Origin of the sequence: Sphingomonas sp. SUN019, assembly GCF_024758705.1 — a bacterium.
Classification (GTDB): domain Bacteria; phylum Pseudomonadota; class Alphaproteobacteria; order Sphingomonadales; family Sphingomonadaceae; genus Sphingomonas.
Genome location: NZ_CP096971.1, coordinates 1,643,205 through 1,700,875, shown reverse-complemented (window position 1 = coordinate 1,700,875; position 57,671 = coordinate 1,643,205). Strand labels below are relative to the sequence as shown.

Annotated in this window: 50 protein-coding genes and 1 riboswitch (2 of these 51 cut by a window edge); of the genes, 21 read left to right on the top strand and 29 right to left on the bottom strand. The window is 67.8% G+C overall.

Annotation, left to right across the window (positions count from 1 at the left end):
- Both M0208_RS08255 and M0208_RS08250 read left to right on the top strand, forming a co-directional pair.
- Window positions 1-308 carry the 3' portion of a L,D-transpeptidase family protein gene (locus tag M0208_RS08255; RefSeq protein WP_258891233.1) on the top strand. The gene continues 304 nt to the left of window position 1, outside the view, so 308 of the gene's 612 nt are visible here — the last part of the coding sequence; its start codon lies beyond the left edge, outside the window; its stop codon occupies window positions 306-308.
- A 73-nt stretch (window positions 309-381) separates the two neighbouring features.
- Entirely contained in the window at window positions 382-1,506 is a 1,125-nt protein-coding gene (locus M0208_RS08250; protein ID WP_258891232.1) for a nitronate monooxygenase family protein, read from the top strand.
- A gap of 129 nt (window positions 1,507-1,635) precedes the next feature.
- Here M0208_RS08250 and M0208_RS08245 read toward each other — a convergent pair whose 3' ends face one another.
- The 5 genes from M0208_RS08245 to M0208_RS08225 all read right to left on the bottom strand — a co-directional run bounded on the left by M0208_RS08245 (window position 1,636) and on the right by M0208_RS08225 (window position 7,493).
- Window positions 1,636-2,409 (bottom strand): hypothetical protein, encoded by a 774-nt coding sequence (locus tag M0208_RS08245; RefSeq protein WP_258891231.1) that lies wholly within the window; start codon window positions 2,407-2,409, stop codon window positions 1,636-1,638.
- A complete protein-coding gene (locus M0208_RS08240) occupies window positions 2,406-3,383 on the bottom strand; it encodes a LysR family transcriptional regulator (RefSeq protein WP_258891230.1) in 978 nt (325 codons plus the stop codon). Before M0208_RS08240 ends, M0208_RS08245 begins: the two co-directional genes overlap by 4 nt.
- 48 nt (window positions 3,384-3,431) lie before the next feature.
- Window positions 3,432-5,042: an FAD-binding oxidoreductase gene (locus M0208_RS08235; protein ID WP_258891229.1), complete on the bottom strand. Its 1,611-nt coding sequence runs from the start codon at window positions 5,040-5,042 to the stop codon at window positions 3,432-3,434.
- Between the two features lie 56 nt (window positions 5,043-5,098).
- Entirely contained in the window at window positions 5,099-6,232 is a 1,134-nt protein-coding gene (locus tag M0208_RS08230; protein ID WP_258891228.1) for a CaiB/BaiF CoA-transferase family protein, read from the bottom strand.
- A 109-nt stretch (window positions 6,233-6,341) separates the two neighbouring features.
- On the bottom strand, window positions 6,342-7,493 hold the full coding sequence (locus tag M0208_RS08225; protein ID WP_258891227.1) for an acyl-CoA dehydrogenase family protein: 1,152 nt from the start codon (window positions 7,491-7,493) through the stop codon (window positions 6,342-6,344).
- Between the two features lie 114 nt (window positions 7,494-7,607).
- Here M0208_RS08225 and M0208_RS08220 point away from each other — a divergent pair, with 114 nt between their 5' ends.
- A complete protein-coding gene (locus tag M0208_RS08220) occupies window positions 7,608-9,146 on the top strand; it encodes an amidase (protein ID WP_258891226.1) in 1,539 nt (512 codons plus the stop codon).
- On the opposite strand, the gene M0208_RS08215 is transcribed toward M0208_RS08220, so the two are convergent.
- Genes M0208_RS08215 through M0208_RS08205 form a run of 3 tightly spaced genes read right to left on the bottom strand, consistent with a single transcriptional unit; the run spans window position 9,136 to window position 12,196 of the window.
- Window positions 9,136-9,945, bottom strand: a complete 810-nt coding sequence (locus tag M0208_RS08215) for an alpha/beta fold hydrolase (RefSeq protein WP_258891225.1) — start codon at window positions 9,943-9,945, stop codon at window positions 9,136-9,138. The genes M0208_RS08220 and M0208_RS08215 overlap by 11 nt on opposite strands.
- The gene (locus M0208_RS08210) at window positions 9,942-11,285 is read right to left on the bottom strand and encodes an MmgE/PrpD family protein (protein WP_258891224.1); all 1,344 of its coding nucleotides are present in this window, start codon (window positions 11,283-11,285) and stop codon (window positions 9,942-9,944) included. Before M0208_RS08210 ends, M0208_RS08215 begins: the two co-directional genes overlap by 4 nt.
- Window positions 11,282-12,196: a hypothetical protein gene (locus tag M0208_RS08205; protein WP_258891223.1), complete on the bottom strand. Its 915-nt coding sequence runs from the start codon at window positions 12,194-12,196 to the stop codon at window positions 11,282-11,284. Before M0208_RS08205 ends, M0208_RS08210 begins: the two co-directional genes overlap by 4 nt.
- Before the next feature lie 241 nt (window positions 12,197-12,437).
- Between M0208_RS08205 and M0208_RS08200 the strand changes: the two genes are divergently transcribed.
- The 3 genes from M0208_RS08200 to M0208_RS08190 all read left to right on the top strand — a co-directional run bounded on the left by M0208_RS08200 (window position 12,438) and on the right by M0208_RS08190 (window position 17,417).
- The gene (locus M0208_RS08200; RefSeq protein WP_258891222.1) at window positions 12,438-14,123 is read left to right on the top strand and encodes an alpha/beta fold hydrolase; all 1,686 of its coding nucleotides are present in this window, start codon (window positions 12,438-12,440) and stop codon (window positions 14,121-14,123) included.
- A gap of 164 nt (window positions 14,124-14,287) precedes the next feature.
- Window positions 14,288-16,846 (top strand): TonB-dependent receptor, encoded by a 2,559-nt coding sequence (locus M0208_RS08195; protein WP_258891221.1) that lies wholly within the window; start codon window positions 14,288-14,290, stop codon window positions 16,844-16,846.
- Window positions 16,847-16,928: 82 nt separating this feature from the next.
- Entirely contained in the window at window positions 16,929-17,417 is a 489-nt protein-coding gene (locus M0208_RS08190) for a hypothetical protein (protein ID WP_258891220.1), read from the top strand.
- Here M0208_RS08190 and M0208_RS08185 read toward each other — a convergent pair whose 3' ends face one another.
- Window positions 17,418-18,788, bottom strand: coding sequence for an MFS transporter (locus M0208_RS08185; RefSeq protein ID WP_258891219.1), 1,371 nt, complete (start codon window positions 18,786-18,788; stop codon window positions 17,418-17,420).
- Between the two features lie 154 nt (window positions 18,789-18,942).
- On the opposite strand from M0208_RS08185, the gene M0208_RS08180 reads away from it, so the two are divergent.
- From M0208_RS08180 to M0208_RS08150, 7 genes are all read left to right on the top strand, one after another.
- Window positions 18,943-20,706 carry an alpha/beta hydrolase gene (locus M0208_RS08180; RefSeq protein WP_258891218.1) on the top strand — a complete coding sequence of 588 codons (1,764 nt, stop codon included), beginning with the start codon at window positions 18,943-18,945 and terminating at the stop codon, window positions 20,704-20,706.
- 196 nt (window positions 20,707-20,902) lie between these two features.
- Window positions 20,903-21,244 carry a hypothetical protein gene (locus M0208_RS08175; protein WP_258891217.1) on the top strand — a complete coding sequence of 114 codons (342 nt, stop codon included), beginning with the start codon at window positions 20,903-20,905 and terminating at the stop codon, window positions 21,242-21,244.
- Window positions 21,241-21,660, top strand: coding sequence for a heme-binding protein (locus M0208_RS08170; protein ID WP_258891216.1), 420 nt, complete (start codon window positions 21,241-21,243; stop codon window positions 21,658-21,660). Before M0208_RS08175 ends, M0208_RS08170 begins: the two co-directional genes overlap by 4 nt.
- A gap of 12 nt (window positions 21,661-21,672) precedes the next feature.
- Window positions 21,673-22,785, top strand: coding sequence for a class I SAM-dependent methyltransferase (locus tag M0208_RS08165; RefSeq protein ID WP_258891215.1), 1,113 nt, complete (start codon window positions 21,673-21,675; stop codon window positions 22,783-22,785).
- A gap of 3 nt (window positions 22,786-22,788) precedes the next feature.
- Window positions 22,789-24,852 carry a hydantoinase/oxoprolinase family protein gene (locus M0208_RS08160; protein ID WP_258891214.1) on the top strand — a complete coding sequence of 688 codons (2,064 nt, stop codon included), beginning with the start codon at window positions 22,789-22,791 and terminating at the stop codon, window positions 24,850-24,852.
- Window positions 24,852-26,741 carry a hydantoinase B/oxoprolinase family protein gene (locus tag M0208_RS08155; RefSeq protein ID WP_258891213.1) on the top strand — a complete coding sequence of 630 codons (1,890 nt, stop codon included), beginning with the start codon at window positions 24,852-24,854 and terminating at the stop codon, window positions 26,739-26,741. The genes M0208_RS08160 and M0208_RS08155 overlap by 1 nt, the downstream gene beginning before the upstream one ends.
- A 32-nt stretch (window positions 26,742-26,773) precedes the next feature.
- A complete protein-coding gene (locus M0208_RS08150) occupies window positions 26,774-28,213 on the top strand; it encodes an NAD-dependent succinate-semialdehyde dehydrogenase (RefSeq protein WP_258891212.1) in 1,440 nt (479 codons plus the stop codon).
- Between the two features lie 107 nt (window positions 28,214-28,320).
- On the opposite strand, the gene M0208_RS08145 is transcribed toward M0208_RS08150, so the two are convergent.
- From M0208_RS08145 to M0208_RS08115, 7 genes are all read right to left on the bottom strand, one after another.
- Window positions 28,321-29,127 carry a nucleotidyltransferase family protein gene (locus tag M0208_RS08145; RefSeq protein ID WP_258891211.1) on the bottom strand — a complete coding sequence of 269 codons (807 nt, stop codon included), beginning with the start codon at window positions 29,125-29,127 and terminating at the stop codon, window positions 28,321-28,323.
- Complete coding sequence (locus M0208_RS08140; RefSeq protein ID WP_258891210.1) at window positions 29,124-30,020, bottom strand: hypothetical protein; 897 nt, start codon at window positions 30,018-30,020, stop codon at window positions 29,124-29,126. Before M0208_RS08140 ends, M0208_RS08145 begins: the two co-directional genes overlap by 4 nt.
- Window positions 30,017-30,958 (bottom strand): diacylglycerol kinase family protein, encoded by a 942-nt coding sequence (locus tag M0208_RS08135; RefSeq protein ID WP_258891209.1) that lies wholly within the window; start codon window positions 30,956-30,958, stop codon window positions 30,017-30,019. The genes M0208_RS08140 and M0208_RS08135 overlap by 4 nt, the downstream gene beginning before the upstream one ends.
- Before the next feature lie 235 nt (window positions 30,959-31,193).
- Window positions 31,194-32,543, bottom strand: a complete 1,350-nt coding sequence (locus M0208_RS08130) for a lipopolysaccharide biosynthesis protein (protein WP_258891208.1) — start codon at window positions 32,541-32,543, stop codon at window positions 31,194-31,196.
- Window positions 32,544-32,551: 8 nt separating this feature from the next.
- Window positions 32,552-33,673 carry a CDP-alcohol phosphatidyltransferase family protein gene (locus M0208_RS08125; RefSeq protein WP_258891207.1) on the bottom strand — a complete coding sequence of 374 codons (1,122 nt, stop codon included), beginning with the start codon at window positions 33,671-33,673 and terminating at the stop codon, window positions 32,552-32,554.
- Between the two features lie 22 nt (window positions 33,674-33,695).
- Window positions 33,696-34,811, bottom strand: a complete 1,116-nt coding sequence (locus M0208_RS08120; protein WP_258891206.1) for a CDP-glycerol glycerophosphotransferase family protein — start codon at window positions 34,809-34,811, stop codon at window positions 33,696-33,698.
- The gene (locus M0208_RS08115) at window positions 34,808-35,542 is read right to left on the bottom strand and encodes a phosphocholine cytidylyltransferase family protein (protein WP_258891205.1); all 735 of its coding nucleotides are present in this window, start codon (window positions 35,540-35,542) and stop codon (window positions 34,808-34,810) included. Before M0208_RS08115 ends, M0208_RS08120 begins: the two co-directional genes overlap by 4 nt.
- 130 nt (window positions 35,543-35,672) lie before the next feature.
- On the opposite strand from M0208_RS08115, the gene M0208_RS08110 reads away from it, so the two are divergent.
- Window positions 35,673-36,125: a MaoC family dehydratase gene (locus M0208_RS08110; RefSeq protein WP_258891204.1), complete on the top strand. Its 453-nt coding sequence runs from the start codon at window positions 35,673-35,675 to the stop codon at window positions 36,123-36,125.
- A 1-nt stretch (window position 36,126) separates the two neighbouring features.
- On the opposite strand, the gene M0208_RS08105 is transcribed toward M0208_RS08110, so the two are convergent.
- The 12 genes from M0208_RS08105 to M0208_RS08045 form a co-directional block, all read right to left on the bottom strand.
- Window positions 36,127-36,849 carry a PP2C family serine/threonine-protein phosphatase gene (locus M0208_RS08105; protein ID WP_258891203.1) on the bottom strand — a complete coding sequence of 241 codons (723 nt, stop codon included), beginning with the start codon at window positions 36,847-36,849 and terminating at the stop codon, window positions 36,127-36,129.
- Complete coding sequence (locus tag M0208_RS08100; protein WP_258891202.1) at window positions 36,846-37,868, bottom strand: type VI secretion system-associated FHA domain protein; 1,023 nt, start codon at window positions 37,866-37,868, stop codon at window positions 36,846-36,848. Before M0208_RS08100 ends, M0208_RS08105 begins: the two co-directional genes overlap by 4 nt.
- A 17-nt stretch (window positions 37,869-37,885) precedes the next feature.
- Entirely contained in the window at window positions 37,886-39,538 is a 1,653-nt protein-coding gene (locus M0208_RS18485) for a protein kinase domain-containing protein (protein ID WP_309546992.1), read from the bottom strand.
- Window positions 39,539-39,598: 60 nt separating this feature from the next.
- Window positions 39,599-40,327, bottom strand: a complete 729-nt coding sequence (locus M0208_RS08085) for a LysM peptidoglycan-binding domain-containing protein (RefSeq protein ID WP_258891201.1) — start codon at window positions 40,325-40,327, stop codon at window positions 39,599-39,601.
- Window positions 40,324-41,766, bottom strand: a complete 1,443-nt coding sequence (locus tag M0208_RS08080) for a bifunctional diguanylate cyclase/phosphodiesterase (protein WP_258891200.1) — start codon at window positions 41,764-41,766, stop codon at window positions 40,324-40,326. The genes M0208_RS08085 and M0208_RS08080 overlap by 4 nt, the downstream gene beginning before the upstream one ends.
- 133 nt (window positions 41,767-41,899) lie before the next feature.
- Window positions 41,900-43,642 (bottom strand): amidohydrolase family protein, encoded by a 1,743-nt coding sequence (locus tag M0208_RS08075; protein WP_258891199.1) that lies wholly within the window; start codon window positions 43,640-43,642, stop codon window positions 41,900-41,902.
- A complete protein-coding gene (locus tag M0208_RS08070) occupies window positions 43,630-44,382 on the bottom strand; it encodes an IclR family transcriptional regulator (protein WP_258891198.1) in 753 nt (250 codons plus the stop codon). Before M0208_RS08070 ends, M0208_RS08075 begins: the two co-directional genes overlap by 13 nt.
- Window positions 44,379-45,263 (bottom strand): 3-keto-5-aminohexanoate cleavage protein, encoded by an 885-nt coding sequence (locus M0208_RS08065; RefSeq protein WP_258891197.1) that lies wholly within the window; start codon window positions 45,261-45,263, stop codon window positions 44,379-44,381. Before M0208_RS08065 ends, M0208_RS08070 begins: the two co-directional genes overlap by 4 nt.
- Complete coding sequence (locus M0208_RS08060; protein ID WP_258891196.1) at window positions 45,260-47,005, bottom strand: amidohydrolase family protein; 1,746 nt, start codon at window positions 47,003-47,005, stop codon at window positions 45,260-45,262. Before M0208_RS08060 ends, M0208_RS08065 begins: the two co-directional genes overlap by 4 nt.
- 198 nt (window positions 47,006-47,203) lie before the next feature.
- Complete coding sequence (kynA, locus tag M0208_RS08055; RefSeq protein ID WP_258891195.1) at window positions 47,204-48,040, bottom strand: tryptophan 2,3-dioxygenase; 837 nt, start codon at window positions 48,038-48,040, stop codon at window positions 47,204-47,206.
- Window positions 48,037-49,230 (bottom strand): kynureninase, encoded by a 1,194-nt coding sequence (kynU, locus tag M0208_RS08050; protein ID WP_258891194.1) that lies wholly within the window; start codon window positions 49,228-49,230, stop codon window positions 48,037-48,039. The genes kynA and kynU overlap by 4 nt, the downstream gene beginning before the upstream one ends.
- Window positions 49,231-49,384: 154 nt before the next feature.
- Window positions 49,385-49,573: a hypothetical protein gene (locus M0208_RS08045; RefSeq protein WP_258891193.1), complete on the bottom strand. Its 189-nt coding sequence runs from the start codon at window positions 49,571-49,573 to the stop codon at window positions 49,385-49,387.
- A 55-nt stretch (window positions 49,574-49,628) separates the two neighbouring features.
- A riboswitch (cobalamin riboswitch) is annotated at window positions 49,629-49,832 on the top strand.
- Window positions 49,833-49,937: 105 nt separating this feature from the next.
- Here M0208_RS08045 and M0208_RS08040 point away from each other — a divergent pair.
- From M0208_RS08040 to M0208_RS08025, 4 genes are read left to right on the top strand one after another with little or no spacing between them, the layout of a single operon-like run.
- The gene (locus tag M0208_RS08040; protein ID WP_258891192.1) at window positions 49,938-51,770 is read left to right on the top strand and encodes a TonB-dependent siderophore receptor; all 1,833 of its coding nucleotides are present in this window, start codon (window positions 49,938-49,940) and stop codon (window positions 51,768-51,770) included.
- On the top strand, window positions 51,770-52,606 hold the full coding sequence (locus M0208_RS08035) for an ABC transporter substrate-binding protein (RefSeq protein WP_258891191.1): 837 nt from the start codon (window positions 51,770-51,772) through the stop codon (window positions 52,604-52,606). Before M0208_RS08040 ends, M0208_RS08035 begins: the two co-directional genes overlap by 1 nt.
- Complete coding sequence (locus M0208_RS08030; RefSeq protein ID WP_258891190.1) at window positions 52,603-53,562, top strand: iron ABC transporter permease; 960 nt, start codon at window positions 52,603-52,605, stop codon at window positions 53,560-53,562. The genes M0208_RS08035 and M0208_RS08030 overlap by 4 nt, the downstream gene beginning before the upstream one ends.
- Window positions 53,559-54,308: an ABC transporter ATP-binding protein gene (locus M0208_RS08025; RefSeq protein WP_258891189.1), complete on the top strand. Its 750-nt coding sequence runs from the start codon at window positions 53,559-53,561 to the stop codon at window positions 54,306-54,308. Before M0208_RS08030 ends, M0208_RS08025 begins: the two co-directional genes overlap by 4 nt.
- Here the strand turns inward: M0208_RS08025 and M0208_RS08020 are convergent.
- The gene (locus M0208_RS08020; protein WP_258891188.1) at window positions 54,298-55,164 is read right to left on the bottom strand and encodes a LysR family transcriptional regulator; all 867 of its coding nucleotides are present in this window, start codon (window positions 55,162-55,164) and stop codon (window positions 54,298-54,300) included. The two genes, M0208_RS08025 and M0208_RS08020, sit on opposite strands and share 11 nt — an antisense overlap.
- 104 nt (window positions 55,165-55,268) lie before the next feature.
- On the opposite strand from M0208_RS08020, the gene M0208_RS08015 reads away from it, so the two are divergent.
- The 3 genes from M0208_RS08015 to M0208_RS08005 all read left to right on the top strand — a co-directional run.
- Window positions 55,269-56,768, top strand: a complete 1,500-nt coding sequence (locus M0208_RS08015; protein WP_258891187.1) for a CoA-acylating methylmalonate-semialdehyde dehydrogenase — start codon at window positions 55,269-55,271, stop codon at window positions 56,766-56,768.
- 70 nt (window positions 56,769-56,838) lie between these two features.
- Window positions 56,839-57,321 (top strand): hypothetical protein, encoded by a 483-nt coding sequence (locus M0208_RS08010; RefSeq protein WP_258891186.1) that lies wholly within the window; start codon window positions 56,839-56,841, stop codon window positions 57,319-57,321.
- Window positions 57,318-57,671 carry the 5' portion of a hypothetical protein gene (locus M0208_RS08005; RefSeq protein ID WP_258891185.1) on the top strand. The gene runs 54 nt beyond the window's last position, so only the first 354 of its 408 coding nucleotides appear in the window; its start codon is at window positions 57,318-57,320; its stop codon lies off the right edge, out of view. Before M0208_RS08010 ends, M0208_RS08005 begins: the two co-directional genes overlap by 4 nt.

The following is a 57,671-nucleotide window of genomic DNA, read 5'->3' as shown; positions in this document are numbered from 1 at the left end:
AGGAGGTGCACCGTTCGAACAAATACGACGATGCGCCGATGCCCTATATGCAGCGCCTGACATGGGACGGCGTCGCGATCCACGCCGGGCGCAACCCCGGTTTCCCCGCCTCGCATGGCTGCATCCGCGTTCCCGCCGCTTTCGCCAAGAAACTGTTCGCGGCGACCGAAATGGGCGCAACGGTCGAGGTGACCGACCTGCCGGTGGTCGACGGCATGGCGGCCCCGGCCGGTCAGGACGCGCAGACCGCGGCGGCAAACAAGGCCGCCGCGCGGGAGTTGAAGTCGTTTCTGGCCAGCGCCGACTGACGCTTTCGCACAAGCGCGCAATCGCCTAGCGACTCTCTCAAGCGACCGGCGAACGGTCCGAGGGAGAGACACTATGCGCACCCCGATCTGCGAGATGCTGGGAATCGACTTCCCTTTGCTCGCCTTCAGCCATTGCCGGGACGTTGTTGCGGCGGTCAGCCGTGCGGGCGGGTTCGGGGTGCTCGGCGCGACCGGGCATACGCTCGAAAGCCTGGAGACCGAACTCGCGTGGATCGACGCGCATGTCGATGGGAAGCCTTACGGCCTCGACGTGCTGATCCCCGAAAACCTCGCCACCGGCGGCGCGAAGGGGCTCACGCGCGCGTCGCTCGCCGACAAGGTGCCCGCCGAGCACCGCGCGTTCGTCGGCGAACTGGCCGAACGTCATCACTTCACGATGCCCGAGGAGCGCGCCGATTCGGACGCGCCCGCGCCGTTCGATCCCAATCTCGCGCTCGCGATGCTCGACGTCGCGTTCCGCCATCCGATCAAGCTGATCGCCAACGCGCTCGGCGTGCCGCCGCAGGCGATGATCGACCTTGGGAAGCGTCACGGCGTCCCCGTCGCGGCGCTGGTCGGCGCTAAGGAACACGCGCTCAGGCAGGTTGCGGCGGGGGTCGACATCCTCGTCGTGCAGGGCGGCGAGGCGGGCGGGCATTGCGGCGAGGTGTCGACGATGGTGCTGGTGCCCGAGGTCATTCGCGCGATCGGGGGCGCGGTGCCGGTGCTCGCGGCGGGCGGGATCATGACCGGCGCGCAGATGGCGGGCGCGATGGCGATGGGCGCGGACGGCGTGTGGACGGGATCGGTCTGGCTCGCCACGCCCGAAAGCGAATGCAGCGACGTGTTCCGCGACAAGATGGTCGCCGCGACGAGCCGCGACACCGTGCGATCGAAAAGCCGCACCGGCAAACCCTCGCGCCAACTCCGCTCGGCCTGGACCGACGCGTGGGACGCGCCCGGCTCGCCCGATCCGTTGCCGATGCCGTACCAGAGCCTGATCAGCGAACCCGCGATCCGCGCGTGCGACCGCGCCGCGGAAAAGGGCGACGCCGCGGCGCGCGAAATGGTCACGTATTTCGTCGGACAGGGCGTCGGGCTGATCGATCAGGTCCGGCCAGCGGGGCAGGTGGTGCAGGATTTCAAGCTGGAGTTCGCCGAGGCGATGGAGCGGATGATCGGGCTGGTGGCGGACTAGAACCGGTTGCACTAAACCTGCCGGACCGTCGTTGCGAGCGCAGCGAAGCAATCCAGGGTTCCGCGCGCCTCCTGGGTTGCTTCGTCGCTACGCTCCTCGCAATGAAGGTCCATATTCCCGCGTGATGCTCTAGCTCCACCGCGGCAGAATAACGTCGCCGTCGAAATAGTGCGGGAACAGCCGTTTCAGATCGGCCCAGCCGCGCGGGTTGAGCGGGGTCTCTAGCGGCGCCTTGTGCATCAGGCCCTTGACCGAAAAGACACCCGCGCGCCCGTCCATGCCAAGCCACGGCGGCGCGCCGATCTCGAAGCTGTAGAGGCCGGTCGCGGGCACGCTCGGCGCATCCCCCGCGAGATCCTTGGCATCGGCGAACCATTGCAGGACGGTGCGTGACCGTGTGCCTTGGCCCTGATCCAAGTCGGGGATACCGTCGCGGCCGGGGAACGAGCGGACCTTTTCCTCGACCTGCGTCACGCTGACGCGCCCTGCGCCTTCCGCGATGGTCACGCTCGCCTTGTCGAGCCGCGCGAACGCCTGCATCGCATCGGTCAGGATCACGCCGTTTCCATCGGGCCGGATCGTATAGCCCGACGGACCTTCCTCGAACGTGCGCGCCGCCGCGACGGTCGCGCCGGTGAGCGGGTTGGTCCACTCGCTCGCGACCTCGCCGGTGATTGCGTCGCGGAACAGCCCGATCTCCCACCACGGCACCCGGAACGCCCCCCCTTTATCTGGTTCACCCTCCAGCGGTTCGGCCCGATAGAGCATCACGGTCTCGACGTGGTTGACGACGATTTCGGGATGGCCATCGGTGACGAAGGTCGTCGTGCCGAGATACCACCAGGCGGTCGGTTCCGGCCCGAGCGAGGTCAGCGTGCGGCGGTAGATGTTGGAGGCGTTCATTGCAGCGCTGCTTCCTCCAATAATTCTTCGACCGGCGCGCGTTCGGCCAGCACCGCGCGGATGCGCTTCACCACCACCTCGGCCTGCGGCGTGATCAGCCCGCCGTCGCGGAAGATCAGCCCGATCCGCGTGCGTTCGACCGGCGTCTCGCAATCGAGCGCGACCAGTGCGCCCGCGTCGATCTCGGGCTGGACCACTTCCTGCGGCAGGATGGTCAGCGCGTCGGATTCGCAGACGACGTGACGAATCATGGCGATTGAATTGCTCTTCAACATCTGCGGCGCGACCGGCAGCCCGCGCGTCTCGAAGAACAGCCCGAAGCCGCGCTGGACGCTCTCGCTCGACAGCATCGCCCATTCAGCGCCCGCCAGATCGGCGATGCTGATGTCGCGCTTCCCCGCCAGCGGATGATGGCTTCCCGCGACGACGCGCGACCGGTTCTCCATCAGCGGCTCGATCGTCAGCCCGTCGCTGTGGTGGATGCGTCCGATCAGGCCGAAGGCGAAGTCGATCTCCTCGGCCTTTACCTTCTTGACCAGTTCCAGGAACCCGTCGGCGACGACGGTGACGTGTAGGCCGGGGCGTTCGGCGTGCAGCGACGCGAGCAGTTCGGGCATCATGTAGTTGGCGTAATTCTGCGTGATGCCGAACGTGGTTTCGCCGATCCGGCCATGTTCGATCGCGCGCACCTCCTCGATCGATCGCTGGACTTCGTTCAGGATCACCTTCGCGCGGCGGATCACGGTCAGGCCGTAGACCGTCGGCTCGACGCCCTTGGGACCACGCGTCAACAGCGGCACGCCGAGCCGGTGCTCCAGGCTTTTCAGACTGCGGCTCAGGCCCGATTGCGAGATATAGGATTTGTCCGCCGCCTTCAGCAGATTGCGGTGTTCGACCGCGGCGATCAGATGGCGCAGCTGCTGGATTTCCATCGCATCCTCCGATCCATGTCGCGTGACATGATGATTACGCAAGAATGCCATATTCCTATTGCGTTACGCGCAAGATCGGATCGACGACCGCTATCCGGGTGTGGAAAGCCCCAGCGAACCGGGGTTGACCCGCGCGTTCGGATCGAGCGTCGTCTTCATCGCGGCAATCATCTGCGCGACGGGTTCGCTGCGAGTGGCGAGCCACGGATAGGATTTGCCGATCTGGACGTGCGCGCTGCCGTGGCGCGTGAAGATTTCGACCAGTTCCTTGCGGATATCCATCACCAGCGTGGTCGCATCGGGCGTGGTGCTGTCGCCCAGCCCGGTCAAATCGGTGCGTTCGGCGACCCGATCGTGATGGAAATGCTGATCGTCGTCCCAATAGAATACCGGTTCCAGACAGGCCGCCTGCACGCCGACGCCGAAATAGATCACCCCGACCTCCACCCCCAGCGCCTGCATCGCCGGGCGGCGATCGTCGAGCAACGCGCGCACCTCGCGGCTGAGCGCGGGCAGGTGCGAATGCGGGACCAGGCCGTGTGTCGGCAGGTTGCGCAACGGGCGGCGGCGTTCGGGGGTGTTGAAATCGGTGAACGGTGTGCCGCGCATCGCCATCGGCGCGGACGCGGGCATCTCGCGCCCGCCGCCGTCCGCCGCGATCTGCTTCAGCAGCGCGATGCGCGCATCGGCCCCGGTGCGCGTGGCGTCGTCGACGGTCAGGTTCAGCATGAAGACGTCGCCGTCGAACACGCTCTTGCCCGCCACCGCGACCTTTGCCGCATTGAACAACCCGCGCGTCTTCGATCCGCCCCCGCGCAGCACCCCGGCGAGGAACTTCAGATCTTCGGCCAGGCCCGTCGTGGCGCTCGCCATGACCTTCACGAAATACGGATCCCAGAGGTAGCATTCGGCCGCGATGCCGGTGCGCGCGATCGCCGAAACCGCGGCTGCGGCGGTCGCTTCGTCGGTGAAGGCGAAGCTCGCGAAACCCTGATGCGCGGGAAACGGGATCAGCTTCAGCACCGCCTTGGTCTTGAACCCGAACGCGCCGGTATCGCCGAGGAACAGCCCGGTCAGGTCGGGGCCGTAGCTGCGGAAGAACGGCGACGCGTCACCCGCGCCGCCCCACGATCCGGTGCGCAGCAACGTGCCGTCGGCCAGCGCGACCTCGATCGCCAGCACCGAATCCGCGACCGGGCCATATTGCGACGACCCGAGGAAGAACGATCCCTGGCTCACCGCGCCGCCGACCGTCGCGTGGTACCCCGACATCGGCCCGAAATAAGGCGTGCGCAGGCCCTTTTCCTTCAGCGCCTCATACAATTCCCGCCACGTGACACCGGTTTCGACGACGACGTACATGTCGTCGGCGTTGATCTCGACGATCCGGTCGAGTCCGCGCAGGTCGACGATCACACTGTCGTCCTGCGTCGGCACATAGCCGCCGGTGTAGGAGAAACCGCCGCCGCGCGGGATCACCACGACGCCGCGCGTGGTGCACAGCTTTACGGCGGCGGCGACCTGTCCGGCGTCGTCGGGGCGGATCACCGCGGCGGCGGCGGGGCCACGCCTGCTCATGTCGGTGGAAAAGAAAGTCCGTTTGTCCAGGTCGGTTTCGACCCGGCCCGGACCAAGCAACGCGATCAGATCGCTGGAGATGTCGCCCGTGACGGGCGGTGCTGCGGTGGCGCTGGTCGACATATCCCCACTAGCGCGTGAGTAAGCGACGGGACCAAGCGGTGCGCCGCGGCCCCCCGCTATTCGGGCAACGCGAACTCGGCGCGGATCGCGGCGCTGTCGGCCCCGATCGCGGGGACGGTCGGCGTAGCCGCTTCGCTTCCCGCCCAGCGGACGGGCGACGCGGGCAGCGCCACCGGACCGGTCGGCGACCCGGCCTCGACCCGGCGCAATTGCGGGTGGGCTGAGAGATCGGCGACCTCGTTGAGCGACGCGTAAGCCGTGCCGCTCGCTGCCAGCCGCGCGATCACCGCAGTCGAATCGAGCGTTCCGAACACCGCATCGATCACCGCATCCAGCGTGGGCCGGTTGACGCAGCGCGCGCTGTTGTCGGCAAACCGCGGGTCGCGCGCGATCGCGGCGTCGCCCAGCACGCCCGCGCAGAACGCGCGCCATTCGCGCTCGTTCTGGATCGACAGCACCACCTGCCGCCCGTCGCCGCAAACATATGCGCCATAGGGCGCGATCGTTGCGTGATGCAGCCCGGCGCGCGCCGGGGCGCGTCCGGCATAATCGTGATGCAGCAGCGGGACCGCCATCCAGTCGGCGATCGAATCGAACAGCGACACCGCAATCCCCGCGCCTTCGCCGGTCGCTTCGCGCGCGTAGAGCGCCTGCAGCACCGCGGCGTGCGCGTTCATCCCGCACGCGATGTCCGCCACCGACACGCCGACCCGGCCCGCTTCGTTCACGCCCCCGGTGATCGACGCGAGCCCCGTCTCGCATTGGATCAGGAAATCATACGCCTTCATCGCCGCCGCCGGGCCGTCCTCGCCATAGCCCGAGATATCGACCGTGATCAGGCGCGGGTGGCGCGCGCGAAGGTCGCTCGATCCCAGCCCCGCGCGCGCGGTCGCGCCGGGGGCAAGGTTCTGGACGAACACATCGGCCTGGGCGATCAACCACGCCAGCAGCGCCGCGTCCTCAGGACGCTTGATGTCGAGCACCAGGCTCTCCTTGCCGCGGTTGAGCCACACGAAATACGCGCTCTCCCCATGCACGACCGAATCGTAGCCGCGCGCGAAATCGCCCTCGGCGCGCTCGATCTTGATGACGCGCGCACCCGCCTCGGCCAGCCGCAACGTGCAGAGCGGCGCGGCGACCGCCTGTTCGAGCGCGACGACGAGAATGCCGTCGAGAGGGCCTTTATTCACCACAACCCGTCGCCCCCGCGAAAGCGGGGGTCCATCACCTGCCCGTTTCGCTCAGCGGAACCGCGGGAGACGGGTTCCCGCGTTCGCGGGAATGACCGGGCTGAAGCCATCAGAATGACTTCGGAAGCTTCAGCGCGTGGGTCGCTACATGGCTGAGGATCAGGTTCGTGCTGATCGGCGCGACCCGGTACAGCCGCGTCTCGCGGAACTTGCGTTCGATGTCGTACTCTTCCGCAAAGCCGAACCCGCCGTGTGTCTGGACGCACATGTCGGCCGCGTACCACGACGCTTCGGATGCCAGCATCTTCGCCATGTTAGCCTCGGTGCCGCAGGGCTCGCCCACGTCGAACATCGCCGCGGCCTTATCGACCATCAGCGATGCGGCCGACAATTGCACGTGCGCGCGCGCGATCGGGAATTGCACGCCCTGATTCTCGCCGATCGCGCGGCCGAACACCGATCGCTCGCTGGCGTAGGCGCTGGCGCGGTCGATGAAGAAACGCCCGTCGCCGATACATTCCGACGCGATCAGGATGCGTTCGGCATTCATCCCATCCAGGATGTAGCGGAACCCCTTGCCCTCCTCGCCGATCAGGTTCGCGGCGGGCACACGCAGATCGTCGAAGAACAATTCGGTCGTCGCGTGGTTCAGCATCGTGCGGATCGGGCGGATCGTCAGCCCGTTGCCGATCGCCTCGCGCATATCGACCAGCAGCACGCTCATCCCGTCGGCGGGGCGTGCGGCGTCCTCCCGCGCAGTGGTGCGGACCAGCAGCACCATCAGGTCGGAATGTTCGGCGCGGCTGATCCAGATCTTCTGTCCCGATACGACATAATCGTCGCCGTCCCGGCGCGCGAAGGTGCGGATGCGCGTGGTGTCGGTGCCGCTGGTCGGTTCGGTCACGCCGAACGCCTGCAGGCGGAGTTCGCCGGTCGCGACCTTCGGCAGATACATCGCCTTCTGCGCCGCCGATCCGTGTTTCAGCAGCGTGCCCATCACATACATTTGCGCATGGCACGCGCCGCCGTTGCAACCCGATCGGTGGACTTCCTCCAGGATCGCGGTCGCGGCGCGCAGGCCAAGGCCCGACCCGCCATATTCCTCCGGGATCAACACTGACAGGAACCCGGCCTCAGTCAACGCCGCGACGAATTCGCCAGGATAGGCGCGGTCGCGGTCCTTGGCCTGCCAGTAGGAACCGGGGAAATCCGCGCACAACCGGCGCACGGATTCGCGGATGTCTTCGAAATCATGGCTCATCGGGTCGGCACTATCCTCAACATGGGCGCGCCGCCATGCATGGCGCACGCAACGCTTGATGCGAAGGCGGCATAGCTGCTTGATCGATTGTCGGGTGTGGTCGACGAGGGGGCCATGAACGACGACGACATCGCTGGTGCTGCGCTGAGGCAGGGGTTGGACCGGGCGCTGGCCCATTTCCCGCCGGAGGTCGAGGTCGCGGCGCGGCTGGCGGAAGAACAGGCGGCCGGGATCGTTGCATTGTCTAGGCACTACCCCGGCGAAAGCCGGAACCCAGTTACGAGCAGCCCGCAACTGGGCCCCGGCCTTCGCCGGGGTAGTGGTGGGGGGGCTGGCGTCCCATTGCATCAATACTCAATCGCTCAGATCGCAAGCGCATACGCCGACGGATCGCTCGACCCACCAACCCTGCTCGACGCACTCCTCGCGCGAATCGATGCGATCGACAGCCAGTTGAACAGCTTCGTCGCGATCGACCACGACGGCGCGCGCGCCGCGGCGCAGGCGTCCGCCGAACGGTGGCGCGCGCATCGGCCGCTCGGCCCGCTCGACGGCATACCGGTCGGCGTCAAGGACGTGATCGACGTGGCGGGTCTGCCAACACGGTGCCATTCGCGCACCACCAGCGATGCCCCCATGCAAGCCGACGCGGCAGTCGTGGCGACGCTGCGCGCGGGCGGCGCGATCATCCTCGGCAAGCTCGCGACGCATGAATTCGCGATCGGCGGCCCCGCGTTCGACCTGCCGTTCCCGCCTGCGCGCAATCCGTGGAATATGGATCATCACCCCGGCGGTTCCTCGTCCGGCGCAGGTGCGGCGGTGGCGGCGGGGCTGGCGCCGCTGGCGATCGGCACCGACACCGCGGGATCGGTGCGCAATCCGGCCAGCGCATGCGGAATCGTCGGGCTGAAGCCGGGGCGGGGGATGCTGTCCGTGGAGGGCGTCGTGCCGCTCGCCTGGACGCTCGATCACATCGGCTTGCTGACCCGCAGCGTCGAGGACATGGGGATCGCAGCGGCGGCGCTCGGCATCGAAGTGCGCCCGACCGCGCCGGGCCGGATCGGCTACGTTCGCCACTTCCATACGCGCGACCTGGCGGCGACGCCGGACGTTTCCACCGCGCTCGATCGGGTCGCGGCCGAACTCGGCGCGCAGGACATCGAACTGCCCCCGCTCGGCGACTTCGCCTTGGTCAATCGCATCATCCTGCAAAGCGAAGGCTTCGCCGCGCACGCCGACCGCCTTCGCGGGCAACCAGAGGCCCTGTCGAAACTGACCCGAACGGCCCTACTGCCCGGCGCGTTCATCTCGGCCGAAACGCTGATCGCCGTCTATCGCCAGCAGGGCGTGCTGACCGCCGCGGTCGATGTCGCATTCGAGACCGTCGACATCCTGCTGACCGCCAGCAGCATGGAGCCCGCGTGCCGGATCGACGACCCGGCCGAGATCGCGCGCAGCTACATGTTGCAGGCGCGCACCCCGTTCAACGTCAGCGGTCACCCCGCGCTCGCGATGATGGCCGGGCTGTCCGCGGACGGCCTGCCGCTGTCGGTACAGTTCGCTTGCCGGATGGGCGAGGAGGGGCGGCTGCTCGCGGTCGCCGCCGAATGGGAACGCGCGATGGGCGGCCCGGTGTTCCCGCCTATTTCCTGAAGAACGCCGCGATCTTTTCCGCCGCGATTTCGGGCTGTTCGATCACCAGATAATGCCCGCTTTCCGGAATGACGTGCAGTTCGGCCTGCGGCAGCGCTTCGGCGATCCGGCGCATCCCGAAGCCCGACGGCGCGGTGTCGAACGCGGTCATATTGTCCTCCGCGCCCGCCAGCAGCAGGACGGGCATCGTGATCTTGGGCAGCAGCGGCGAGAGGTCGGTCTTCTCGATCGTCTCCGTGCCCGCGATGAACGCCTCGGGCAAGGTTTTGCTGTTCGCGTCGCGGATCGATTCTAGTACCGCCTCCGCATCCGGCCGATCGTAGAAGCCGCGCGCAAACCCCGCGACCGACGTGAGGTCGGCGACCGCGACCATGCCCTGCTCGCGCGCGCACCGTTTCCACGTCGCGCGCATCATCCGCGCGGCATTGTCGTAGCGTGCGAGAAAGCAGCTCAGCACCAGCCGGTCGACCACCTCGGGATGATGCGCCGCCAGCGTCAACGCGACCATCGCACCAAACGACGTGCCGTGGATGCTGACCTTCTCATACGGCAGCGCCTCGATCAGTTCGAACACCAGTTCGGCGATTCCCGCCATGCCGCCGGGCCGCGAGTCGCCGCGGCTGTCGCCGTAGCCGGGCAGATCGAAGTCGATCACCGCAAAGTCCTGCGCGCTCAGCGGCGTCAAATGCCCGAAATTGCGATGCCCGAACGCGGAGCCGTGGATGTGGAGCAACGGCGGACCATCTCCGGTCACCTTGTACCAGATCGCCTCGCCGCCGGGCAGGGTCACCAAGGTCATGCGTCGATCCTCAACAGGTGTGTCAGCGTGCGGATGCCGGGCACCGTGTCGAGCGCCCAGACGGTGTCGATGATCGCGTCGGCGCGGCCTGGCGGAAGCGCCCCGGCATAATCGCGGAACAGCTGGCCGAGCGTCGCGTCGGGAACGCGCGCGCCGGGCGTGCCGAGGAAATGATCGACGTTGCGCGCCTCGGTCGAGCCATCAGTGAAGGCGACTTCCAGCGAACACCCCTCGAACGTCGCGCGTGCATCGTCGGCGATCAGGTCGATCCGGTCGCGCAAGGCCAGCACTGCCGGATCGGTATAGCAATCCGCCGTCGTTTCCGCAGTGGTGAAGCGGCCGCGTAGCCACGCCGCGGCGGCGCAATGTCGCAGGTCGAACGTCGCCTCGCTTTCACTAGAGGGCGCGCCGAAACGGTCGCGGCGTTCGTCGGCGATCGATTGGACCAGCGGGTTCACCTTGAACGTCATCCGATCGACCGTGCGGCCCGCGGCGCGTGGGCGGACGGCCAGCACGCATTCGACCGGGCCGTGGGTGATCGTCTCGGTCGGCACAACCTTGTAGGTCTGCCCGAACAGCCGCCATTCATGGCCGAGCGTGGCGAGCGCCGGTGCGATTTTCGCAGCGTCTTCATCGCACAGCGCCTGGAACATGCCCCGGTCGCCCTCGAACGCGGTGGCGGGCGCGGTGAAGCCACGTTCGGCCAGCTCGAACGCCGACAGCCCGCTCCGCGCGGTCGCGCCGGTGATATAGCTGAGCGTCATGCTGCCGACCGACGCATACAGCCCGAAGGCGGTGCACATCGCGATGCCCAGCGCGTGCGTCGTGCGCGCTTCGTCCAGGCCCGCCAGCACGCAGCACGCTGCGGCTGCACCGACCCCGCCGGTCAGCCCCGCGGGCACGCCACCGCGGCAATAACCGGTCGGCATCAGGATCGTCGCCACCGCCAGTTCGGCTTCGACTCCCAGCGCCAGCGCGATGAGCAAGTCACGCCCGCTCGCCCCGCGCGCCTCGGCCAGCGCCAGAACCGCGGGCAGCACCGCGGACACCGCGTGCATGAAGCACGGAATGTAGGTGTCGTGGAAATCGAGCACCTCGTACAGCGCGCCGTTGACCATCGCCGCGGCCTGCGGAGTCGTCGGCGTTCCGTACCAATGCACGCTCGCCCCTGTCCCGCCATGCTCGGTCGCCCAGTCGTGTAGGAGACGAACCGCAGGATGCTCCTTCGCCCCCACCGACGCCTTCAACTGATTGAGCAGCAAGCGTTTCGCTTCGTGCAGTACGCCTTCGGGCGCGGTCGCGGTCGTCAGGAACCGGGCCAACGTTTCGGATACGGTCATCGCGCGACCGGCTCCAGCGTCACGCCGTCAGCGACCGGACCATACATCCAGCCGAGGATCGCGGGTTGCGCCTGATTGTAGCCGCCGATCGCGGTCAGCGCGTCCCACGCGGGAAAGCCGCGCAGGCCGACGAAGGTCGGTTTGCCCGCATAGTTTGAGGTGTAATTCGCCGCCACCGGATAGGCGTGCAGCGCGCGGACATGATCGGCGAGGCCCGCGGTCGGCAGCGCCTTCGCCACATCCTCGTTGGCCAGTGCGAGATCGATCCACGCCTGATATTGCCGTTCGGGCGGATGCGTCTTGATCGGATAGCCCGCGGCGCGTTCGGCGGCGACGTCGGGTGCCTCTAGCAGGCTGTAGCGTAGCCGCAGCACGCCCGGCGCGTCGGTCCAGCGCCGCGCCAGATTGCGCACGAAGACGCGGAACTCGGCTTCGGGGGTGCGGCTGCGCAGGAAAAGCCCGAACGCGGGCGCGGACGGCCGGCCCTGCGGCGGGATCAGCGCGCTGCGATCGACTAGGGTATGCGCCATCTCGTCGACGGCTTTGTAGGTCGTGCTCTGGTCGACGATCAGGTCGATGTCGCCGAGCAATTCGCCGCGCACCTGATCGCCCGGTTCGGCGGCGAAGGTCGCCAGCGCCGCGCCGTCGGCATAGCGCACGTCGGACAGCCACATGAGCTGTTCGTCCGCCGGGCACGTCTGATCGACCTCGCCCAAATCGAAGATCGGATGCACCGCATCGAACTGATAGTGGCGATATTCCCAGATCCCCGGCCGCCGTGCGATCGCTGGGCTGTGCACGTCGCGCCAATAGCGCCGCACCGCGTCGAGCGGCAGATCGGGCTTTTTCCAGCCGCAGGTGATGCGGCAGATGCGGGCGTGGTTTTCGGTATCGATGGCCGTGTCCGGCATGACTTCCCCCGTTTCTCGGCGTGGCGAAGGCATGAAATCCTGACGGCACGGACGCAACGCTTCGCGACCTGACTTGATTAAAAGGCGTGGCGGCGTGCGGATCGATCCTGACGAAGTTACCCGATAAGCGGGTGGCCGTGCGGCGACGAATTGCCCTTATCGGGAGCGCCACCAAGCATCAGCCGATTGCTAGTTCCCGGAGTTCACTCATGTCGCACCAATCGCTTTTCCGGTCGCACGCATGAGCGTGGCGGGCGCACCTGCCTTGAAGCGCCGCTTCCTGCAGGTCGGAAATCGCCGCGTGCATTACTTCCGCGCCGGGGACGGCCCGCCCGCGGTGCTGATCCATTCATCGCCCGCCAATGCGCGGCTGTTGATGAAGGAGATCGACCGGCTGTCGCGCGATCACACCGTCTTCGCGTTCGACACGCCGGGCTTCGGCCTGTCCGATCCGCTGCCGATGACCGAGATGGTGGTGGCCGACCTGGCCGATGCGCTGGCCGGGACGCTGTCGGCGATCGATATGCCGCGCTGCCCGGTGTTCGGGACGCATACCGGGGCAGCGATCGCGCTGGAATTCGGCGTGCGCCATCCTGAACGGACGACCGGGCTAGTGCTGGACGGCGTGCCCGCCTTTACCGACGCGGAGTGCGAGCGCTTCTTCGGCACCTATTTCCAAAAGATGCCGCCGTCGCCCTTGGGCGGGCATTATGCCGAGGCGTGGACCCGGTTTCGCGACCAGTCGATCTGGTTTCCGTGGACCAATCGCACGCCCGAACAGCTCAACCCCTATGATCTCGGCCCGCCGCACAGCACGCATCTGTGGGTGCAGATGTTCTTCGAGGCCGCGGAACATTATGCCCCGGCCTACCGCGCCGCCAGCTTCTACGGCGCGCGCGCCATCGCCGCGATCGCCGAACTGACGGTGCCCGCGGTGTTCACCGCGACCGAAACCGACATGCTGTACCCCCACCTCGACCGCTTTCCGCCGCTGAAGGACGGCCAGGCGATCGCGCCGATCGGCACATCGTTTGAGCGCAAGCGCAAGGTCGCCGCCGAAGCGTTCGCGCGGTACGGCGCGGACGGTCTGCCCCCGGTGGACCGCGACGCGATCGGATCATCGGGCGGCATCGCGCGGCAGTTCATGGATGGCCTGACGGGACAGATCCATGTCCGTTACGCAGGCGATCGTTCCGCGCCCCCGCTGCTGCTGATCCACGACGCACCGGGATCGTCGGAACAAGCCGAACCGCTGATCGCACAGCTGGCCGAACGGTTCTTCGTGGTCGCCCCCGATCTGCCGGGCAGCGGGGAATCGGATGCGTTCGCCGAACCGCCGAGCGTTGCCACGCTGGCCGATGCGGCGGCGGGCGTGCTCGACACGCTCGGGATCGATCGCGCGGCAGTCTATGGCATCGGCTTCGGATCGTCGGTGGCGCTGGCGCTCGCGCATACCGGCCGCGCGACCGCGGCGATTCTGCAGGCGCTTGCGTTACCAGACGCGGACGAGCGCGCATCGCTTCGCGCGCATTACGCGCCGCCGATTGAGATCGAGGCCGATGGGGCACATTGGTATCGCACTTGGCTGATGTTGCGCGATTCGCAGGTATACTGGCCGTGGTACGACCGGCGGCTGCCAGCGCTGCGACGCGTCGAGGCGGACTTCTCCGCGCGACCGCTGCATCGCTGGACGATGGACGTGATGCGCGCGCGGCAAAGCTATGCGCATCCGATCCACGCTGCGCTGGATCATGACGCCGCGGCGGCGCTGACGGCGTTGCCGACGCCATTGTTGCTGGTGCGCGATCCCGCAACGCCGCTCTCGGCGCAGGACGACCGCCTTCGTGCACTAGCCCCGAATGCAGTCGCGATAGACGCCGCGTCGGGCTTCGTGGAGCAACTGGTGCGGTTCGTTACCGCGATATGACATTCGGTCATCGGTGCGGGACAAACTGGGTCTGTTCGCGGGTGCAGCGTGCGCGCACCGTTCTCGTCGGCGGTCAGACCGAGCCGGAAAGCGGAACCCAGAAGAACGCAACCGATCGGCGCGAACGGGACTGGATGCACATTGCATCCCAAGAGGGGAATTCCATGCGCTCGATCTCGATTTCACCGAACTTTGGTCAGAAGGCCTTGCTGTCGGGGGTCGCGATGCTCGCACTCGCCGCACCGGGACTGGCGGCGGCGCAGGACGCGCCTGCGACCGCCCCCGGCGCGCAGACGACGCAGACGACGGAGCCAGCGCCTGCCGCCGACACGCCGCCATCGACCGGGGCCGGCGATATCGTCGTAACCGCGCGCAACCGCGAAGAGCGATTACAGGACGTGCCGCTGTCGATCACCGCGTTCAACAGCCAGGCGCTGTCCAATGCGAACGTCCGCAACCTGCGCGACATCTCGTATCTGACGCCGGGCCTGTCGATCACCAGCGGCGGCTCGGAATTCGGCGTCAACCCGATCATCCGCGGTCAGACCAACCTGAACGGCGGCGGCGGCGACCCCAACGTCTCGGTGTTCCTGGACGGCATCTACATTTCGAACAACACCGCGATCAACGTCGGGCTGATCGATATCGAGCGGGTCGAGGTCGTGAAGGGGCCGGTCAGCGCGCTTTATGGCCGCAACGCGTTCGCGGGTGCGATCAACTACGTATCGAAGCGCCCCTCGATCACCGAACCGCACGCCAGCGCGACCGGTTTCGTCGGCAATGACGGGCAGTACAGCTTCACCGGGGTGCTGAGCTATCCGCTGATCAAGGACGTGCTCGGCGTGCGCGTCGCCGCCGGGTACGAACATTTCGACGGCAGTTATCAGGACGAGGTCAACGGCAACAAGGCCGGCGGCTTCGAGAAGCGCGACATGCAGGCGTCGCTGTATTTCACGCCGACGCCGGAATTTTCGGTCAGCGCGGCGTACTATTACGGCGTCGATACGTTCGGGCTGTCGGCGATCGCCTACAACGCCAAGAACTGCGGCGTGCGGACGACCCCACCAACCGCGCAGGACGTCAGCGGGACCGGCTTCGCCGAATTCTGCGGGCGGTTCGATCCCGATCAGCATCCCGTCGAAGTGCCGACCATTCCGGGCGGCGCGGGCGCGTCGGGCAACGATCGCAAGGTCAACCTGGCCAGCTTGAACGTCAGCTACGATTTCGGTTTCGCCAGGATCACGTCGTTGACCGGCTATACGAAGATCGATCAGCAGCGTTACACCGACTTCATCGCGCGGCGCAGCGGCATTCCGTTTCTGCTGACCCCCGGACCCGGCGTCCTGTTCCTGCAGGAACTGTTCGGATCGAACACCAACAACAAGGATTTCAGCCAGGAACTCCGTATCCAGTCGGCGCAGGACCAGCCGTTCCGCTGGCAGCTAGGCGGCTTCTATTACAAGGGCCGGACGTTCGGCACGACGATCGTCGGCATCGGTGGCGCGCCGATTCCGGCGGGGCAGCAGTTGCTGCCGGGATTCCCGCGCGACAGCTACAGCGACGGCGCGGCGCTCAGCACCACCCGGATCACGCAGACGCTGTCGCACGATCGCCAGTTGTCGGGGTTCGTCGCGGCCGATTACGACGTGTTCGACGGGTTAACGGTGTCGGGCGAATATCGCTACACCGATCAGAAGAAGGACCAGATCATCATCCGCAACGTCGCGTGCCCCAGTACGCTGACGGTGGCGGCTGGCACCTGCACCGGTCCAGCGCCGACGCCTTATCTGTTCCCGAACGGCACGACGCCCGCCGAGCGCACGTTCCGCTACGACAATTTCCGCGCGACCGTGAAATATGCGGTGACGCCCGGAACCAACGTCTATGCCAGCATCGCCGACGGCCTGAAATCGGGCGGGTTCAACCAGCGTTCGACCTCGATCCTCGACCGCAGCTATGATCCCGAAACCAACACGACCTATGAAATCGGCATCAAGAACAGCCTGTTCGACAACCGGCTGCAATTCAACGTATCGCTGTATCACATCAAGACGAAGGGCATTCAGATCTCCGGCCCCAGCGCCGATCCGAACAATCCGGGCCTGGTCATCACCAACTTCGGCAGCGTGAAGACCAACGGTTTCGAGGCCGAACTGGCGGCGAAGCTGGCGGACGGCGTACGCGTGAATGTGGGCGTCGCCCATGCCGATCCGGAATTCGGCGACGACGCGTTCGATTTCGGCGCGGCGAACGCCTCGTGCTTCCTGATCCCGCAATGCGCCGCGCGCATCGTCGTCGCCGCGCCGGGCACGCCGCTGAATCCGGTCGGCCCGCCGCTCAACACGACGAGCAAGAACGTGCTGCGCCTCGGCGGGCTCAGCGTGCCGCGCACGCCGCACTGGATGTTGAACGCGGGCGTCGATCTGGAAGGGCCGATCCAGGGCGACTGGAAATGGACCGCGACCTACAATGCGCGGTATGAGGACCGGCAGTACGGCTTCAACAACAACATCAGCTACTATGGTCCGCGCACGATCATGAACGTTCGCGCGGGCGTCGATAACGGAATGTATTCGGCGTCGCTGTACGTGAACAACCTGACCGACGACCACACGCCGGAAATCGTCTCGGTCAATGCGCGATTGAGCGATTTTCAGGGCGACCTGAACGGCTATCTGCCGGTCGGCCGGCAATATGGCCTGACGCTGGGGGCGAAGTTCTGAGATTGGCCGCGCAACCTTCATGAACGGCCTGATGCGGTCGCGCCGATCCCGGCGCGACCGCATTTCTTTTTGGGAGAAGATGATGAACCGAACCACGATGATCGCCGCCGCGCTGCTCGCGTCGATGCTGCCGGGCGCCGTCTCTGCGAAAGCGAAGACGTGTCCGCCGACGACCATATTCACCACCGACCTCGCGCATCTCGACGGCTACCGCGTGTTCACCGGTCCCGACGGCGACTCCGCGGTGGCGCCCTTGCGCATCGACGCGCGGATCGTGCCGCTGCTGAAGACCGGCAAGAAGCTCGGCATCATCGATCTGCCCAAGGAAGGTGATCGCGCTGGCCAGATCGTGATCGGTGCGGCCGACGTCGACCTGGCGCTGCACCCCGCGCCGTACAAGGAGATGTTCGTCCTGCTCGGCGGGTCGTTCACGTTCAAGACCGCAAAGGTCTCGATCCCGATGAAGCCGGGGTCGGTGCTGCTGTTCGAGGATACTGACGCGAAGATCGGACACGGTGGGCGCATCGGCCCGTGCGGCTATGTCTCGCTGTCGATCAAGCCCGCGCGCTAATCAGGCGCGGACCGTCTCGTTCAGCTTGCGCTCCTCCAGGTCGTAGAACGCCAGCGCCGTCATTCCCGCCAGCGTGATCGCGGCGGGGACGTAGGCCATCGCGATGCGGATCGCCCATAACGCGCTCTCGGGTTGCGCGATCGCGCCGCCGCGTGACTGGACATAGCCGTATGCCCCGAGCAACGCGCCGACCAGCGCTACGCCGATCGCGCCGGAGAATTTCTCGACCGTCGTGTACAGCGCGGCGAACACGCCCTCGCGCCGAAGCCCCGTGCGCCGGTAATCATATTCCATCGTGTCGGGCAGCATCGACTGGCCCATCAGGATGACGCCGCTGCCGCTGATGCCGATGACGACCCCGCGCAGATAGACCATCCACAACGGCTCGCCCTGCGCCGCCAGCATCCAGCTGAGCCACACCGGCAGGCTGATCGCCAGCGCGACCAGGAACGTGCGCTTCTTGCCGATCCGCTTCGAGCACCACAGCCACAGTGACGGCGCAATCAGGAACATCGCCGACTGGCACAGGAAATACGTGCCGAGCACCCCGTTCGACACGCCCAGGATGCGCTGGAAGAAGAACGGGAAGATCGATTGCGTGCCGAGCGACATCAGCGTGATGAACTTCACGATCACCAGCACCACGAACGGCCGGTTCGCCGCAGCCGAGCGGATTTGTTCACCGATGCCGTGATGCATCGCGGTGCGTTCGGTCGAGGGGGCGTGCGCGGTGCCGAAGAAGGCGATCATGCCTGCGCCGATCACGATCGGCACGAACACCAGCGCCATCTTGGCATAGGCGTCCTCGCCACCCCCGAACCAGTCGAGCAGTTTCGGCCCGGCCGCGCTCGCGATGATGATCGCCAGGCCGACGCCATATACCCGCCAGCGCATCAGTTCGGTGCGCTCATGGTAATTGCGCGTCATCTCGCCCGGCATCGCCATATAGGGCACGTTGAACACGGTATAAGCGGTGGCGTAGAAGATCAGGATCAGCGCCATGTATGCGATCCGCGCGGTCTCCCCGGCGAAGGACGGCGCGGCGAAGATCGCCAGCAGCGATATCGCCAGCAGCACCGCGCCGCCGATCAGATACGGCCGCCTGCGCCCCCAGCGGCTCTTCGTCCGGTCGCTGGCGATCCCCATCGCGACATCGGCGAAGGCGTCGTAGAATTTCGACACCGCGATCAGCGTCGCCGCCATCCCCGCGGCCAGGCCGTAATTGTCGGTCAGGAAACGCAGCAGCAGCGCATTAGTCGCGGTCAGCACAGTTACCGGGCCGAGCGTCCCGACACCCCACGCGATCATCGCGCCGCGGCTCAGCCTCGGCTCCGCGCCATCAAGTGCAGGATCGATCGTCGTGCTGGCCATGCCCGTCTCCTCGTGACGTAGCGGACCCGCGAACGCCAGTCCGGGCAACGCGACCGGCCACGGACCTCCGAATGCCGGTTACCCCAATGCGCCCGGATCGCGCGCGCCCGGTCCGCGCGCACAGTCTTGCGGTTCAAGCCCCCGAGGAATGACGATGATCCGATTCCTGCTCGCGATCCTGTTGTGCCTGCCGTCCGTCGCGGCGGCGGCTACGCTGGCGGATTTCAAGATCACCGTCCTGCAATTGCCGAGCGATCCGCCTGGCCGGGTGATCGAGGCCCCCGGCGGCGGCCGCGTGACGACGCCCGCGGTGCTGTTCACACCGGCGAGCGGCGCGAACATCCACGGCCCGGCGATCGTCATGCTGACCACCGGTCCCGGCGCGCATCCGCTGGAGCAGGGGCAGGCCAGCCGCTTCGCCGCCGAACGGCTGGCGGCGCGGGGCTATACGGTGCTCAGCCTCTACGGAAAGCTGGAACACGATTTCACCACCGTGCGCTTCGCCGACACGGTTTGGGCGGTGAAGGCGGGCCTCGATTACCTCGAGATGAGCGGATACGAGGATTTCGTCCTCGCCGGGCAGAATTACGGGGCGATCGTCGCCGCCGAATATCTCGCGACGCAGCCCGACGTGCTGATCGACAACGGCGGGGAACGCCGGGTGAAGGCCGTGGTGCTGATCAACCCGACCACGAACCTGCGCGCCTTCCCGCGCGCGGGTCTCGATCGCCCCAATTATGCGGCCCGTGTCTCCGCGGCGGAAGCGTCGGTGAATAGTGGCCGCGGCCTGTATCCCAAATCGCTGGAGCCGGGGCAGGGGGCGGCCCCGGCGACCGATCCGTGGGTCGGCAACGGCGTGTTCGTCCAGCCCGCCGAAGCGTTCATGCAATTGTGGAGCCCGGCGGCGCAGGCGCGTAACGTGGCGGTGCTGGCAAAGCTGTCGCTGCCGACGCTGGCGCTGATCAGCGGCGGCGATCGATCCACCTCCGACCGGCTGAAGACGGCGGGCAGGGTCGATATCGTTCGTTTCCCGAAGGACGTCGGCAATTTCGCAGGTGCGGAAACGCGCGCCGCCGATGCGATCGCTGACTGGCTGACGACGCACGGGCTGGGCGTCAGGCCTGCGGTGACGACCGACGTGCTGGACGTGACGACCGGCGGCGGGCGCGTGCTGCAGGGGGTGCGCTATGCGCCCGCGGGCGGTGGCGATCCCGCGCGGCCGGTGGTGATGCTGATCTCGGGGCGGGTCGGGGACACGATCCAGTCCTCGACTCACTGGCTCGGCTGGCGGCTGGCGCAGCAGGGCTATGTCGCAATCGCGCCGGGCATGCGGATTTCGGGCGTCGCGGGCTTCCAGTCCTCCCGGTTGACCGAGGTGACCGAGGATATCGGTAAATGGGTCGACAAGGCAGCGGCGCTGGGCGCGCGGCGCGTGGTGCTGGCGGGCCATTCGAACGGCGGTATCTGGGAATCGGCGTATGTCGCCGGCACGCACGACAAGCGCGTGGCGGGCCTGATCTACATCGCGCCGACGCGTGACAGCCCCACCTATGCGCGCGACCATTCGCCGCCCGGTCAGTATGAGAAGGACGTCGCGACCGCGCGTGCTGCGACCGCCGCAGGCCGCGACATGGACGTGGCGATCGGGCTGATGAGCGCGCGCGCGTTCCTGGACAATAACGGCCCCGACGCGCGCACCGTCCATACCGCGCGGGTGCGTGAATTCGACCTGCCGGGGCTGTCGATCACCGGCGCAAAAGACCCGCTGATGAGCGAGGATTTCGTCCGCGAATTCTCCGCCGCCTATCGCGGCAACCTAGAGCAGGTCCGCTATCCGAACGGCAGCCACGGCTTTCGCGAGAACAAGGAACGGATCATCGAAGACATGGCTGCGTGGCTGAAGCGGACGTTCCGGTGAGCGCTATTCCTACCTCCCCGGCGAAGGCCGGGGTCCAGTCGCCACGGCTTCTCGGCTTTAGGCCTGCCCTCTGTATAGATTTCGGCCAGCCTGGGCCCCGGCCTGCGCCGGGGAGGTGCTTATCGAAACACCGGATAGCGGACACCGGCAACGGCGTCGTTGTCGGCGCACCCTTGGCGCGGACATGGAAACCGGCATGACCGACGCCCCCATCCGCAAACCCCGCCGCCGCTTTGCGCGCGGTCAGTCGCGCCCCGAATATCTCCAGCCCGGCGACATCGATCAGGTGATGATCATGCTGGTCGCGCTGATGTCCGAAGTCTCCGCGCTGCGCGACCGGATCGACACGCATGAAGCGGTCGCCGACCTTGGCGGCACGGCGACGACCGACGCGATCGAAGCGTATGAACTCACCCCCGAACGCCATGCGGCGCGCGAGGCGAAACGGGAGGCGATGCTGAAGCGCGTGCTGCGCGTCGTCACCGAAGAACGCGACGCGGCGGCCACCGACGGCCCGGTAAAGAAGGCGACAGCATGAGCATCACCCTGGAAACCGCCGCCGAGATCGCGCGCATCGCCTTCGCCGACGCGCCCGGCCGTGGCGTCACCGTCATGTCGGTGGTCGTCACCGATCCGGGCGGGCACATCCGGCTGGCGATGCGCAACGACGCGCAGGGGAATTTCGGCGTCGACACCGCGCTCGGCAAGGCGCGCTCGGCGCTGGGGTTCAACCGCAGTTCGTGGTCGCTGCAGAAGACCTTCGTCGATCCGTGCGGGGTCGCCGCGATCACCGCCGCGACCGGCGGCGCGTTCGTGCCGCTGGGCGGCGCGGTGGTCGTGCAGAAGGACGGCGTGACGATCGGCGCGGCGTCGATTTCGGGCGGGATGCCGAACGTCGATCATGATATCATCGTCGCGGCGGTCGAGGCGGTCGGCCTCTCCGCCCTGGCCTGAAGGAGAACAATCGTGTTCCAGGAACGCCACGCCCTTCTCCCCTCCGAAACGCATGACGAAGCCGCGCGCTACGCCTTCGTGTCGAGCTTGCGGAAAATGTTCACGGTCGATCTCTTTCCGGGGATGCGCACCGTCTACAACGAACGTCAGCGCCCCGCGTTCGAGGCCAAGCACGGCCGCACGCCCGACGACGTGCGTGAAGCCAAGACGCTGATGGAGCAAAGCTTCTACTATCGCGGATCGAACGTCATCGGCCGCGCCGCGCAGGAATTGCTGTGGGATACGGTCGGGGAGAGCGTCGAACGCCAGCTCGACACGCTGGACGAGGCCGCGAAGCCCAAGCCCGGCGATCTCGGCACGCTGCGCACCAATCCCGATCTGCCGATCCCGCGCTATATCGATTCGGTCGACATCCACGTCATGCCGGGCAATTTCCATACCGAGCTGAGCCCCGACGATACGTTCGCGGGCGCGCTGTATGATCGCGGCGTGCATGTCTTTTCGTTCGGCGGATTGGGTGCGCGCAATGACGGGCTCGGCGTCGCGATGGCGGCGTTCGTGCGTGAGACATATCCCGATCTAAAGCCGAAGCGGATCCTCGACATGGGCTGTGGTCCGGGCTTCACCACGCTGCCGTGGAAGGAGGCGTTCCCGGACGCCGAGGTCCACGGCATCGACATCGGCGGCCCGCAGGTCCGCTATGCGCACGGCCGGGCCGAGGCGATGGGTGAGGCGATCCACTTCAGCCAACAGGACGGCACCGCGACCGACTTTCCCGACGGTCATTTCGACATCGTCGTGTCGATGCTGGTCACGCACGAATGCCCGCAGCCGGTGATTCGCGCGCTGTTCAAGGAAGCGAATCGCCTGCTCGCGCCGGGCGGACTGACGCTGCATGACGGTGGCGCGTCCTATGCCTCCGATCCGTTCGAGAATCTGCTGATGAGCTGGTTCGGCAACAATGTGAACGAGCCGTTCTCGGCCGGATTCAAGAGTTTGGATTATGATCAGGCGTTCATCGACGCCGGTTTCGCCAAGGACAAATTGGTCCGCGGCAAGCGCGATCCGGTCTATCTAAAAGGTCAGCTACCCCGGATAAGTTTTGTCGGCGCAATGAAGGACTGATTGATGGGGTATCGCCTGGGTGTCGACGTTGGCGGCACGTTCACCGATCTGTTGCTGTTCGACGATGCGAGCGGTGATTTCTGGCGGCACAAGACGCCGTCGACCCCGCACGACAGTTCCGAAGGGATATTGACCGGGGTCGAGGCGGTATGCGCCTCGGCCGGGGTTTCGCCGTCGGAGATCGCGGTGTTCCTGCACGGCACGACCGTGGCGACCAACGCGATGCTGGAGGGCAAGGGCGCGCGCGTCGGTCTGGTCACGACCGAGGGTTACCGCCAGATCATGCAGATCGCGCGCAGCTTCGTGCCCGGCGGTCTGGCGGGCTGGATCGTCTGGCCAAAGCCCGAGCCGCTGGCGAAGCTGGAGGATACGGTCGAGATCAAGGGGCGGATGGACGCGGAGGGGCGCGAGGTGCGGCCGGTCGACGATGCCGACATCCGCGCCGCGCTGGAGAGATTGAAGCGACAGGGGATCGAGGCGCTGACGATCAGCCTGATCAACGCCTATCTCAACGGCGAGCACGAACGCCGCGTGGCGGCGATCGCCGCGGAGGTGCTGCCCGACGTGCCGCTGTCGATGAGCCACATCGTCCTGCCTGAGATGCAGGAATACGAACGCACGCTGACAACCGTCGCCAACGCCGCGGTGCGGCCGCTCGTCGGGCGCTATGTCCGCAATCTGCGCGAGAAGCTGGAGAAGGTCGAGATGACCGGGCGGCTGTCGCTGCTGCGCTCGGATGGCGGGCTGATGTCGTCGCAGAAGTCGGAGGAGCATCCGGTCTCGTTGCTGATGTCTGGACCTGCGGGCGGCGTCACCGGCGCCTTGTGGGTCGCGAAGAATGCGGGGCTGGACAACATCCTGACGCTGGACGTCGGCGGCACCTCGACCGACGTCGCGCTGATCGAGCACGGCGAGCCGCGCCGCGTGCGCACCACCGAGGTGGGGCATCTGTCGGTGCGCGCCTCGTCGCTCGACGTGAAGACGGTCGGCGCGGGCGGCGGGTCGATCGCCTACGTGCCCGAACTGACCAAAGCCCTTCGAGTGGGCCCGCAGAGCGCGGGCGCGGTGCCGGGGCCTGCCGCTTACGGGAAGGGCGGCACGCTGCCGACGGTGACCGACGCCAATGTCGTGCTCGGCTACCTGCCCGAAAACCTGCTCGGGGGCACGTTCAAGCTCGATCGTCCGGCGGCGACCGCGGCGGTGCAGACGATCGCCGACGCGCTCGGCATCGGGCTGATGGCGGCGGCGCGCGGCATCATCGATATCGTCAACGAGAACATGTTCGGCGCGCTGCGCATGATCTCGGTCCAGCAGGGCTACGACCCGCGCGGGTTCGCGCTGATGGGGTTCGGCGGCGCGGGGCCGCTGCACGTCAATGCGGTCGCGCGGCTGATGGGCAGCTATCCCGCGGTGTCCCCGGTCTCGCCCGGCGTGCTGTGTGCTTTGGGCGACGCGACGACGCGCATGCGCACCGAAACCGCGCGTTCGCTGTCGAAGCGTCTGTCCGAGACGAGCGCCGACGAGGTCATCGCCACGCTGAAGACGATGGAGCGCCAGGTCCGCGACGAACTGATCGCCGACGGCATCGACGAAGCCGAGATCGAGACCGGGTTCGAGATCGACGTGCGCTATTCGGGTCAGGCGTTCGAAGTCCCGATGACGGTGTCGCTCGCCGATCTGGAGGGCGGGCTGGACACGCTCACCACGCGGTTCGACGATGAACACCGCCGCCTGTTCACCTTCAACATGGACAGCGAACACGAGCTGGTGAACCTCCGCGCGGTCGCGACCGGCCGGGCGCTGGAACTGCCCGCGCTGACCCTTCCACAAGGCGACGGCGATCCGGCACAGGCGAGACTTCGCGATCATACGCTGTGGATGGACAATGCCGAACAGGCCGCGGTGATCTACGACCGGTCGAAGCTGGAGGCCGGCGACGTGATCCCCGGCCCCGCGATCGTGATCGAGATGGATTCGACCACGCTGATCGAGACCCGACATATCGGCACCGTGGATGATTTCGGCAATATCCTGATCACACCCGTACTTTCCGGGGGGAACAACTGATGCCCGCCACGATCGTCCAGACCAACGACACGCCCTTCGCCACGGTATCGATCGATCCCGTAACGCTCGACATCATCGAGAACGCGCTGCGCAACGCCCGCATCGAGATGGACGCGACGCTGGTGCGCACCGCGATGTCGCCCGGCATCCGCGAACAGGGCGACGCCTTCCCGCTGATCGCCGATCACAAGGGCCGCATGATCGTCGGGCAGTTCGGATCGTACATCGGCCCGTTCCTCGACGGCTATGACGGCACGGTCGAGGAAGGCGACATGATCTTTCTCAGTGATCCCTATTCGGTGCAGGGCGCGATCAGCCATCTGAACGACTGGCTTGTGCTGCTGCCGGTGTTCAAGGAGGGGCGGATCATCGCCTATACCTCGATGTTCGGGCACCAGAGCGACATCGGCGGCAAGGTCGCGGGGTCGATGCCGATCGACGCGACCAACATCTTCCAGGAAGGCGTGCGCATCCCGCCGGTCAAGATCTGGAAAGCAGGCGTCTATAACGAGGAACTGGTCAAGCTCGTCATGGCGCAGTCGCGCTCGCCCGAATGGTGCAAGGCCGACCTCAATGCGCTGATCGCCAGCTGCCGCGTCGCCGCGCGCCGCGTGATCGAGATGGCGGAGCGCTTCGGCGACGATGTGTTCGTCTCGGCGTGCGAAGACCTGCTCGCGCGCAACCACCGCGCGATGAAGGCGCTGATCGACACTGCGATCGGCGAGGAACCGGTCAGCTTCGAGGATTACATCTGCGACGACGGGCTCGGTTACGGCCCGTACAAGATCAAGTGCACGATGTGGCGCGAGAACGGGCGTGTGGTGCTCGACTTCGAGGGCACCGATCCGCAGAGCCAGGGCAGCATCAATTTCCTGCTCAATGAAAACATGATGCGGATGTTCTTCGGCATTTACATGATCATGGTGTTTGACCCGCAGATCCTGTTCAACGACGGCTATTACGACCTGATCGACGTGCGCATCCCCGAAGGATCGCTGTTGAAGCCGAAGTTTCCCGCCGCGCTCAGCGGCCGGACGCACGCGCTCGGGCGGCTGTTCGACATTCTCGGCGGTCTGCTCGGCCAGAAGACGCCCGAGTTCCTCAACGCCGCCGGGTTCAGCTCAAGCCCACACCTGTTCTATTCGGGGCGCGACGCGAAGGGCGAATGGTTCCAGCTGTTCCAGATCGGCTTCGGCGGCATCCCCGGCCGTCCGCTCGGCGACGGCCCCGACGGCCACAGCCTCTGGCCCAACTTCACCAACGTGCCGAACGAGTTCCTCGAACGCTATTTCCCGCTCAGGATCGAGCGGTACGAAACCGTGCCCGACAGCGGCGGGGCCGGGCTGCACCGTGGTGGCAACGGCATATTGATGACCTACCAGTTCCTCGAGGACGGAGAGATCGCGATCCACGACGATCGCTGGTTCGTCCATCCGTGGGGCGTCAACGGCGGCGCGCCGGGCGCGCGCGCGAAGAAGATCCTGCGCCGCGTCGACGGCACGACCGAGATCGTCGGCAACAAGCGCGAGGATTTGAAGGTCCAGGCCGGCGACGAACTCGACTTCATCACCTGGGGCGGCGGCGGCTGGGGCGACCCGCTCGACCGCGATCCCGCGCTCATCGCGAAGGAGATCGGCCAGGGCCTCGTCACCGCCGAGGGCGCGCGCGCTTACGGCGTGGTGATCGCCGACGGCGCGGTCGATCAGGCGGCGACCGATGCGCTGCGTGCCAAAATGCGCGCCGCCCGCGGCGACGCGATCCCGCTGTTCAACTACGGTCCGTCGATCGACGACCTGCGCACCCGCTCCCAAGCCGACACCGGTCTCGTCGCGCCGATCCAGCCGCGCTGGACACGCACCGAAACCCCGCTATCGATCGCCGCCGAATGAAGCCCCACGCGGCGCTCGGACAGGATCGATACATGACCGGATATGATACGAAGCTCGCGCTGTACGTCGATGGCGAATGGTTGGGCGCGGACGGACGCGATACGCAGGATGTGCTGAACCCGGCGACCGGCGCGGCGCATGGCGCGCTGCCGCTGGCCACCGCCGCCGATCTGGACCGCGCGTTGGACGCGACGCGGCGCGGCTTCATCGCGTGGCGTGCAACCGCGCCAGAGGCGCGCGCCGCGATCCTGACGCGCACCGCCGCGCTGATCCGCGAACGCGCCGATCACCTCGCGCGCATCGCTACGCTCGAACAGGGCAAGATCCAGGTCGAGGCCAAGGGTGAGGCGCTGTTCGCCGCCGCGTTGCTCGATTTCCACGCCGGCGAAGCAGTGCGCATCTACGGCCGCGTCCTGCCGCGTGCGCCGGGCGGCCGTTCGCTGGTGCTGCAACAGCCGGTTGGGCCGGTCGCGGCGTTCTGCGCTTGGAATTTCCCGATAATGAACGTGGTCCGGAAGATCGCGCCAGCGCTCGCCGCCGGGTGTTCGATCATCATCAAGCCGAGCGAGGAGACGGCGGGCTCGGCGATCGAGGTCATGCGCTGCTTCCAGGATGCGGGCCTGCCCGGCAACGTCGCGCAATGCGTGTTCGGCGTGCCCGACATGGTGTCGCGCCAGTTGCTCGCGTCGCCGATCACGCGCAAACTAAGCTTCACCGGGTCGGTCCCGGTCGGCAAGCATCTGATGAAGTTGGCCGCCGACACGATGATGAAGACGACGATGGAGCTGGGCGGGCACGGCCCGGTGCTGGTGTTCGACGATTGCGATCTCGACAAGACGATCGACCTGCTCGTCGCGCACAAGTTCCGCAATGCGGGCCAAGTGTGCATCGCGCCGACGCGCTTCCATGTTCAGGAGGGCATTTACGACCGTTTCGCCGCGGGCTTTGCCGAGCGGACGAAGGCGCTGAAGGTCGGCGACGGAATGCAGCCCGACACGCAGATGGGGCCGATGGCCAACCCGCGCCGCCCCGAAGCGATCGGCGCGCTCGTCGCGGATGCGCAGGCCACCGGCGCGAAGCTGCTGGCGGGCGGCGACACGCGAGACGATTCGAACGGCGGGTTCTTCTTCACCCCCACCGTCCTGTCCGACGTGTCGCTGGAGGCGCGCGCGATGAACGAGGAGCCGTTCGGCCCGATCGCTTTGCTGCGCCCCTTCGCCACCGTCGACGACGCGATCGAACAGGCCAATCGCCTGCCGTTCGGCTTGGCGGCTTATTGCTTCACCGAAAACGGCCGCCGCCAGAATCTGCTGGGCGACGCGATCGAGGCGGGAATGGTCGGCATCAACTCGGTCCGCCTGAGCGCGCCCGATGCGCCGTTCGGAGGGGTGAAGGACAGCGGGCATGGCTCGGAGGACGGGCCGGAAGGCGTCGCCGCGCATCTGGTGACGAAGACCGTGCACATGGTTTGAGTTAATCCTCGGGACGTTTGTTTTCCCAGATCAATCCTCCCCTGTAAGGGGAGGTGGCGCGTAGCGCCGGAGGGGTGCCGCGCTCTCGATAGGGTGCCACCCCTCCGTCATCGCTTCGCGCTGCCACCTCCCCTTGCAGGGGAGGATATTTTGGCGGCACCCAGCCCCCTGACCAAATCCAGGTCGTTCGGCGTATCAACGTCGACCGCGGCCAAGCCGAACGGGCTCTCGACCGCCGTCGCGCGCACGTCGGCCAACCGGCCCAGACGCGCGACCGCCTCTGCCAGCGTCAGGCGGCGCGTCAGATAGCGCGCCATGGTCGCCAGACCCAGGCGACGGACGATCCGCCACGGTCGCTTGCGATCTACCTCCACCTGTCGCCACAGATCGATCGCGCCCGCAGCACGCGGCGTCGCCAGATAGAACAGATTGCACCCCGACCAGTCGCCGTCGGCAAAGCGCAGATAGGTCCGGCGCGTCCCCGGCGCCGCCGCCTCGATCGATTCGCGCCGGGCGAGCAGCGCCACCACGTCCATTGCGGGCGGCAGGTCAGATCGGAACCGCCGTATCCATTCTGGTTGTAGCAGCGCGTGATCCGCTGTCGTGACCAGCAACGGCGTCCCCAACGCTTCGATGGCGTTACGCACGCTCAGGCTCGGCCCCTCGGCGGAGGCGATCGCCTCCGCACCCAGCGCGACGGCATGGTCGCGCACGGCCGTGTCATTGGTCGACACGACGATTCGCGTCGCCCCCGCCAGCGTCAGCGTATGCGCCACCCGCGTCAGCAGCGTTTCGCCCTCCAGCACGACCAACGCCTTGTGCGAAACGCCGGCATAAGCCGCGACCGGATCGACGCCGCCACGCGAGCCAGCCAGGATCAGCGCGGTGAAGGGCGTATCGGCTAAATCCGTCACGCGGTGCGGGAACGCGCGCGCCATACGCGCCAGAACACGCCGGGCGCGGCCAATATCGGGTGCCGCTCCCGCCACGGCGTCAGGCGGACGGGAACACCGGTGTGCCGCTCGATCTTCCACGCGCCGTAGCGCGCCGCGCCGTCGAAGGTGAAGGCGGCGCGCACCAGCCGGACGAGGTTGAGCGGCTTGCCCGCCAGCCGCCGCGCGCGCCACCCGCGCAACACACTCGCGCGCTGCGCACTGCCGATCCGCGGCCGGAGCTCTCCTGCATCGACATCGAATGCAATACCCGCCGCGGTCCAGGCGAGCGGCAGCAACGCATCGTACCGCTGCGGATCATGCGCCACGATCGTCGCCGATCGCCCGGCCGATTCGACGCGAAATTCCGCGGCGTAGGTCTCCGCAAACAGCGCCGCCCAATAATCCCGCGGCGCGCCCGTCTCCGGCCCCAGCGCCGCCGCGAACCGCGCCGCGCTCACCGCCGCCGCGGCGACCGCCGCGATGACGCGTTCGCCCGCCGCCGCGTCGCGCGCCCAGACGAGCGCGCAAGGCTGAACGAATCGCGTCCAGATCGTCGTGTCCAGCGTCTGCGCCGCCGCCGCCTTCGCAAAGGTCGCCAGCCGCATCGTCGCGATCTTCGCGCGCACCGTTTGTCCCGCGATCGACACCTCGCGATACCCGGCCCTGGGCCACAATCCGCGCTCTGGTGGCCCATCCTGCAGGACATAGAAATCCAGCACGCCCTCGGCCGAACCGGTGCGCAAATTCGATCCGTAGAACAAGATCGCGATCGTGCCGGGAGCCTCTGCCAGCAGGCGCGCGATGTCGTGCGCCTGCCGCGGGACGGCGCGCATCATCTCGTCCCGCAGGAACGCGGTCAGCAGATCGGTCACGGGACGACGAAGCGGATCGGCGTCGCCGGGCGTATCCTCAAATCGCCGCCGGGATAGATTTCGCCGTCGAGGATGAAATCGCCATCGATCGTCAGATCGATCGCGTCGGCATCGAACCGGCGATAGCCGGACGCGTCGAGCCACGGCGATTCCGATCCCGACAGGAGCAAGGGCACCGCCCGGATCATCCGGCGCGGTGGCGCGTCGACGACGAGCAGCTTCATTCCCGCGCGCGGCGTCCCGAACGGCTTCAATCCGACCGGCAGGCGATTGAGCGTGGAGGCGAGCAGGAGATAACGCCGGTCGTCGACCGCCACCTCGCCACGACCATCGGCGAGCGCGGCGCGCAGCTTGATATGTTCGCCCGCCCGCCACTGACTGGACGCCCGCCCGAAGATGGTCTGCGCGACCGCCCAGCCGAGCGCCAGCGACACCGCGACGCCGTGGAACGCGCCGACGCGGTGCGTGCGCTGCGCCAGCGCGGTGGCGCTCACGAACGCGCCGGTCCCGAACAGGAAACCGCGCAGCACCGCCGCATCGTCGCGCCGCTCGATCTCTACCGGTCGCCGTTCGACGCTGTGGTTCGCCGCCGCCGCCGCCAGCGCCTGTTCGATCGTCCAGTCCGCCGGAACGCCGAGGTCGAGCGCCAGTGCATTGGTCTTGCCCGACGGCACGATCGCGATCCGTGGCCAATCGTCGCCCCAGATCGTGCCCGCGCGGGTCAGCACGTCGCGGACCGTTCCATCGCCGCCGTCGATGACCAGCAGATCGATCCCGTCGCGTGCGAAGCCCAGCAATACGCCGGTCAATTCATCCCGCGTGCGCGGTGTCGCGACCACCACGCCGGGCGATGCGAACGACCGGAACGGCGTCCCGAAAGCAATATGGCCAGTGCGGTTCTGGTGGCTCTTGGGATTGCAGATCACCCCCGCCTTCACGCCAGCCTGCGCCGCCGCCCTCGAAAGGGTCCGGCCGACCGGTGCGGACGAGCGGTCTCTCGCGGCTACCCGTTGAGACGCCGCCGTCGTTCTGATCGCCTGCTCGAACACTGCCCCGTCCTACCGTGTGCGCGACAGATATGCTACAAATTAGTGACCCGGGAGTGACTCGCCGATGCGGCAATTCGGGGTGAGGCGCACGGTCGGAGGGTGTGATGAAACGCGATCCGGCGTGTCAGCCGTCGATGATCTCGTCATCTGCCGAGACGCGCGTAATCCTGCGCGCCGCGATCCCCAGCAGCAGCGCGACGACCGCCGATCCCGCGAACACCGCCATCGCCGCGCCGCTGGCGGCATAAAGGGGCATCAGGATCAACGCGCCCGCTAGCATCAGCGCGGCGGCGACGGCGCGAATGGCGAAGACGACGCCTGCGCGGTGCAACGCGGTCAGCACGGTTTCGGCGCTGATCACGATCATCTCCATGCACCCCGCAGCGGTCAGCCACAGCAGCATCGGATAAGCGTCGCCAAAGGTCTTGCCGCCGATCAGCGACAGCACCTGCCGCCCGGCCAGGACGACGACGGCCATGATCGCCAGCGCCGCCAGCCCGCTGACCAGATACGTCCGGGGCAGGATGCGGCCCAAGCGCCGCGGCGACGCCGTACGCGCCAATCGGACGACCTCGGGGAAAGCGGCGCGCGCAATCAGCTGGGAAACCTTGGCGAGCGCCTGCGCCAGCTGCGCGGCGAGCCGGAAGATGCCCGCCGCCGACGGACCGGCCGCCGCGCCGACCAGCAGCAGGGGGAACTGTTTGCTCGACAGGCCCAGCGTCGCGCTGGCGTTGGTGCTGACCGCAAAGCCCACGATGCCGGGATTTTCGTCCACCAGTTGCCCAAAACCGGTCCGTGCGCGACCGATCAGGCCCAGGTCGCCGCTGCGCGCGACCAGCACCCAATAGGTTGCGGCGGTCAGCAGTTCGGCCGCCGCCCAGGCGATCATGAAGCCGCGCACGCTCGGGTCGAACAGCATCGCAGCGCCGGCACCGACAAAGCGCACGATCGGGGTGATGCTGTCAGCGAGCGCCGACAGCGAGAATTTGTCGCGCAGGCGCAGGATGCCGAGCGGGGTCGAGCGCACCGACACCAGCTGGATGACCGCGAAGATCAGCGTGTCGCGCGTCAGATCGGGCGGGATGCCGAGCGGCCCGGCCCCGACGCGCAGGATCGCGACGGTCAGCGCCACGCCGATCAGCGCGCCGGTCAGGTCGAGCAACGCACAACCGCGCAACAGCCGCGCGAGCCGGGGCGTATCGCCGCGCTGCAACGGGTCGACGCCATATTGGACGATGATCTGCCATGTCTGGAAGCCGACGAAGATCGCCAGCGCCTGCGACGCGCCGGTGATCAGCGCGAAGCGGCCGAAATCCACCACGCCCAGCGTGCGCGCGGCGAACCCGAGATAGAACAAGGACAGGATCGCCAGCACGCTGCGGCTGGCCAGCAGCCAGCCGAGATTGCGCAGCACCGCCTGCACGCCGGGACGCGACCGGATCGAGGCCGCCAGGGATCGGATGCCGCCGGCCACGCGCGGTGTCAGGCCAGCCAGCTCGCGATCGGCGCGCGTCGCTGCTCGACCATCGCCTGCGCCAGCCGGACGAGATGGACGGCCAGCGACACGATCGTCCAGACCGCCACCGCGACGATGCCCCAGTCGGGCCGTCCGATCAGCAGCCCCGCAAACAGGATGACCATGTTCGGGTTGCGCCGCGCGGTGATCAGCCGGAACCGGCTGTCGAAGCGCCGCCAGACGTGGATGTGCATCCCGAACCGCACGATGAACGCGCCTTCGATTAGCCGCTGCGCGACGTAACCGGTCAGCATCGCCGCCATCACCGCCCAGAATGTGTCGTCGGTCAGCGCGCGGCCATATGGCGCGCATCCCGCCGCCCACGCCCACCACCAGAACGGCGGATGAACCAGGTCGATGCCGTGATCCCACGCATTGCCCAGCGCCGACGAGGTGATCGTGCAGCGCGCCAGCTTTCCGTCGACGGTATCGAGCACCATGAACGTCAGACCGGTCGCGAGTCCGGTCCAGAACCAGCCGTACCAAAAGGCGATCGTCGCGACGATGCACAGCACCGTTCCCGTCGCGGTGACCTGATTCGGCGTGATCCCGGCGCGCGCGGCGAGGCGGGTCAGCACGAGCGCCCATTCGGGCCAGAGGTATTTGGTCAGCAGGTCGGTCACGCCCTTGTACGCGCCGACATAGCTGGCGCGTTCGATCGCCGTGACCGACGCAGGCGTCAGCTCGGCGGCGAAGGGACGTTCGCGCTTGCGCAACGCCTCGTTGAAGATGCCGCCTTCGGCTTCCTCGGCGAAAACGGTGAGGTCGTTCGCGGGCAACGGCGTGTTCGCGCGCATCGCGGCCTCCACCAGCCCGCGTTGTTCGGCGGTGACGACGTGCGCCAGTACTGGCACGCCGCGGCTGGTGAGCACGCTCGCCGGGCGCGCGCCGAGATGCGCCGTCCATGCGGGATCGAACGCGAACGCCGCATTCGCCAGCATCGCCGCGCCGCTGGCATCGCTCCCGCCGGCCGGCAGCCCCTGCGCGACCGCGATCCGCCGCGCGCGCTCGGCCGTCGTCATGCCCCAGATGAGCGTCGGGTTCGCGCCGATCGACAGCATCGCCGGTTTGATCGCACTTGCGTCCATTGCCGCCCGATAGCCGATTGCGTCAGCCGCGCAACGCCGCAACGATCTCCGCCGCGGCGCGCCCCGCGGCCGCGCCGCTGGTGTCGCCGAGCGAAGACGTTGCGAAAGCGGTCTGCGCCGCTCGAAACGTCGCATGGCGAACGGGCGCCTCGATCAACGCGGGGATGATGCGATCGGGCGTCGTCACCACTTCTCCGCACGCCCACATCGCGTAGGACGGATCGCTCTGCCATGTGGTGCCGCGCGGGTCGAGGAACATGCACGGGCGCGGCTGCATCAGGAATTCGATCACCTGGCTCGACGTGTCGCCCAGATAGATGTCGGCCGCGGCGGTATAGCTGCCGTCGACCATCGCAAAGCCGTCCAGGTCGGTGTGGACATGCGGCAGCGCTCCGGCCGTCTTGAGCAGGTCGCGCAGTTCGGGCGCCTTTTCCGCCAGCCGTTGGTGCGGGGCGATGATGACATTGTAGCGATCCTGCGCGGCCAGTTGCTCCACCGCCTGCCGCCCCCACGCCCACCACGACGAACGATGCCGCTGCCAATGCGGCGCATACAGCACCACGGGGCGGCGATCGGCGAACGGCAGTTGCGTGTGTGTGCGCTGGCGGAAAGCGGCCTTCACATAGCCGGTCACTGCGATCCGCTCCGCCGCCACGCCGTTCTCGGCCAGCGCATCGCGCTCCCGCTTCGAGGCGACCAAGGTGCGCCATGCCGCGCGCCGCCGCGGATCGTCGCGGTTGGTCATCGATCCCGCGCCGTGAAAGGTGTTGACGAACCGCGCCCGTATCGGAAGCACCCGCGGCAGCCACAGGCTGGTCTGCTCGGCCGATACGACCACGGGCACGCGCCACAGATAAGGGGCGAGCCGCGCCAGCATCGGCAGCTTCGCGGGCAGCGGCGGGTTGCGGCCCGCGCCGTCGTCCGCGACGGTCCGAAATCCCGGCGCGCGGCGGATGCGCAGGCGCGGATTGTTCAGGTCGGCGGTCCAGCGCGTCAGCAGATTTTCATGGACCGAGGTGCCCACCCACAGATCGATCGCCACGTCGGGCGCGATTTCGCTCAGCGCCTCGACGATCGGATAAAGGTGCGGGATCAGAAGCGTTTCGCCGAGGAACAGGAACGCGACCGGTCCCTTCACGCGGCCACCGGGTCGCTCTGCCGGTGATCGCGTTCCCACCGCGCGATGTCGTCGGCGGTATCGATCTCCTGCCAATGCGCGCGCGGATCGATCACGACCGCGCCGACATGGCCGTCGGGCGCAAGGCGCGCGATGATCGCGTGATGATAAGCGTGAATGCCCTCGTCGCCCGCAATCACCTCACGCAGCGCCGATCGATACGCGTCGCCGCCGCTTGACAGGACCAGCCCCAGCGAACGGTGCGTCGCACGTCCGGCGGGCAGATGCTTGTCGACGTCGCAGACCCGGCCGCCTGCGACCTCCACCAGCATGTCGTCATGTTCCGGCTCGACGATGGCGTCGACCACCAGCCTGATTCCGGGCGTCGTATCGGCGGCCGCCGCCGCGACGATCGACGGATCGAAGATCGTGTCGCCGTTCATCAGCGCGAACGGATCGCTCAGATGGTCGCGCGCCGCCCACACGCTGCCGATGCTGCTCGCCACCGCCCAGAACGGATTGAAGATCAGCGTGACCGCGACATCGTGCTTCCGCTGCGACAGATATTCCGCGATCTGATCGATGCGGTAGCCGCCGATGACGACCGCGCGGTCGATCCCCGCCGCCCGCGCGGCATCCAACTGATGGTCCAGGATCGCGCGCCCGCCCACCGGCACCAGGCATTTGGGAACGCCCAGCGTCAGCGGCAACAGCCGCGAACCCTGACCGGCGACGATGATGATGGCCTTCATTGATACCGTGTCCGTTGCTCGCACGCGCTGTAGGCAAGATGACGCGGCGAAACTATGGCGGCGCGATGTTCCTTCTCGACAAGCCGGCGGGATCGTTCGCCCTTGTGACGGGATAAGGGAGGACGATGACGTGGCGGGATTGTTTTTCGAAGAGTTCGAGATCGGGCGGCGGTTCACGCACGAGATCCGGCGCACGGTGACCGACATGGACAATATGCTGTTCTCGTCGCTGACCTTCAATCCGGCCGCGCTGCACATCGACCATGCCTATGCCGCGACCACCGAATTCGGCCGCCCGCTGATGAATTCGCTCTTCACGTTAGGTCTGGTGATCGGTCTCAGCGTGCAGGATACGACGTTCGGGACGACGGTCGCGAACCTCGGCATGACCGAAACGAATTTTCCCAAGCCGGTATTCGCGGGCGACACGATCCGCGCCGAGACGACCGTCGTGGCGCTCCGCCCGTCGACCTCGCGCCCGGGGCAGGGCATCGTGACGTTCGAACATATCGGCCTGAACCAGCGCGACGAGATCGTATGCAAGACGACGCGCGCAGCGCTGATGCTAGCGCGGCCGGCGTAGTTCAGCCAACCGCGACCAGAATCAGTGACGCATTGTCGCTGCCGTCGCGTTGCAGCGCGTTGGTCAGCAGCCGGTCGGCCTGCGCCTCCAGCGGACGGCCGGGGATGAAATCCCGCGGGTCGAGCGAACGCGACAGCCCGTCCGAACACAGCAGCAGCAGATCACCCGCCAGCAGTTCGATCCGCGCGCGCTCGATCTCCACGGCCGCGCCGATCCCCAGCGCGCGCGTGATGACGTTGGCGCGGGGATGGCGGGGCGCATCGGCGGGCGACAGCAGCCCGGCGTCGATCAGTTCCTGCACCACGCTGTGATCGCGCGTCAGCGGCGTCAGCCGTTCGTCGCGGATGCGATAGGCGCGGCTGTCGCCCACCCATAGGACATGGGTCGGGGTGGCCGCGACGATCGTCGTGCCGCTGGTGTCGGTATCTCCCGTCGCGGCGATGATCGCGGCGTTGGCGGCGCTCAGCGCGGTGGTGACGGCGCTTTCGTCGATCAGCGCGCCCGTGTCCGCCAGCGCGGCGAGCGTATCGATCGCGATCCCCGCGGCGACATCGCCCGCCCGATGCCCGCCCATGCCGTCGGCGATCGCCCACAGCCCGCGGGCCGTGCGGTCGAGCAGACGGTCCTCGTTCACTTGGCGCACACGGCCGACATGGGTGCGGCTGACCGCGGTGAAGGTCGGCGCGGCGCGCGTGCGCGACCAGCGCCTGAGCAGCGCGCTCACGCCGCGTCGCCGGTGCGGTTCCCCGCGCGATTGAGCGTCGCCTCTGCCGCATCATAGGCGGCGACAAAGGCGCGATCGAGCGATCCGGCGTCGCCCTGTTCGACCTGTCGTGACAGATCGGCGTGCCGCGTCGCCACCTCCGCCATCTGCAGGCTGGCGCGGCTTTTCAACAGCGATCCCTTGTCGCCGACCGCTTTGTCGACCGCGGCCGGATCGAACGTGCCGATCGCGGCGCGCAGACTGCCCTGCAGCCCTTCGAAGGTCGCGACCAGATGGCGCTTCACGTCACGGAACGACGCCTTCAGCGCCGCCGGACCGGACAGGAATCCCGACGATCCCGCCAGCAGCAGGTCGATCGCCAGCCGCTGCGACGGCGCCCACTTGAACGGATTGTTGTCTGCCCCGCCGATCGTGGTGCGGGTCAGTTGGTACCGCCCGCGCGCGCGGTCGCGCTCGGCCATCAGGTCGCCGATGCCCAGCACCATCTGGCGATAGACCGCGCCCGCGCGGCGCATGACCTCTGTCGGCTCCTCGCTCGACAACAGCGACGCGTCGAGTCCCGCGCCCTCGCAGAACGCCTCCAACAGCGATCCTTCGGTATAAGCGGGCAGCGGAGCGGCGTCGTTCCAGTCGCCCGGCACCTCGATCGACGTGCCGAGCGGCGGGCTCAGCACCATCGTGCGATTCTCGTCGACCGCCATGGCGGCGTGCGGCGCGTGCGTTGCGACGATGCGGAAGCGCCCCAGCCGCAACGCGCCGGGCAGCGGCAGCGCGACATCGGTCTGATCGGGGAAACGCACGCCCGACAGATCGTCGAACACGCCATTCGCGCCGAACACGCGCAGGATCAGGCCGTCGGCGTCGGCGCGCAGGTCGAGGTGCGATCGCGACAGGGCGCAATCGGGATCGGCGATCGGCCAGTCGGCCGCCGCGTCGCGCCCGATCCGGATCGTCCCGTCGCGCAGCAACCGTGCATCGATCGGCTGGATCGCATCGTCGGCGTCGAACAATTGCAGCATGTACATCTGGTTCGTCCTCAGGCCGCGCGGCGAGCGGGGGCGACGCGGGTCGCCAGCACCGCGGCCTTCGCCTCGGCGGCATGGCCGCGCAGGTTCGGCTCGACCGCGGCGGCGGCGCGGTTGAAGGCGTCGAACGCCGCGCCGAATTCATCGCGCCGCCGGTGCGAGATGCGCAGTGCGAAATCGGCGTCGGCCGCTTCGTCCAGCGCCCGGCGCAGTCGCGCGAGCGGCCGTGCGACCAAAGCGCCGCTGAGATACCCGACCACCAGCACCGCCAGCATCACGATCAGCGACAGCGCGATCAGCAACGATCGCGAATTGGCGACCGCGCCGTCCAGCGCGTCGCGCCTCAGCACCAGATCGACCGTGCCGAAGCGTGCGCCCGCATAGCGGATCGGCCGCGCGAAGCGCAGCCCGGTGCCGTTCGCGGCGGTCACGGCGGTGTCGCCGCTCCCGGCCATCACCACCTCCCCGCGCGCCGCGCCATAGCGCCGCCCGACGCGCGCCGCGTCGCTCGCCGCGCGGATCGTGCCGCCGCCGTCGATCACCGTGATGTCGCGTACCCCGCGGTCGCGCGCGGCGGTGACGACGAACGCCTGCAACGCCGACCAGTCCTGTTGATCGGGCGAAAGTCCCGCATTGTCCGCCGCCAGTACCGCGGCGTTGTTCGTCACGAACGCCGCGATGGTGTCGCCCGAAACCACCGCCATATGCTCCAGCGCCTGCTGTTCGCGGCTCAGCACCGATGACACGCTGGCGATCAGCGCCGCCGCCGTCACCGCGACCAGCGCCAGCGGAAGCTTCAACCGCAGCGGCAGGCCGCGCCGTCCGGGCGCTGCTTCCTTGCCCGCACCGATCTCGCGGTCGATCGCCGCGGCCAGCGCGTCGCCATCGGGGAAGCGCGCCTCGGGCTTCTTCGCCAGCAATTTGTCGATGATGAAGGTCAGGCCCGGCGGACAATCGGCGGCGGTGCGGCCGATCGGCTCTACCCGGTCCTGCGCGATCTGGATCGCCAGCGTGGCCAAGCCCATGCCCGGAAACGCGACCTTGCCCGTCACCATCTCGTACAGCACGACGCCCAGCGAAAACAGATCGCTGCGCTGGTCGACCGGCAGGCCCAGCGCCTGTTCGGGACTCATATATCGCGGCGTGCCGATCATCTGCCCGACCTGCGTCTTCGCGAGCGAGGCGACGTCGCATTCGCCGACCCGCGCGACCCCGAAATCGAGCAATTTGGCGGTGCGTCCATCCGCCGACAGCAGGATGTTCGACGGTTTCACGTCGCGGTGGACCACGCCCGCGCGGTGCGCATAGGCGAGCGCATCGGCCAATTGCCGCGCCAGCCCCAGCACGCGCTCGTACGGCATCCGCCCGTGCGCGTGGAGCAGCGCATCGAGCGGCTGCCCGTCGACCAGCTCCATCGCGAGATAAGCGACGCCGTCCGCCTCGCCCACGTCATAGATCGTCGCGATATTGGCGTGGTTCAGGGCCCCCGCCGCGCGCGCTTCGCGCAGGAAGCGCCGCCCGATCTCCGGATCGCGCGCATATTCGGGCTTCAGCACCTTTATCGCGACAGTGCGCCCGATGTCGGGATCGTGCGCGCGAAACACGTCGGCCATCGCGCCTTCGCCCAGACGCCCCAAGATCTCGTAACGGCCCAGCATCGTCATTCGGCGGTCCTTCCGATTCGACGGAACGACCGCAGATAATTCGATAGGTTTAGCATCGCGTTACTTCCGCGCGCGGACCGTCGCCGCGATGCGTTGGGCGCGCGCAAGATCGCGCGCGATCAGTGGATTGCCCGGATCGAGCGTAGCGGCGCGGCGCAACTGCGACACCGCGACCGCGACCTTGCCCTGGTTCAGCGCGGCGAGCCCGGCTGCGCGCGCCTGCCGTGCGGCGGCCGGATTGGCGGCGCGCGGGGCAGGGGCGGGCGTCGCTGGCTTTGCGGCGGCGGGTTTGGCGGGCGCGGGCTTTGCGCGTGGCGGCGTCTTCGCGGGTTCATCGCGACGCGGCGCTTCGATTCGCGGCGCGTTGCCGGGGATTCGCAGCACCTGGCCCGCGGCGATGCCGGCGGGATTGTCGATGCCATTATACCGCGCGAGCTGATACGCCTTCAGCCGATTGCCGAGGAAGCGCGTCGCCAGTTCGGTCATCGTGTCGCCTGCGCGCACGGTGTAGGGCCAACTCGCCGGGCCGAGCAGTTCCTTCGGATCGCGCTCGATCGAATCGCGTAGCACCAGCAGCGACGGGTTCATCGGATCGCGTTTCAGCCCGGCGGCGATGCGCTTCTTGGCCGCCTTCGCGTCGCCGCCGTCCAGCAGCGCGAGGATCGCGTCGACCTCGGCTGCGGCTGTCGGTGCGGGCGCGGATGCCGTGCTCGGCGGCGCTTTCGGTCCGGACGAACACGCCGCGACACCAAACAGCGCGAACGCCGCCAGGGGGATACGATAACTCATGCACTCAGCCTTTCGGAAATACTGGCCCGCAATGCGCCCGGCCCGACCGCGAGCAGTCGTTTAAGCCGCGCGGCATCGCGGACGAACGCGACGAAATCCTCGCCGGGCAGCGGCGGGGAGAAATAATAGCCTTGGAAATGCTGGCAGCCGTGCTGGCGCAGCCATTCGTATTCTGCGGGTTGCTCGACCCCCTCGGCCAGCACGCACGCGCCCAGGCCACGGCCTAGCGCGATGATGCTTTGGCAGATGGCTTGACTATCGCGGCGTTCGTGAACTGCGGTCACGAATTCGCGGTCTATCTTGATCTTGTCGAAGGACAGCGTGCGCAGCGTGCTGAAGCTGGAGAAACCGGTGCCGAAATCGTCGATCGCGATGCGCACGCCCAGCGCACGCAGGCTTTCGAACAGCCGGGCTGCGCTGTCGCCGTCGCCCATCGCGACGCTTTCGGTCAGTTCGATCTCCAGCGCGTCGGGGCCGACCGAATGCCGCGCCAACGTCCGTTCGACCATCGTGCGCAGGTCCGCGCCGACCAGTTGATGCCCGGAGATGTTGACCGCGACGCGCAGGTTTCCGAGCCCCGCGAGACGCCACCCGCGCGCCTCGCGCAGCGCGGTGTTGAGCGCCCACAGCCCGATTTCGTGGCTCAGCCCTGCCGCCTCCATGACGGGCACGAAGCGCGACGGCGGGACGAGGCCACGGGTCGGATGCCGCCAGCGGATCAGCGCCTCCGCACCGCACACGCGCGCGTCGGCGGCGTCGATCAACGGCTGGAAATGCAGCAGCAATTCGCCACGCGCCACCGCCTGCCGCAGATCCTGTTCGAGCTGGAACCGGTCGCGCGCCACCTCGTCGGGGTCGATCGCGCCGTCGGGCGTCGCCGCGGCGGCTGGCGCGGAAAAGGCCGCGAATGCCCGCGCGAGCGCGGCGGGCGGTCGCGTCCGGGTGATATCGACCGGCAATTGCCGCAACGCGATTTCAGGCAATATCTCCCGCGCGCCGTCGACGATCCGTTCGCCCAGCGCATAGACCAGCGCGTCGAGTTCGTTCGCGCCGGGCTCGCCGCCAATCCAGATCGCGACATGGCCGCGGTCGACGTGCGCGACGAAACGGGTCGCGGGCAGCATCGCGCCGATTCGCGCGGCCATTTCGATCAGCACGCGGTCGCCGAGCAACGGATCGAACGCGCACAGCCGATCGTAGTCGCGAAACGCCAGCACCGCGAGCGTGCCGACGCCGTCTTCGTCCATCCGTACGAAGAGCGGTTCGCGCGTCGGCAGGCCGGTGACGGCGTGGCTCTGCGCCAGACGTGGAGCATAATCCTCGGCCTGGATCCGCAGCGTCGCCAGCGAAGCGGACAGCGCCGCGATGCGCCGCCGCATGACGACGACCGCGATCGACGCCATCGCGCAGACGCCAGCCAGGACGATCACGATGGTCATACCGTCCGACTCGCAGGCCGGCGGGCGACAGGGACGGAAACGCAACACGCCATCGGCCGTGGATAGCCTGCGTTCCGTTTATAAAGGTTTGAGCCGTCGCGCTTATCTACTGATCGAAATCAATCGTCGCGGTTTATGCCGCCATTGCGCCGCGCAACAGCCGCCCCGGCGTCTCCCCGGTCCACGCGCCATTCTCGAACGTCGGCACGCCCGATTTCACCGTCCAGCGATAGCCGCGCGGTTGCTGGAGCAGGCGCGCGCCGCCCGCGGGCAGATCCTGTACGATCTCGGGCGGGGCGAGCGCGAGGTCGTCGAGCGCGATGACGTTCAAATCGGCCAGATAGCCCGGCGCGACCACGCCGCGGTCGTGCCAGCCGACATGCGCGGCGTTGCGTTTCGTGTAACCGTGGACGAGCGATTCGAGCGACGCGCTCAGCCCCGACTTGCTGCCCTTCGACCACAGGCCGATCGTCGTCGTCGGGAAACTGCCGTCGCAGATCGTCCCGCAGTGCGCGCCGCCATCGGACAGGCCGTACAGGACGTGCTTGCCCGTCATCATGCCGTGCACGTCGTCCAGATTGCCGCGCGCATAGTTGATCAGCGGCATGTAGAGCAGCCGCCGCCCGCCGTCCTCCATCAGCGTGTCATAGGCGTAGGCGGCGGCATCTGCGCCCGCGCGCGCGGCTTCGGCGGCGATTGACTGGCTTTCCTGCGGCTCGTAATCGACCGGGTCGGTCATGCGGAACATGCGGCGGTAGCCCTGCGTGACGATCGCCGCGAAGCCTTCGCTGGGGCGGATCGAATCATGTTCGGTCAGGATCGCGGCGCGCGTGCCGGGCTCGGCCAGCCGCGCCAGCCGTTCTGCCACCGACGCGCTGCCACGGATTACCGTGCGATAGGTCGGAGTCAGGATAAACGGGTTGGTGGTCGATGCGAACGACAGGATCGCTCCGATCGGCCGCGGTGCGACCTGTGCGCTGACCGGCAGACCGTCGGCGACCATCGCGTCGATCTCCCGGTAGATGCTTTTCCAGCGATCGGGCGAATCGTCGCTCTGCTGGACGGTGAACGACAGCCGCCGCCCGCTAGTTTCGGCCAGGCGGCGGATCAGCGCGAGTTCCTGCGCGGCGAAATCGTCGTCCGCGGTGAGGTAAGCGTCGGAGATCAGCTGGATCACGCCCTTGTCGGCGCGCTTCAGCGCCGCGACGATGCCGAGCAGCTCGGGATCGCCCGCGGTCAGCGTGCCGATATTCGCGCCGTCGCGTGCGCGATGCGCGTGGGTGCGCGAGGTGGTAAAGCCGAGCGCGCCCGCCTCCAGCGCCTCGCCGGTCAGCGTCGCCATGCGATCGATCTCGGCTGCGGTCGGCGTCTCCAGATGGTCGCCGCCACGGTCGCCCATGACATAGGCGCGCAAGGCGGCGTGCGGCAGATGCGCGCCGAGGTCCATCGTGTAATCCCGCGCCGACAGCGCATCGAGGTAATCGGGAAAACTCTCCCAATCCCACGTCAGCCCCTCGGCCAGCGCGGTGCCGGGAATGTCCTCCACGCCTTCGAGCAACTGGATCAGCCAGTCGTGCTTGTCGGCCCGCGCGGGCGCGAAGCCGACCCCGCAATTGCCCATCGCGGCGGAGGTGACGCCGTTGATCGACGACGGCGCGAGCATCCGGTCCCACGACACCTGCCCGTCGTAATGCGTGTGGATGTCGACGAAACCGGGGGTGACGACGCATCCCCCGGCGTCGATCGTGCGCTTCGCCACGCCCGACACCGCGCCGACCTGCACGATCCGGCCGTCCCTGACCGCGACATCGCCGCGAAAGCGCGCCGCGCCGGTGCCGTCGACGACGATGCCGTCCCTCACGATCAGGTCATGCATGGCGATGCTCCTTCGGCGGTTGCGGCGACCTGCCGCAGGCGGTTCGTGATCGCGGGGATGTCGGCGTCGCCGGTGTCGAACAGTGCGGCGGCAAGGACGTGGTGCAGCGGGCCGTCGCGCTCGACCGGGACCGCGATGCCGAGAATCCCGGCGTTGACGTGGCCCGCATCGATCGCGGCCTGATCGGCGCGCGCCTGCGCGACCTCGCCGAGCCACGTCTCGTACTCTGGCGTCCGCGCCCACGGCACTGCCGCAAACCCCCTGGCGAGCTGGTCTGCGCTCCAGTCGCCGCGCGCCGCGACCAGCCGCCCCATCGCGCCGAGGAACATCGGCAGCCGCCGCCCGATCGTGAACGCGATGCGCATCACCGCGGAGGAATCGGCGACCTGCACCAGTTCCACTTCTTCACTGACGACGCGCCACAGCCCGATCGTCGCGCCCAGTTCCTGCGCCGCCGCCGCCATCGCGCGCTCCGTCGCGTGGGAAGCGTCAAGCGGCGCGGCGAGATCGGCGAGGCCGCTGGCCAGCGCATAACGCTTGCTGCGACGGTCAAACGCGATCAGCCCCTCATACTCCAGCGTGCGTAAGATGTTGAGCGCGGTGGAGCTGTTCAGCCCCTCCTCGCGCACCACGTCCGACAGCCGCAGCGGTTCGGCATGACGCCCCAGGCAGCGCAGGATCGCGAGCGCGGCGGTCACCGCGCCGACCAGTTTCGCGGGCGGAGCGAAGGGCGCGTTCATTGCGGCAGATCCAAGATGGTCGCCGCATCCGCGGGCGTCGCGACCGGCCGGCCCGCGGCCTTCGCCAGCGCCACGACCTGCTCGATCAGCGCAATGTTGTCCGGCCGGTCCTCGCCGCCATAATCCTCCAGCCCCACCCGGACGTGCCCACCGTAGGCGATGGCGAGTTCGGCCAGCCCGGTCTTCACCACGCAATCGCCGATCGCCGCGACCGCCCACGGCAGCGCCGACCCCTCCAGCAGTTCGAGATACGCCGCCAGCGCCTTTTCGGTCGGCGGCAGCCCGAACGTCACGCCGCTGCGCTGTCCGTCGAGAAAATTGTACCGTCCGCCGAAATACAGCTTCACGAACGCCCCGCGCGGCAGCTTTCCCGCTTTCTCATATGCCAGCACCGTCCGCAGCCAGCCGGGTTCGTAGATCGCGATCGCCGGCCCCAGCCGCGCTTCGTCATGCAGCGCGACGAGGCCTGCGACGTCTCTGTAAGAGGTCGCATAGACGAACGATTGGCCGGGGAGTCCGTCTGCGCCATGCGTGCCGAGGTTCACCGACCCCGGATCGAACGCTCCCATCCGCACGCCGCCCGCGGCCAGCCCGCGGTAATGGCCAAAGCGTTCCTCGAAATTCGCGCCCATCGCAACCGTGCCCCACAGGATCGCGTCGGGCCGTGCAGCCAGGATCGGCGCATAGCCCTCCATATACCGTGCCACCGCGTCACCCCCACGGACATCCATCCGCTCGATATGCGTGTGGACGATCGCCGCCCCCGCCTCCATCGCGGCGAGTCCGTGCGCGGTGATCTCGTCCGGCGACACCGGCACGTTGGGATTGCGCGCCTTGGGCGTCGCGCCGTTCAGCGCGGCCTCGATGATGAGCGGGGTCACGCCGCCGTCTGAAGTTCTTGGCGGGCAGGCTCAGGCGCGGGTTGCCGTCCGCGGATCAGTCTGCCCGGCAGCGCATCGGTCGGCTGTCCCTCGGTATAGATGACCTGCCCCGACTTGATCGTCGCGACGTAGCCGTCGGCATCCTGCATCAGCCGCCGCGCGCCGGTCGGCAGGTCGTACGCCATGTACGGCTTGCCAAGTTCCAGCCGCTCGAAATCGATCACGTTCAGATCGGCGAGATACCCCGCCGCGATGACCCCGCGATCGTGTAGCCCCACCGCGGCGGCGGTCTCGCTGGTCTGCTGCCGCACCACCTCGGCCAGATCGAGCCGCGGCCCGCGCGTCCGGTCGCGGCACCAGTGCGTCAGCATGAACGTCGGCAGGCTGACGTCGCAGATCGCCCCGACATGCGCGCCGCCGTCGGAGAGGCCAGCAAGCGTATTCGGATTGACGATCATCGCATGCACGTTGTCCAGATTGCCCTCGACGTAATTGTGCATCGGGAAGAACAGGAAGGCGCGCCCCTCATCGGCGATCAGCGCGTCATAGACCAGTTCGTCGGGGTTCACCCCGCGCCGCTCGGCTTCGGCGGCGAGACTGGTCGACGGATCGGGTTCGTATTCCACGCGGTCACCGATCGGGAACATCTTGCGGTGCGCCCCGGCCAGCGAATTGACGAACGGATGGTCCTTCAGCGGCATCTCGGCGATCAGCCGCGCGCGGAACTCAGGATCGCGCATCGCCGCGACCTTCTCGTCCAGCGGCAGGTCCGCGATCTCCTGCCAGCTCGGGCGACTGACGAAAGGATGGACCGACCCCTGCAATCCCAGCATCAGTCCGACCGGCCGCCCCGCGACCTGCGCCTTGATCGGTAGCCCGTCCGCGACAGCATCATCCAGCCGCCGCGTCAGTTCGCGCCACTGGTCTGGGATCACATCGGCCTGCACCATCGAGAAGCTCAGCGGCTGCCCCGCGATTGTCGTCAGGTCGCGGATCAGGCCGAACTCCTCCTCCATATGATGGAAATCGCTGACCCACTGGATCACGCCCGATCCGGCATCCTTCAGCCCGCGCGCGATCGCCTCCATCTCGGCGCGCGCCGCGCCGACCGTCGGGGTCAGGTCGCCATCGGCGGTGCGATGGACCATCGTCCGCGTGGTCGAGAAACCCAAAGCCCCGGCGCGGATCGCCTCCGCGGTCAGGCGGCGCATCTCCTCGTTCTCGGCCGGCGTCGCGGGATAACGGTTCGCGCCGCGTTCGCCCATCACATAGACGCGCAGCGCGCCGTGCGGCACCTGCACCGCCAGATCGATGTCGTGCGGCAGCCGGTCGATCGCGGCCATGTATTCTGCGAAAGTCTCCCATTCCCACGACAGCCCCTCGTGCAGCGCCGCGCCGGGAATGTCCTCCACGCCTTCCATCAACCGGATCAGCGTGTCCTCATCGCCCGTTCGCACCGGCGCGAAACCGACCCCGCAATTGCCGACGACCACCGTCGTCGCGCCGAGCGTGGAGGACGGATCGAGCCGCGACGCCCAAGTTACCTGCCCGTCGTAATGCGTGTGGATGTCGACCCAGCCGGGGGTGACGAGCTTCCCCGTCGCGTCGATCTCACGCCGGCCGGGCGTAGTGATCGTGCCAGTGGCGACGATGCGGTCGCCGTCGATCGCTACGTCCCCGACGAACGGCGCGCTGCCCGTGCCGTCGACGATCGTGCCACCGCGAATCACGAGGTCGTGCATGGCGTGTCCTCTCATTCTGTTTGAACGAAGGGTGCGCCGATTGGCGGTGACGATCAACGATTATTCGCAGGGGAGAGAGGTATTCTCTATGGAGAACCTCGTCATCCCGCGAAGGCGGGGATCCATAATCACGTCGGTTGCGGAAAGAGCCTCACGTCTGGCGACTATGGATCCCCGCCTTCGCGGGGATGACGGTAACTAAAGCACCGTCCGCACCCGCCACAATTCGGGAAACAATTCCACCTCAAGCATCCGCCGCAGATACGACACGCCACCCGTGCCCCCGGTCCCGCGCTTCAGTCCGATCACGCGCTCCACCGTGGTGACGTGGTTGAACCGCCAGCGCCGGAAATGATCCTCCAGATCGACCAGTTTCTCGGCCAGTTCGTACAGCGGCCAATGGCCTTCCGGATCCCGATAGACGCGCGCCCACGCCGCGGTCACCGCGTCGCTCTCGGCGCGCTGCGTCCGCCATTCGGTGCGCGCCGCATCCGCCCCCACGTCGAACCCGCCGCGCGCGAGCAACAGCAACGCCTCATCATACAGGCTCGGCCGCGCCAGGATCGACTCCAGCCGTTCGAGCGTTTCGGGGCGATGCGCGTGCGGGCGCAGCATCGCGAGGTTGTGGTTGCCGCAGAGGTATTCGATCGCTCGATATTGCCACGACTGGAAGCCCGACGACTGGCCGAGCGTCTCGCGGAACTGCGTATATTCGCTCGGCGTCATCGTGCGCAGCACGTCCCACGCGCCGGTCAATTGCTCCATGATCCGCGTCACCCGCGCGAGCATCTTGAAGGCATGCGGCAAGCGATCCTCGGCGATCGCAGCGCACGCCGATTCCAATTCATGCACCGCCAGCTTCATCCACAATTCGCTGGTCTGGTGCTGAATGATGAACAGCAGCTCGTCATGCGCGTCGCTCAGCGGCGATTGCGCGTCGAGCACGCGGTCGAGCCGGAGGTAATCGCCGTACGCCATGCGGTCCTCGAACCGCATCTCCGCACCTTCGGCTGCTGGGTCGTAACGCTCGCTCATGTCACGGCTGCCCGCGCGTGGAAGCGCGGCGCGTTCCAGCTTCCCCTGTCGAGAATGTCCGCCAGCACGTCGACCGCCTTCGCCACGTCGTCCCGCCCGATATAGAGCGGGGTAAAGCCGAAGCGCAGGATGTCGGGCGCGCGGAAATCACCGATCACCCCGCGGTCGATCAGCGCCTGCATCACCGCATAGCCCTGCGGGTGGCGGAACGACACCTGGCTGCCGCGCGCATGGCTGTCGCGCGGCGAAGCGAGGGTGAGTGCGGGGCAACGCGCCTCGACCTGCGCGATGAACTGTTCGGACAAAGCGATCGAGGCGGCGCGTACGTCGGCCATATCGACGCCATCGAAAGCGTCCAGCGCCGCATCCAAAACCGACAGCGCGAGGATCGGCGGCGTGCCGACACGCATCCGCTCGACGCCGGGAGCGGGGCGGTAATCGAGATCGAAGGCGAACGGCGCGGCGTGGCCCATCCACCCTGCCAAAATCGGCTGCGCGACATCGGCGTGACGCGGCGCCACGTAAATAAAGGCGGGCGCGCCGGGGCCGCCGTTCAGATATTTGTAGGTACAGCCGACCGCAAAGTCCGCATCCGCCGCGGTCACATCGACCGGCAAGGCACCCGCCGAATGCGCCAGATCCCAGATCGCCAGTGCGCCCGCATCATGCGCGCGCGCGGTCAGCGCGGCCATATCATGCAGCCGCCCGGTGCGGTAATCGACCTCGGTCAGCAACATCGCCGCTACGCTGTCGTCGATCGCATCCGCCACGTGCTCCGGCGCGACGACCTTCAATTCCAGGCCGCGCCTGAGTGCCTTCAGCAGCGCGTCGGTGACGTACAGGTCGGTCGGGAAATTACCGCTGTCGGACAGGACGACGCGGCGATCCGGCCGCAGCGCAACCGCCGCCGCGACCGCCTGAAACACCTTTACCGTCAGCGTATCGCCGGTCGTGACGCTCCCCGCCGGCGCGCCGATCAGCCGCGCGATCCGGTCCCCGACACGGGCGGGCAGCGTGATCCAGTCGGCGCTGTTCCACGCCCGGATCAGTTCGCCGCCCCACTCCTGCTCGATCACCGCCCGCGCCCGCTCGGCCGCCGCGACCGGCATCGCGCCGAGCGAATTGCCGTCGAGGTACACGACGTTCTCGGGCAGGCGGAACAAGGCGCGGGTGGCGGTGAAGTCGGTCATGGGAAGCGTTACTATCGTCATTTGAATTTCAACCAAACCGCTCATCCTGAGGAGCGGCTGAGCGAAGTTAAAGACGCGTCTCGAAGGGCCAGGACCATCCTTCGAGACGGCGCTTCGACAAGCTCAGCGTCTCCTCAGGATGAGCGGGGTTGCCCTAAAACCCCCACCAAGCGACCAGCGCGATGACCAGCGCCAGCGCGACCCACACCAGATGCTGCCCGCGTTCGGGATCGCGGTAGACCGGCGCATCGTCCTTCAGATCGGGGAAGGCGGGCGCGTCGAAATCGGGCGGGGTGTGGAGCGGGGCCATATTGCCCTCGGTCGGCAGCTTGTCCTTGGGCATGGCATCCTCTTGGCAGTTCCTGCGATCCCGCTTGCCGCATCGTTTCGCCGCCGCTACGTGCCGCGGCGTGACAGGTTCCCAGCGATGGGATCAAAAGGGAAGTCCGGTACGCAAGGTTCGTCCTGCCACCCCGGCGCTGCCCCCGCAACTGTGACCGGTTAGCCGCCGTTCCATCACGCCACTGGGGTCCGCCCCGGGAAGGCGGAACGGCAGCGTTGATCCGGGAGCCAGGAGACCTGCCCGTCACGGTCGATCCTTCGCGCGCACGGGGTGTGGCGGGCGGACGAGGGCATTTCCTCGTGTGAGCGACGCTTGACGGCGGTCGCTCGATGGTCGGGCGGCCCGAACAAGGGTCACTAGTCCAATGCTGAAATATCTGCCTATCGCCGCCGCGCTCGCCGCGCCGCCGGTACTCGCGCAATCCATCTCCGAAGACGACGTGATCGTCACCGCCACCCGCGTCGCGCAGGACGCGCGCGAAGTGGGGCAGGCGGTCACCGTCATCGACCGCGCCGAGATCGAGACGCGCCAGACCACGGCGCTGTCCGACCTGCTCGCCACCACGCCCGGCGTCACCGTCACGCGCAACGGCGGCGTCGGCGGCTTCACCGGCGTGCGTATCCGCGGGGCGGAGGCCGAACAGACGTTGGTCGTGATCGACGGCGTGCGCGTCAACGATCCGTCCTCGCCCGGCGGCGGGTTCGATTTCGCCAATCTGCTCAGCGGATCGGTCGATCGCGTGGAGATCCTGCGCGGGCCGAATTCGGTGCCGTGGGGCAGCCAGGCGTTGGGCGGCGTCGTCAACATCGTCACCATGCAGCCGACCGAGAACATCCGCGTCCGCGCCAACGCCGAATATGGCTATGCCGACAGCGTGTTCGCCAATGCCGGGGTCGCGGGGTCGAAGGGCGCGGTGTCGGGCGCGTTGAACGCGGGTTATCTGCGCACCGACGGCATTTCCTCGGCCGCCAGTGGGACCGAGCGTGACGGCTATCGTCAATATGGCGCGAGCGGAAAGCTGGGCGTTGAATTCGCGCCGGGCGTCAGCCTCGATCTGCGCGGATACTGGGCCGACAGCCGGGTGGAGATCGACGGCTTCCCGCCGCCCACCTTCGCCTTCGCCGATACGGGCGAATATTCGACCACGCAGGAACTGTACGGCTATGCCGGGCTGAACGCGGAATTCGGCGCGCTGAAGAACCGCATCGCCTTCACCATCGCCGACATCGACCGCGACAATTTCGATCCCGCGTTCGGCAACGCGCCGTCGTTCATCGGCCGCGGCCGCAGCGAACGATATGAGTATCAGGGCGAATTTCGTCCCGTGGATGCGGTGCGCGTGGTCGCCGGGGTGGAGCGCGAGAACAGCCGTTTCGCCGACGGCTTCGATCGTTTCTCGACCGGGATCACCAGCGTCTACGGCCAGTTGATCGTGAAGCCGCTCGAACCGCTGACGCTGACCGGCGGCGCGCGCCACGACGACCACGATCAATATGGCGGCGAGACGACGTTCGGCGCGAACGCCGCGCTGGCGCTCGGCGCCGGCACCACGCTGCGCGCGAGCTACGGCGAGGGGTTCAAGGCCCCGACCCTGTTCCAGCTCTACAGCGATTTCGGCTTCCGCGACCTGCAGCCCGAACGCGCGCGCAATTTCGATGCGGGCGTCGAACAGGCGTTCCTGGGCGGCCGCGCGCGCGTGTCGGTGACGTATTTCAACCGCCGCACGCGCAACCAGATCGATTTCGACCTCGGCACCTTCACCTATCGCAACATCGCGCGCACCGCGGCCGATGGCGTGGAGTTTGCGCTGGCGCTCAAACCCGTCGACAGCGTCACCTTCAGCGCCAACTACACGTACATGGACGCCAACAACCGCAGCGCAGGCGCAAACTTCGGCAACCTTCTGCCACGCCGGGCGAGCGACAGCGTGACCGCGAACATCGACTGGCGCACGCCGTGGGGACCGGCGCTGGGCGCGACGGTAACCCACGTCGGCGACACCTTCGACAACATCGGCAACACCGTCCGCCTCGACGGTTATGTGCTGGCGAGCCTGCGCGCCGAACTCCCGATCGGCGACAAACTGTCGCTCTACGGCCGGGTCGAGAATTTGTTCGACGAACAATATCAGACCGTTTCGGGTTATGGCACCTACGGCCGCGCGGCCTATGGCGGCGTGCGCGTGAAGCTCGACTGATGCGCCTGGCGATCCCGCTCCTGCTGCTGCTGGCTGCCTGTTCGCCGCCCGTGCGGCAGGGCGGGATCGTCTCAACCAACCCGTGCGCCGACGCGATTCTGGTCCGGCTGGTCGCGCCCGACCGGATCGCCGCGCTCAGCCATTATTCGCATGATCCCTCAAGCACTTCGCTCCCGTTGTCGGTCGCCCGCCGCTTCCCCGCGACCGGCGGAACGGCGGAGGAAGTGATCGCGCTACGCCCCGAACTGATCCTCACCTCCACCTTCACCCCCGCCGCCACCCGCGCGGCCTATGCGAAGGCCGGGCTCAGGACGTTGGTGCTGGATTCCCCGACGACGGTGGCGGCGAGCAAGCGTCAGGTCATGCAGATTGCTGACGCCGTCAGCGCACGCTCGCGGGGCGAAGCAATGGTCCAAGTCATCGACCAATCGCTACTTCCCCGGCGAAAGCCGGGGTCCAGTTACGATCCGCTGGCAACTGGACCCCGGCCTTCGCCGGGGGGGGAAGACAGTGATCCATCAGCATTATTGTTCATCGCCGGCGACCTGGCGAACGGCTCGGGCACCTTGCTCGACGACCTCCTGCGGCGCGCCGGTTTCCGCAATGCCGCGACGGATTACGGCCTGACCTATACCGGCACGATCCCGATCGAGACGCTCGCAGCCAGCCCGCCCGATGTCATCATCGCCAGCGGCGACGGTCGGACCGCTGACCTTCGCCGCAAGCTGATGCCCGACACGCCGCAGGCCAGCTTCGACCGCCGCCTCGTAAATTGCGGCGGCCCGTCGATCCCGCCCGCGCTGGCGCGGTTGCGCGCGATCCGGGCGTCGTTGTGACGCGCACCGCCAAACTCGCGCTGCTCGGCGCGCTGGTGGTCGTCCTGTTCGGCGCGTCGCTGATCGCAGGCAAGGTCTGGGTGCCGCTCGACGCCTGGGCGTCGCCCGATCCGCGCTGGCCGATCATCGTCGAGCTCCGCCTGCCGCGCGCGGTGCTGGCGGTGCTGATCGGCAGTGTGCTCGGGCTGTCGGGGGCGGTGCTGCAGGGGTATCTGCGCAATCCGCTGGCCGATCCGGCGGTGGTCGGCGTGTCGTCCGCCGCCGCGCTCGGCGCGGTCGCGGCGATCCTGCTCGGGTGGTCGAGCGGCGTCGGGGTGTTCGCGTGTGCGATGATCGCAGCGGGGAGCGCGATGGCGCTGCTGGTGGCGCTGACGTGGCGCGCGGAAAGCCCGGTGGCGTTCATCCTGGCCGGCACGGTGCTGGCGAGTCTCGCGGGCGCGCTGACCGCGTTTCTCATCAGCCTGGCCCCCGATCCCTATGCGGTGGCCGAAGTGATCGACTGGCTGATGGGGGCGCTGACCGACCGGACGTGGGATGACCTGACGCGCGGGGCGCCGTGGATGGTCGCGGGGGCGGGGTTGCTGCTGGCGACGGGCCGGGCGCTGGATGCGCTGACGCTGGGCGAGGCGGCGGCGCGGTCGCTCGGCGTACGGCTGGGGCGCGTACAGGCTTTGGTGGTCGCGGGGACTGGCCTCGCGGTCGGGGCGAGCGTGGCGGTGACCGGGGTGGTCGGGTTCGTCGGGCTGGTCGTGCCGCATCTGTTGCGCCCATTGTTCGGGCACAAGCCGTCGGCGCTGCTGCTCCCCAGCGCACTGGGCGGCGCGGCGCTGGTGCTCGCCGCCGACACGCTCTGCCGCCTCGCGCCGGGCGCTGGGGAGGTGCGGCTGGGGGTGGCGATGGCGCTCATCGGCGCGCCGTTCTTCCTCGCACTGCTGCTGAAGGGGCGCTGGTCGTGACCGTCACGTTCGATCATGTGTCGGTGACGCTGGGCAGCTGCGCGGTGCTGCGCGGTATATCGGCGGCGCTGCTGCCGGGGCGCGTGACCGCGATCCTGGGGCCGAACGGCGCGGGGAAATCGACCTTGCTGAAGGCGGCGTGCGCGCTGCTGCCGGTTACCGGAAAGGTATGGCTGCGCGAGGACGACGTCGCCGCGATGGATCCGCGCGAACGGGCGCGCGAGATCGGTTATCTGCCGCAGGACGCGGTCGTCGCGTGGAACATGCGCGTGCGCGATGTCGTCGCGCTCGGCCGTCTGCCGCACCGGACTTCGCTGGCCGAGGACGCCGCCGCGATCGACCGCGCGATGGACGCGACCGACACGCGCGCCTTCGCCGATCGCGCGATCCTGACGCTGTCGGGTGGCGAGCGCGCCCGCGTGCTGCTCGCGCGCGTGCTGGCGGGGGAGCCGCATTTCCTGCTGGCCGACGAGCCGATGGCCAGTCTCGATCCGGCGCACCAGTTCGCCCTGCTCGACCTGCTCCGGGCGCAGGCGGTGGCGGGAAAGGGCGTGGGGATCGTGATGCACGATCTGGCGCACGCCGCGCGGATCGCCGACGACGTGCTGCTGCTGGATGACGGCGAACTGGTCGCGAGCGGCCCCGCCGACGACGTGCTGACCCCGAACCGGATCGCGCGCGTGTTCGGCGTCGTCGCGCGGCGGATCGGCGGCGCGCTGGTGCTGGACGGACCGGTCAGCCGATAGCGGCCGCCGCATCTCGCAGCCACGCGCTGACCGCCTGGATGCGCGGTGTCGCGTGGCCGTCGGCGTGGGTGACCAGCCAGAAGCCCCGCGACAGCGACACCGCGGGCAGCACCGGGACCAGCCGCTCGTCGCGCGCCGCCAGGAAATCGGGCAGGATGCCGATCCCCGCGCCCGACGCGACCATCGCGCCCTGTACGTTGATGCTGGTGCTCCGCAGGCGCGCGACAAGCCCGTCGTGGACCTCCGACAGATAATCCAGCTCGGGCGCGTGGATATGTTCGGGGACGTATCCGATCAGCACATGGGCCTCGAGCGCGGCGGCGCTGGCGGGTTCGCCGTGCGTGGCGAGATAGGCGGGGGTCGCGTAGAGCCGCAGCCGGTAATCGGCCAGCCGCGTCGCGCGCAATTGCCGGTTGCGCGGGCGGGCGAGCATCACCGCGATATCCGCCTCGCGCTTCGACGGATCAAGGAAACCCGATGCGGTGATCAGGTCGATACGGATGCGCGGATGGCTGGCGTGGAAGGCGGCGAGGCGCGGCGACAGGACGTGGGTCGCCAGCCCCTCGGCGACGCTCAGCCGGACATGGCCCGCAACACCTGCGCCCCGATCGCCCTCTGTCGCGGACAGGATCGCAGCGTCGATCGTCTCGGCATGCTGGAGCAAGGCCTGACCCGCCTCCGACAGCCGCCGCTCCCCCGCCAGCGTCTCGAACAACGCCGCGCCGACCGCCGCCTCCAGCCGCGCCAGCCGCCGCCCGACGGTCGTCGCGTCAATCCCGAGAGCGCGGGCGGCGGGCGCGATGCGCTGCGCGTGCGCGACCGCGAGGAAGATGCGCAAATCGTCCCAGTTCTTCATCGCGTCCCCGCAAAAATGCATGGCGTTGGTGCGAATATGCCTACTTGTGTGCAGAAATGCGGTCGCGATACAAGCGCGCCAAAGCAGATCACCGGAGAGTCCCTATGCGCATCATCGACCATCATATCGTCGGCCATTCGGGCGGCGCGGGCGCGCGGACAGGCGACGTCTTCGATCCGAACACCGGTCAGGTGCAGGCGATGGTGACGCTCGGCTCGCCGGCCGATCTGGACCGTGCGGTCGCCGCCGCGCAGGCCGCGCAACCCGCTTGGGCCGCGACCAATCCGCAGCGGCGCGCGCGCGTCATGTTCAACTTCAAGGCCTTGGTCGAAAAGAACATCGACGAACTGGCGCACACATTGTCGTCCGAGCACGGCAAGGTGATCGCCGACAGCAAGGGCGATATCCAGCGCGGGCTCGAGGTGATCGAATTCTGCTGCGGCATCCCGCACGTGCTGAAGGGCGAATATACGCAAGGCGCGGGCCCGGGGATCGATGTTTACTCCATGCGCCAGCCGCTCGGCATCGGGGCGGGGATCACGCCGTTCAATTTCCCCGCGATGATCCCGCTGTGGATGTCGGGTGTGGCGATCGCCACGGGCAACGCCTTCATCCTGAAGCCCAGCGAGCGTGACCCGTCGGTGCCGGTGCGGCTGGCCGAACTGTTCCGCGAAGCGGGGCTGCCCGAGGGCATCCTGCAGGTCGTGCACGGCGACAAGGAGATGGTCGACGCGATCCTCGATCATCCCGCCATCAGCGCGGTCAGCTTCGTCGGATCGTCCGACATCGCGCATTACGTCTATCGCCGCGGCGTCGAAGCCGGAAAGCGCGTGCAGGCGATGGGGGGCGCGAAGAACCATGGCATCGTCATGCCCGACGCCGACCTCGATCAGGTCGTCGCCGATCTTTCGGGCGCGGCGTTCGGCTCGGCCGGCGAACGCTGCATGGCGCTGCCGGTGGTCGTCCCGGTCGGCGACAAGACCGCCGACGCGTTGCGCGAGAAACTGATCCCCGCCATCGCCGCGCTGCGCGTGGGCGTCTCGACCGACAACGATGCGCATTACGGCCCGGTGGTGAACGCCGCGCACAAGCAGCGCGTGGAGAACTGGATCCAGACCGGCGTCGACGAAGGCGCGGAACTGGTCGTCGACGGCCGCGGGTTCGAGCTTCAGGGGCACGAAAAGGGTTTCTTCATCGGCCCCAGCCTGTTCGACCGCGTCACCACCGATATGCAGTCGTACAAGGAGGAAATCTTCGGCCCCGTGCTGCAGATCGTCCGAGCGAAGGATTTCGAGGATGCGGTGCGCCTGCCGAGCGAGCATCAATACGGCAACGGCGTCGCGATCTTCACCCGCAACGGCCACGCCGCACGCGAATTCGCCGCGCGCGTGAACGTCGGGATGGTCGGGATCAACGTGCCAATCCCGGTGCCGGTCGCCTATCACACGTTCGGCGGGTGGAAGCGCAGCGCCTTCGGCGACACCAACCAGCACGGCATGGAAGGCGTGAAGTTCTGGACCAAGGTCAAGACCGTCACCCAACGCTGGCCGGATGGTGGGGTGGGCGACGCCGCCAACGCCTTCGTCATCCCGACGATGGGATAGGACTGCGGGTTAGGACTGGGGCTTGATCGCGCACGGTGTTACTGCCCGCAAAACAAACGGGAGAGTTGATGTGAGGATCGCGTTGTTGGGCGTCGCGCTGTTGGCGTTGGCCGGGTGCAAGGTGCCGATTCCCGAACCGCAGAACGATGCGGTGATCGAGGAAACGGGGACGTTCAACGTCGTCAATGCGGTCGAACCCGATGCGCCGCCGGCGCCGGGCGCTACCCCGACCGCGGCAGCGGCGGCTGACGGAAAGATTCCGCCGGTGTTCCAGGGCCGCTGGGGCCTGGTCCCCGCCGATTGCACCTCGACCAAGGGTGACAACAAGGGGCTGATGACGGTGGAGGCCGATCGCCTGACCTTCTACGAATCGCGTGCCACGATCGCGAAGCTGGCCGTCGTGTCGCCGACCGAGCTGAAGGCGACGCTCGATTTCTCCGGTGAAGGACAGACCTGGCAACAGGAAACGCCGTTGATCCTGGAAGACAACGGCAATGCGCTGACCCGCACCGCGGAAGGCCAGACGCTGCGCTATGCGAAGTGCGCGGCGTGACGTTGGAGGGACAGCTGGAGCCCGGCTATTCGATCGCCTTCGACCGGCCGAACGGGCTGATGCGGATCGCCGTGCGCGGCTTGTGGACGATGCAGACCGTCGCGGCGTTCATCGGCGAGGGGCTTGCCGCGACGGCCGCGGCGCATCGCACGCACCCGATCTACGACACGTTGGTCGACGCGCGAGATTTTCCAGTGCAGGCGGCGCAGGTCACCGACGGCCTCGCCGAGATTTTCCGCGTCGGGATGGAGTCGAACGCGGGACGAACCGCGATCGTCTCACAAAGCCATCTCGGCAAGATGCAGGGCGATCGGCTGAACCCCAACCCGCGGCAGAAGATTTTTCTGGCC

Coding starts and splice junctions, on each gene's coding strand:
- M0208_RS08250 (WP_258891232.1), top strand. CDS start 382: ATGCGCACCCCGATCTGCGAGATGCTGGGAATCGACTTCCCTTTGCTC.
- M0208_RS08245 (WP_258891231.1), bottom strand. CDS start 2,409: ATGAACGCCTCCAACATCTACCGCCGCACGCTGACCTCGCTCGGGCCG.
- M0208_RS08235 (WP_258891229.1), bottom strand. CDS start 5,042: ATGTCGACCAGCGCCACCGCAGCACCGCCCGTCACGGGCGACATCTCC.
- M0208_RS08225 (WP_258891227.1), bottom strand. CDS start 7,493: ATGAGCCATGATTTCGAAGACATCCGCGAATCCGTGCGCCGGTTGTGC.
- M0208_RS08220 (WP_258891226.1), top strand. CDS start 7,608: ATGAACGACGACGACATCGCTGGTGCTGCGCTGAGGCAGGGGTTGGAC.
- M0208_RS08215 (WP_258891225.1), bottom strand. CDS start 9,945: ATGACCTTGGTGACCCTGCCCGGCGGCGAGGCGATCTGGTACAAGGTG.
- M0208_RS08210 (WP_258891224.1), bottom strand. CDS start 11,285: ATGACCGTATCCGAAACGTTGGCCCGGTTCCTGACGACCGCGACCGCG.
- M0208_RS08205 (WP_258891223.1), bottom strand. CDS start 12,196: ATGCCGGACACGGCCATCGATACCGAAAACCACGCCCGCATCTGCCGC.
- M0208_RS08200 (WP_258891222.1), top strand. CDS start 12,438: ATGAGCGTGGCGGGCGCACCTGCCTTGAAGCGCCGCTTCCTGCAGGTC.
- M0208_RS08195 (WP_258891221.1), top strand. CDS start 14,288: ATGCGCTCGATCTCGATTTCACCGAACTTTGGTCAGAAGGCCTTGCTG.
- M0208_RS08190 (WP_258891220.1), top strand. CDS start 16,929: ATGAACCGAACCACGATGATCGCCGCCGCGCTGCTCGCGTCGATGCTG.
- M0208_RS08185 (WP_258891219.1), bottom strand. CDS start 18,788: ATGGCCAGCACGACGATCGATCCTGCACTTGATGGCGCGGAGCCGAGG.
- M0208_RS08180 (WP_258891218.1), top strand. CDS start 18,943: ATGATCCGATTCCTGCTCGCGATCCTGTTGTGCCTGCCGTCCGTCGCG.
- M0208_RS08175 (WP_258891217.1), top strand. CDS start 20,903: ATGACCGACGCCCCCATCCGCAAACCCCGCCGCCGCTTTGCGCGCGGT.
- M0208_RS08170 (WP_258891216.1), top strand. CDS start 21,241: ATGAGCATCACCCTGGAAACCGCCGCCGAGATCGCGCGCATCGCCTTC.
- M0208_RS08160 (WP_258891214.1), top strand. CDS start 22,789: ATGGGGTATCGCCTGGGTGTCGACGTTGGCGGCACGTTCACCGATCTG.
- M0208_RS08155 (WP_258891213.1), top strand. CDS start 24,852: ATGCCCGCCACGATCGTCCAGACCAACGACACGCCCTTCGCCACGGTA.
- M0208_RS08150 (WP_258891212.1), top strand. CDS start 26,774: ATGACCGGATATGATACGAAGCTCGCGCTGTACGTCGATGGCGAATGG.
- M0208_RS08125 (WP_258891207.1), bottom strand. CDS start 33,673: ATGGACGCAAGTGCGATCAAACCGGCGATGCTGTCGATCGGCGCGAAC.
- M0208_RS08115 (WP_258891205.1), bottom strand. CDS start 35,542: ATGAAGGCCATCATCATCGTCGCCGGTCAGGGTTCGCGGCTGTTGCCG.
- M0208_RS08100 (WP_258891202.1), bottom strand. CDS start 37,868: ATGCTGCAATTGTTCGACGCCGACGATGCGATCCAGCCGATCGATGCA.
- M0208_RS18485 (WP_309546992.1), bottom strand. CDS start 39,538: ATGACGATGCTGGGCCGTTACGAGATCTTGGGGCGTCTGGGCGAAGGC.
- M0208_RS08085 (WP_258891201.1), bottom strand. CDS start 40,327: ATGAGTTATCGTATCCCCCTGGCGGCGTTCGCGCTGTTTGGTGTCGCG.
- M0208_RS08080 (WP_258891200.1), bottom strand. CDS start 41,766: ATGACCATCGTGATCGTCCTGGCTGGCGTCTGCGCGATGGCGTCGATC.
- M0208_RS08075 (WP_258891199.1), bottom strand. CDS start 43,642: ATGCATGACCTGATCGTGAGGGACGGCATCGTCGTCGACGGCACCGGC.
- M0208_RS08070 (WP_258891198.1), bottom strand. CDS start 44,382: ATGAACGCGCCCTTCGCTCCGCCCGCGAAACTGGTCGGCGCGGTGACC.
- M0208_RS08060 (WP_258891196.1), bottom strand. CDS start 47,005: ATGCACGACCTCGTGATTCGCGGTGGCACGATCGTCGACGGCACGGGC.
- kynA (WP_258891195.1), bottom strand. CDS start 48,040: ATGAGCGAGCGTTACGACCCAGCAGCCGAAGGTGCGGAGATGCGGTTC.
- kynU (WP_258891194.1), bottom strand. CDS start 49,230: ATGACCGACTTCACCGCCACCCGCGCCTTGTTCCGCCTGCCCGAGAAC.
- M0208_RS08045 (WP_258891193.1), bottom strand. CDS start 49,573: ATGCCCAAGGACAAGCTGCCGACCGAGGGCAATATGGCCCCGCTCCAC.
- M0208_RS08040 (WP_258891192.1), top strand. CDS start 49,938: ATGCTGAAATATCTGCCTATCGCCGCCGCGCTCGCCGCGCCGCCGGTA.
- M0208_RS08035 (WP_258891191.1), top strand. CDS start 51,770: ATGCGCCTGGCGATCCCGCTCCTGCTGCTGCTGGCTGCCTGTTCGCCG.
- M0208_RS08020 (WP_258891188.1), bottom strand. CDS start 55,164: ATGAAGAACTGGGACGATTTGCGCATCTTCCTCGCGGTCGCGCACGCG.
- M0208_RS08015 (WP_258891187.1), top strand. CDS start 55,269: ATGCGCATCATCGACCATCATATCGTCGGCCATTCGGGCGGCGCGGGC.